At 70.5% G+C, this 56,426-nt stretch carries 53 protein-coding genes (1 of these 53 running past the window's edge); 25 read left to right on the plus strand and 28 right to left on the minus strand.

All coding sequences use genetic code 11. The features are described 5' to 3' along the window. A partial coding sequence (locus KUM03_RS08240) for a DUF485 domain-containing protein (RefSeq protein WP_217246365.1) occupies positions 1 to 221 on the plus strand: 221 nt, incomplete at its 5' end. After that, entirely contained in the window at positions 218 to 1,828 is a 1,611-nt protein-coding gene (locus KUM03_RS08245) for a cation acetate symporter (RefSeq protein WP_217246366.1), read from the plus strand. The genes KUM03_RS08240 and KUM03_RS08245, both read left to right, overlap by 4 nt. Positions 1,829 to 1,850: 22 nt before the next feature. On the opposite strand, the gene KUM03_RS08250 is transcribed toward KUM03_RS08245, so the two are convergent. The 3 genes from KUM03_RS08250 to KUM03_RS08260 form a co-directional block, all read right to left on the minus strand. Then, the gene (locus KUM03_RS08250; protein WP_217246367.1) at positions 1,851 to 2,741 is read right to left on the minus strand and encodes a cellulose-binding protein; all 891 of its coding nucleotides are present in this window, start codon (positions 2,739 to 2,741) and stop codon (positions 1,851 to 1,853) included. A gap of 179 nt (positions 2,742 to 2,920) precedes the next feature. Beyond that, positions 2,921 to 5,572: an SUKH-4 family immunity protein gene (locus KUM03_RS08255; RefSeq protein WP_217246368.1), complete on the minus strand. Its 2,652-nt coding sequence runs from the start codon at positions 5,570 to 5,572 to the stop codon at positions 2,921 to 2,923. Between the two features lie 7 nt (positions 5,573 to 5,579). Further along, positions 5,580 to 6,572 (minus strand): SMI1/KNR4 family protein, encoded by a 993-nt coding sequence (locus KUM03_RS08260; protein WP_217246369.1) that lies wholly within the window; start codon positions 6,570 to 6,572, stop codon positions 5,580 to 5,582. 287 nt (positions 6,573 to 6,859) lie between these two features. Between KUM03_RS08260 and KUM03_RS08265 the strand changes: the two genes are divergently transcribed. Both KUM03_RS08265 and KUM03_RS08270 read left to right on the plus strand, forming a co-directional pair. Continuing rightward, positions 6,860 to 7,402, plus strand: coding sequence for a YwqJ-related putative deaminase (locus KUM03_RS08265; RefSeq protein WP_217246370.1), 543 nt, complete (start codon positions 6,860 to 6,862; stop codon positions 7,400 to 7,402). Between the two features lie 95 nt (positions 7,403 to 7,497). Beyond that, on the plus strand, positions 7,498 to 7,992 hold the full coding sequence (locus KUM03_RS08270; protein ID WP_217246371.1) for an SUKH-3 domain-containing protein: 495 nt from the start codon (positions 7,498 to 7,500) through the stop codon (positions 7,990 to 7,992). 20 nt (positions 7,993 to 8,012) lie between these two features. Here KUM03_RS08270 and KUM03_RS08275 read toward each other — a convergent pair whose 3' ends face one another. Next, a complete protein-coding gene (locus KUM03_RS08275; protein ID WP_217246372.1) occupies positions 8,013 to 9,338 on the minus strand; it encodes a sensor histidine kinase in 1,326 nt (441 codons plus the stop codon). A 392-nt stretch (positions 9,339 to 9,730) separates the two neighbouring features. Between KUM03_RS08275 and glmU the strand changes: the two genes are divergently transcribed. The 5 genes from glmU (at position 9,731) to KUM03_RS08300 (ending at position 14,342) form a co-directional block, all read left to right on the plus strand. Further along, the gene (gene glmU / locus KUM03_RS08280) at positions 9,731 to 11,179 is read left to right on the plus strand and encodes a bifunctional UDP-N-acetylglucosamine diphosphorylase/glucosamine-1-phosphate N-acetyltransferase GlmU (protein WP_217246373.1); all 1,449 of its coding nucleotides are present in this window, start codon (positions 9,731 to 9,733) and stop codon (positions 11,177 to 11,179) included. 131 nt (positions 11,180 to 11,310) lie between these two features. Beyond that, a complete protein-coding gene (locus KUM03_RS08285; protein ID WP_073729275.1) occupies positions 11,311 to 12,285 on the plus strand; it encodes a ribose-phosphate diphosphokinase in 975 nt (324 codons plus the stop codon). Between the two features lie 199 nt (positions 12,286 to 12,484). Beyond that, positions 12,485 to 13,078, plus strand: a complete 594-nt coding sequence (locus KUM03_RS08290) for a 50S ribosomal protein L25/general stress protein Ctc (RefSeq protein WP_217246374.1) — start codon at positions 12,485 to 12,487, stop codon at positions 13,076 to 13,078. Positions 13,079 to 13,174: 96 nt separating this feature from the next. Further along, positions 13,175 to 13,771 (plus strand): aminoacyl-tRNA hydrolase, encoded by a 597-nt coding sequence (pth, locus tag KUM03_RS08295; RefSeq protein WP_217246375.1) that lies wholly within the window; start codon positions 13,175 to 13,177, stop codon positions 13,769 to 13,771. 64 nt (positions 13,772 to 13,835) lie between these two features. Next, positions 13,836 to 14,342, plus strand: a complete 507-nt coding sequence (locus tag KUM03_RS08300) for a hypothetical protein (RefSeq protein WP_217246376.1) — start codon at positions 13,836 to 13,838, stop codon at positions 14,340 to 14,342. Positions 14,343 to 14,451: 109 nt separating this feature from the next. Here the strand turns inward: KUM03_RS08300 and ppc are convergent, their stop codons facing one another. Next, complete coding sequence (gene ppc / locus KUM03_RS08305) at positions 14,452 to 17,187, minus strand: phosphoenolpyruvate carboxylase (protein ID WP_217246377.1); 2,736 nt, start codon at positions 17,185 to 17,187, stop codon at positions 14,452 to 14,454. A gap of 291 nt (positions 17,188 to 17,478) precedes the next feature. On the opposite strand from ppc, the gene KUM03_RS08310 reads away from it, so the two are divergent. Genes KUM03_RS08310 through KUM03_RS08320 form a run of 3 tightly spaced genes read left to right on the plus strand, consistent with a single transcriptional unit; the run spans position 17,479 to position 20,371 of the window. Then, a complete protein-coding gene (locus KUM03_RS08310) occupies positions 17,479 to 18,498 on the plus strand; it encodes a fatty acid desaturase (protein WP_217246378.1) in 1,020 nt (339 codons plus the stop codon). Then, on the plus strand, positions 18,495 to 19,172 hold the full coding sequence (locus KUM03_RS08315) for a TetR/AcrR family transcriptional regulator (protein ID WP_217246379.1): 678 nt from the start codon (positions 18,495 to 18,497) through the stop codon (positions 19,170 to 19,172). The genes KUM03_RS08310 and KUM03_RS08315 overlap by 4 nt, the downstream gene beginning before the upstream one ends. A gap of 23 nt (positions 19,173 to 19,195) precedes the next feature. After that, a complete protein-coding gene (locus KUM03_RS08320; protein WP_217246380.1) occupies positions 19,196 to 20,371 on the plus strand; it encodes a CaiB/BaiF CoA-transferase family protein in 1,176 nt (391 codons plus the stop codon). Positions 20,372 to 20,603: 232 nt separating this feature from the next. On the opposite strand, the gene KUM03_RS08325 is transcribed toward KUM03_RS08320, so the two are convergent. Beyond that, positions 20,604 to 20,981, minus strand: coding sequence for a VOC family protein (locus tag KUM03_RS08325; RefSeq protein ID WP_217246381.1), 378 nt, complete (start codon positions 20,979 to 20,981; stop codon positions 20,604 to 20,606). After that, positions 20,978 to 21,799: a trans-aconitate 2-methyltransferase gene (locus tag KUM03_RS08330; protein WP_217246382.1), complete on the minus strand. Its 822-nt coding sequence runs from the start codon at positions 21,797 to 21,799 to the stop codon at positions 20,978 to 20,980. The genes KUM03_RS08325 and KUM03_RS08330 overlap by 4 nt, the downstream gene beginning before the upstream one ends. Positions 21,800 to 21,918: 119 nt before the next feature. Here KUM03_RS08330 and tamR point away from each other — a divergent pair, with 119 nt between their 5' ends. Further along, entirely contained in the window at positions 21,919 to 22,416 is a 498-nt protein-coding gene (tamR, locus tag KUM03_RS08335; protein ID WP_217246383.1) for a MarR family transcriptional regulator TamR, read from the plus strand. On the opposite strand, the gene KUM03_RS08340 is transcribed toward tamR, so the two are convergent. Continuing rightward, positions 22,375 to 23,142, minus strand: coding sequence for a response regulator transcription factor (locus KUM03_RS08340; RefSeq protein ID WP_217246384.1), 768 nt, complete (start codon positions 23,140 to 23,142; stop codon positions 22,375 to 22,377). The two genes, tamR and KUM03_RS08340, sit on opposite strands and share 42 nt — an antisense overlap. Before the next feature lie 259 nt (positions 23,143 to 23,401). Here KUM03_RS08340 and KUM03_RS08345 point away from each other — a divergent pair, with 259 nt between their 5' ends. Continuing rightward, positions 23,402 to 23,860, plus strand: a complete 459-nt coding sequence (locus tag KUM03_RS08345; protein ID WP_217246385.1) for an N-acetyltransferase — start codon at positions 23,402 to 23,404, stop codon at positions 23,858 to 23,860. Between the two features lie 27 nt (positions 23,861 to 23,887). Here the strand turns inward: KUM03_RS08345 and KUM03_RS08350 are convergent, their stop codons facing one another. From KUM03_RS08350 to KUM03_RS38175, 3 genes are all read right to left on the minus strand, one after another. Next, positions 23,888 to 24,490 carry a Uma2 family endonuclease gene (locus KUM03_RS08350; RefSeq protein ID WP_217246386.1) on the minus strand — a complete coding sequence of 201 codons (603 nt, stop codon included), beginning with the start codon at positions 24,488 to 24,490 and terminating at the stop codon, positions 23,888 to 23,890. A 62-nt stretch (positions 24,491 to 24,552) separates the two neighbouring features. Then, positions 24,553 to 25,290 (minus strand): ATP-binding protein, encoded by a 738-nt coding sequence (locus tag KUM03_RS08355; RefSeq protein ID WP_217246387.1) that lies wholly within the window; start codon positions 25,288 to 25,290, stop codon positions 24,553 to 24,555. Next, complete coding sequence (locus KUM03_RS38175) at positions 25,287 to 25,499, minus strand: hypothetical protein (RefSeq protein ID WP_254399028.1); 213 nt, start codon at positions 25,497 to 25,499, stop codon at positions 25,287 to 25,289. Before KUM03_RS38175 ends, KUM03_RS08355 begins: the two co-directional genes overlap by 4 nt. 371 nt (positions 25,500 to 25,870) lie before the next feature. Here KUM03_RS38175 and KUM03_RS08365 point away from each other — a divergent pair, with 371 nt between their 5' ends. Then, positions 25,871 to 26,713, plus strand: a complete 843-nt coding sequence (locus KUM03_RS08365; protein WP_254399038.1) for a helix-turn-helix transcriptional regulator — start codon at positions 25,871 to 25,873, stop codon at positions 26,711 to 26,713. After that, entirely contained in the window at positions 26,710 to 26,910 is a 201-nt protein-coding gene (locus KUM03_RS08370; protein WP_217246389.1) for a DUF397 domain-containing protein, read from the plus strand. The genes KUM03_RS08365 and KUM03_RS08370 overlap by 4 nt, the downstream gene beginning before the upstream one ends. Positions 26,911 to 27,228: 318 nt before the next feature. On the opposite strand, the gene galK is transcribed toward KUM03_RS08370, so the two are convergent. Genes galK through galT form a run of 3 tightly spaced genes read right to left on the minus strand, consistent with a single transcriptional unit; the run spans position 27,229 to position 30,439 of the window. Continuing rightward, positions 27,229 to 28,392 carry a galactokinase gene (galK, locus tag KUM03_RS08375; RefSeq protein WP_217246390.1) on the minus strand — a complete coding sequence of 388 codons (1,164 nt, stop codon included), beginning with the start codon at positions 28,390 to 28,392 and terminating at the stop codon, positions 27,229 to 27,231. Between the two features lie 23 nt (positions 28,393 to 28,415). Then, positions 28,416 to 29,381 carry a UDP-glucose 4-epimerase GalE gene (galE, locus tag KUM03_RS08380; RefSeq protein WP_217246391.1) on the minus strand — a complete coding sequence of 322 codons (966 nt, stop codon included), beginning with the start codon at positions 29,379 to 29,381 and terminating at the stop codon, positions 28,416 to 28,418. Then, positions 29,378 to 30,439, minus strand: a complete 1,062-nt coding sequence (gene galT, locus KUM03_RS08385; protein WP_217246392.1) for a galactose-1-phosphate uridylyltransferase — start codon at positions 30,437 to 30,439, stop codon at positions 29,378 to 29,380. The genes galE and galT overlap by 4 nt, the downstream gene beginning before the upstream one ends. 178 nt (positions 30,440 to 30,617) lie before the next feature. Between galT and KUM03_RS08390 the strand changes: the two genes are divergently transcribed. Both KUM03_RS08390 and KUM03_RS08395 read left to right on the plus strand, forming a co-directional pair. Then, entirely contained in the window at positions 30,618 to 32,297 is a 1,680-nt protein-coding gene (locus KUM03_RS08390; RefSeq protein ID WP_217246393.1) for a sodium:solute symporter family protein, read from the plus strand. 21 nt (positions 32,298 to 32,318) lie between these two features. After that, a complete protein-coding gene (locus KUM03_RS08395; RefSeq protein WP_217246394.1) occupies positions 32,319 to 32,633 on the plus strand; it encodes a hypothetical protein in 315 nt (104 codons plus the stop codon). 345 nt (positions 32,634 to 32,978) lie between these two features. On the opposite strand, the gene KUM03_RS08400 is transcribed toward KUM03_RS08395, so the two are convergent. The 4 genes from KUM03_RS08400 to KUM03_RS08415 form a co-directional block, all read right to left on the minus strand. After that, complete coding sequence (locus KUM03_RS08400; RefSeq protein ID WP_217246395.1) at positions 32,979 to 33,653, minus strand: response regulator transcription factor; 675 nt, start codon at positions 33,651 to 33,653, stop codon at positions 32,979 to 32,981. Positions 33,654 to 33,835: 182 nt separating this feature from the next. Beyond that, positions 33,836 to 35,698 carry a PQQ-binding-like beta-propeller repeat protein gene (locus tag KUM03_RS08405; protein ID WP_217246396.1) on the minus strand — a complete coding sequence of 621 codons (1,863 nt, stop codon included), beginning with the start codon at positions 35,696 to 35,698 and terminating at the stop codon, positions 33,836 to 33,838. A gap of 55 nt (positions 35,699 to 35,753) precedes the next feature. After that, positions 35,754 to 37,613 carry a PQQ-binding-like beta-propeller repeat protein gene (locus tag KUM03_RS08410; protein ID WP_217246397.1) on the minus strand — a complete coding sequence of 620 codons (1,860 nt, stop codon included), beginning with the start codon at positions 37,611 to 37,613 and terminating at the stop codon, positions 35,754 to 35,756. A gap of 239 nt (positions 37,614 to 37,852) precedes the next feature. Then, on the minus strand, positions 37,853 to 39,667 hold the full coding sequence (locus KUM03_RS08415; RefSeq protein WP_217246398.1) for an ABC-F family ATP-binding cassette domain-containing protein: 1,815 nt from the start codon (positions 39,665 to 39,667) through the stop codon (positions 37,853 to 37,855). Positions 39,668 to 39,822: 155 nt separating this feature from the next. Between KUM03_RS08415 and KUM03_RS08420 the strand changes: the two genes are divergently transcribed. After that, positions 39,823 to 40,416, plus strand: a complete 594-nt coding sequence (locus KUM03_RS08420; protein WP_217246399.1) for a Uma2 family endonuclease — start codon at positions 39,823 to 39,825, stop codon at positions 40,414 to 40,416. 3 nt (positions 40,417 to 40,419) lie between these two features. On the opposite strand, the gene KUM03_RS08425 is transcribed toward KUM03_RS08420, so the two are convergent. The 6 genes from KUM03_RS08425 to rsmI form a co-directional block, all read right to left on the minus strand. After that, the gene (locus KUM03_RS08425) at positions 40,420 to 41,313 is read right to left on the minus strand and encodes a 4-(cytidine 5'-diphospho)-2-C-methyl-D-erythritol kinase (RefSeq protein ID WP_217246400.1); all 894 of its coding nucleotides are present in this window, start codon (positions 41,311 to 41,313) and stop codon (positions 40,420 to 40,422) included. Between the two features lie 7 nt (positions 41,314 to 41,320). Then, the gene (rsmA, locus tag KUM03_RS08430) at positions 41,321 to 42,196 is read right to left on the minus strand and encodes a 16S rRNA (adenine(1518)-N(6)/adenine(1519)-N(6))-dimethyltransferase RsmA (RefSeq protein ID WP_217246401.1); all 876 of its coding nucleotides are present in this window, start codon (positions 42,194 to 42,196) and stop codon (positions 41,321 to 41,323) included. A 57-nt stretch (positions 42,197 to 42,253) separates the two neighbouring features. Continuing rightward, positions 42,254 to 43,540 (minus strand): ubiquitin-like domain-containing protein, encoded by a 1,287-nt coding sequence (locus KUM03_RS08435; RefSeq protein ID WP_308406281.1) that lies wholly within the window; start codon positions 43,538 to 43,540, stop codon positions 42,254 to 42,256. 123 nt (positions 43,541 to 43,663) lie between these two features. After that, positions 43,664 to 44,554: a TatD family hydrolase gene (locus KUM03_RS08440; RefSeq protein ID WP_217246403.1), complete on the minus strand. Its 891-nt coding sequence runs from the start codon at positions 44,552 to 44,554 to the stop codon at positions 43,664 to 43,666. A 41-nt stretch (positions 44,555 to 44,595) separates the two neighbouring features. Beyond that, positions 44,596 to 45,060: a hypothetical protein gene (locus KUM03_RS08445; RefSeq protein ID WP_217246404.1), complete on the minus strand. Its 465-nt coding sequence runs from the start codon at positions 45,058 to 45,060 to the stop codon at positions 44,596 to 44,598. A 167-nt stretch (positions 45,061 to 45,227) separates the two neighbouring features. After that, positions 45,228 to 46,073 (minus strand): 16S rRNA (cytidine(1402)-2'-O)-methyltransferase, encoded by an 846-nt coding sequence (gene rsmI / locus KUM03_RS08450; protein ID WP_217246405.1) that lies wholly within the window; start codon positions 46,071 to 46,073, stop codon positions 45,228 to 45,230. Between the two features lie 82 nt (positions 46,074 to 46,155). Here rsmI and KUM03_RS08455 point away from each other — a divergent pair, with 82 nt between their 5' ends. Next, on the plus strand, positions 46,156 to 47,901 hold the full coding sequence (locus KUM03_RS08455) for a dolichyl-phosphate-mannose--protein mannosyltransferase (RefSeq protein WP_217246406.1): 1,746 nt from the start codon (positions 46,156 to 46,158) through the stop codon (positions 47,899 to 47,901). Positions 47,902 to 48,247: 346 nt separating this feature from the next. Continuing rightward, complete coding sequence (locus KUM03_RS08460; protein ID WP_217246407.1) at positions 48,248 to 50,305, plus strand: restriction endonuclease; 2,058 nt, start codon at positions 48,248 to 48,250, stop codon at positions 50,303 to 50,305. A gap of 44 nt (positions 50,306 to 50,349) precedes the next feature. On the opposite strand, the gene KUM03_RS39185 is transcribed toward KUM03_RS08460, so the two are convergent. From KUM03_RS39185 to KUM03_RS08480, 4 genes are all read right to left on the minus strand, one after another. Beyond that, positions 50,350 to 50,943, minus strand: coding sequence for a DDE-type integrase/transposase/recombinase (locus KUM03_RS39185; protein ID WP_217246433.1), 594 nt, complete (start codon positions 50,941 to 50,943; stop codon positions 50,350 to 50,352). 66 nt (positions 50,944 to 51,009) lie between these two features. Next, a complete protein-coding gene (locus KUM03_RS08470; RefSeq protein WP_217246408.1) occupies positions 51,010 to 51,498 on the minus strand; it encodes a hypothetical protein in 489 nt (162 codons plus the stop codon). 108 nt (positions 51,499 to 51,606) lie between these two features. Next, the gene (locus KUM03_RS08475; RefSeq protein ID WP_217246409.1) at positions 51,607 to 52,356 is read right to left on the minus strand and encodes an ATP-binding protein; all 750 of its coding nucleotides are present in this window, start codon (positions 52,354 to 52,356) and stop codon (positions 51,607 to 51,609) included. Beyond that, entirely contained in the window at positions 52,353 to 52,571 is a 219-nt protein-coding gene (locus tag KUM03_RS08480) for a hypothetical protein (RefSeq protein WP_217246437.1), read from the minus strand. The genes KUM03_RS08475 and KUM03_RS08480 overlap by 4 nt, the downstream gene beginning before the upstream one ends. Before the next feature lie 335 nt (positions 52,572 to 52,906). Between KUM03_RS08480 and KUM03_RS08485 the strand changes: the two genes are divergently transcribed. The 4 genes from KUM03_RS08485 to KUM03_RS08500 form a co-directional block, all read left to right on the plus strand. Beyond that, complete coding sequence (locus KUM03_RS08485) at positions 52,907 to 53,779, plus strand: helix-turn-helix transcriptional regulator (protein WP_254399030.1); 873 nt, start codon at positions 52,907 to 52,909, stop codon at positions 53,777 to 53,779. Further along, positions 53,776 to 54,003, plus strand: coding sequence for a DUF397 domain-containing protein (locus KUM03_RS08490; RefSeq protein WP_217246410.1), 228 nt, complete (start codon positions 53,776 to 53,778; stop codon positions 54,001 to 54,003). Before KUM03_RS08485 ends, KUM03_RS08490 begins: the two co-directional genes overlap by 4 nt. A gap of 182 nt (positions 54,004 to 54,185) precedes the next feature. Further along, positions 54,186 to 55,817 (plus strand): penicillin-binding transpeptidase domain-containing protein, encoded by a 1,632-nt coding sequence (locus KUM03_RS08495; RefSeq protein ID WP_217246411.1) that lies wholly within the window; start codon positions 54,186 to 54,188, stop codon positions 55,815 to 55,817. Between the two features lie 166 nt (positions 55,818 to 55,983). Further along, positions 55,984 to 56,426 carry the 5' portion of a penicillin-binding transpeptidase domain-containing protein gene (locus KUM03_RS08500; RefSeq protein WP_374225283.1) on the plus strand. The gene runs 1,180 nt beyond the window's last position, so the window shows 443 of its 1,623 coding nt (coding positions 1-443); it begins with the start codon at positions 55,984 to 55,986; its stop codon lies beyond the right edge, outside the window.

Here is a 56,426-nt window from a genome sequence, read left to right on the forward strand (position 1 = left end):
CCCTGTTCCTGTTCCTGTCCGCTTACGCACCCGGCTTCATGACCGGGACCTCCCTCGCCGGCGGCCTGCCCACCGGACTGCTGCTCGCCCTGCTCCAACTCCCCGTCACCTGGCTGGCGATCGCGCTGTACGAGCACACCGCCCGCCGGCACGTCGACCCGCTCGCGGACCGCATCCGCAAGGAGGCCGAACTGGACGCCCGGCGGGGGGCGGGGCGATGACGGAGTTCAGCGGCAACGCCCAGACGATGGCCCTGGTCGGCTTCACCACCGTCGCCACCATCACTCTGCTGCTGTGCGTGATGACCGGCCCCGACCGGGACGACCTCGACGAGTTCTACACCGGCTACGGATCCCTGTCCCCCATGCGCAACGGCCTGGCGATCGCCGGCGACTACATCTCCGCGGCGACCGTCCTCGGCACCGGCGGCGTCATCGCGCTGTTCGGCTACGACGGTGTCGTACTGGCGCTCAGCACCGCCCTGTCGCTGATGCTGCTGATGTTCCTGCTGGCCGAACCCCTGCGCAACGCGGGCCGGTTCACCATGGGCGACGCACTCGCCCGCCGGATGCCCGGACGCGGCGTCCGCATCGCGGCCTGCGCGGTGACCATCGCCGCCCTGCTGCCCCTGATGCTGGTGCAGCTCGCGGGCACCGGCCAACTGCTCGCCTTCGTCCTCGGCTTCTCCGGCGAATCACTGGAGACCGGCTGCATCATCGGGCTGGGCGTGCTGATGATCAGCTACGCGGCGATCGGCGGCATGAAGGGCACCGCCCTCATCCAGATCCTCAAGATCCTGATGCTGCTCGGTTCGGGCGCCGTGATCGCCGTACTCATCCTCAACCGCTTCGACTGGGACCCGGGCGCGCTGTTCGACGCGGCGGCCGACAACAGCGGCGCGGGGCCGGCGTTCCTGAACTCGGGGCTCCAGTTCGCGGGCGGGCCCCACCCCGGGGCCGACATGATCACCTCGCAGCTGACCGTCGTCCTCGGCGGCGCCTGCCTCCCCCACGTCACCATGCGCATGTACACCGCGTCCTCCGCCCGCCAGGTGCGCCGCTCGATGTCCTGGGCGGTCTCCAGCGTGGCACTGTTCGTGCTGGTCATCACGGTGGTCGGCTTCGGTGCGACGGCGCTGGTGGGGCGGGCGGTCATCGCCGGGATCGACCCGCAGGGCAACACCGCCTACCTGCTGGGCTCCCAGGCCGCGTTCGGCGCCGAGGTCTCCACGGCGGAGACCTTCCTCTTCACGACCGTCACCACGGCCGTCTTCCTCACCCTGCTCGCCTCCGTCGGCGGCATGATCCTCGCCTGCGCCAACTCCCTGGCCCACGATGTCTTCGCCACCCGCGTGCAGGAACTGTCACCGCGCCGCGAGATGACCCTCGCCCGCCTGTCCGCCCTGGCCGTCGGCGTCCCCGCGATCGTGCTGGCCACCCTCGTCCAGCACCGCAGCCTCCAGCCGCTGGTCACCCTGTCCTTCTGCCTGGGCGCCTCGGCCATCGCCCCCGCCCTGGTCTACGGCCTCTTCTGGCGCCGCTACACCCGCGCCGGCCTGCTCAGCACCCTCATCGGCGGCTCGCTGGCCGTCCTGCTGCTGATGCCGGGCACCAACCTGGTCTCCGGCTCACCCGTCTCGGCGTTCCCCGACGCCGACTTCAACTGGTTCCCGTTCACCACGACCGGCCTGGTCTCCATCCCCCTCGGCTTCGCCTGCGGCTGGCTGGGCACCATGCTCTCCGGCCGGCGCAAGGCGGAGGAACAGCGCCGGCACTACGAGGCCGTGGAGGGCTGGATCCTGGCGGGCGCGGTCCGCAGAGGGGAGTGACGACGACACCGGCGGTGCGGCGTCACTCCACCGCCCGGCCCGTCAGCGAACTGAGGTTGCTGCGCACGGACGCCACGTGGGCCTGGAGTTCGTCCCACCGCTCCCCGTGCTCGTGCAGCACCCGCTCCGTCTCACGGGCGATCCACTCCTGACGGGCCCGGGCCCCGGCGACCGTCTCGGACGCCCGGACCCGGGCCTCCTCCTGCCACCGCACGGCGGCCTCCTCCGCCTCGGCCAGCTCCGCCCTCGCCTCGGACAACTCCCGCTCGGCGCGCGCCAACAGCTCCTCGTGGTGCGCGTCCGCGGCCCGCGACGCCTCCTGCCGCGCACGGTCCTGTGCGGCCGCCCGCTCGGCGTGCTCCCTGCTCTGCTCGGCCAGCATCCCGGTGGTCCGCTTCCGCATCTCACGCAGTGCGGCCAGCGCCTCCCCCCGCCCGGCCTTCACCTCGCGCCGTGCCGCGATCCGCACCTCGTCGGCCTCCGCCCGCGCCGCGAGCAGCCGCTGCCGGTGCCGCTCGTCGGCCTCCGCGCGTACGTCGTCGGCGTGCGCCTGCGCCGCCTCGCGCACCCCGGCCGCGTACGCCCGCGCTTGCTCCAGCAACCCGTCCGCCTCGGCCCGCGCCCCCTCCCGAACGGCCTCCGCCTCTTCCCGTCCGAGCCGGAACAGGGATCGCGCGCGCTCCCCGAGCGCCTCGTAGTCCTGCTGCGGCAGCCGCGCCACCACCTCCCGCAGCCGCTCCAGCTCCGCGCCCATCTCCCGGGCGAGCACGGTGAGCCGGGCGGCCCGCTCCCAGGCCGCGTCCCGCTCCTCGCAGAGGGCCGCGGTCAACTCCTCCACCTGTTCCGGACGGTAGCCGCGCTCGCGCCCGCGTACGGTCACGAAGCCGTGAGGGGACGCCGATGCGCTGGTCATGCTCATCACCCCTGTGGGGAACCTGCCGCGGTAAATGGACTTAACCGACTTTATGGATCGGACGTAAGCCCTCATAATGCGACACACCGGACCGGCCTCCGCGCACAAAAGGGGTGGGGCCCGGTCGCCTCACCGGCCGACCGGGCCCCACCCTCGCGTACGTCAGCTGCGCCGCAGCCTCACAGCAGCCCGTCCCACATCTGCTCCAGCAGCACCGACCACCAGCTCTCCGGCGACCCGAGCGCGGCCGGGTCCAGCGCGGCCAACTGCGCCTGGAAGTCCACCGTCCAGCGGCCCGCCTGCTCCTGGTTCAGACCGAACCTGAGCCGCCACATCCGGCCCAGCAGCGCCATACAGCGCGCGAACTCCGGCAGCCCCGTGTTCACGAACTGCGGCGGCACCGGAGCACCGCCCGGCCCCGCCTCCACCGGCACCGCCACGATGGCCGCCGTGCCGTACTGCACACAGATCGCCCGGCCGAAGTCACTGCCCACGACCAGGTACGAACCCGCGTCCGGGGCCGGCTGCACCCCGCGCTCCGCCGCCAGCTCCGCCAGCGTCGGCACCGGCCTCCCCGGCTGGGCCTGCGCCCAGAAGAACGGACCCATGTCCATCGGCAGACCCGCCGCCACCAGCGTGTGCGCCACCACCGGCGGCACTCCCTGCCGGGACACCGCGGCCTGCTCGAACCGGAACACACCCGGCCCGAAGGCCCCGGCCAGCTCCTGTCCGATCGCCTCCGGCGGAACGGGCGGCACCGGCTGCACCTGCGGCAACGGCGCCCGCACCGGCGCCGGACGGGCCGGCCCGTCGGCCACCTGGTGCAGCTCGCCCTGGTGCTCCAGCAGCTGCTGCATGCCCTGCTGCCGGCTCGCGTGATCCGTGCCGTACGGCGCGATGGAGGTGATCCGCGCCTGCGGCCACTGCTCCCGGATCATCCGCGCGCAGTAGGCGCCCGGCAACTCGCACGACTCCAGCTCCGTGTGCAGCTCCAGCACCTGGTCCGGCGGCACGTTCATGGCCCGCAGCTCGTGGAAGATCTGCCACTCCGGGTGCGGCGTACCCGGCGCCGAACGCCGGATCAGCTGCTGCTCGGAACCGTCCTGCGCGCGGTAGCGCAGCACGGCCTGGTAGCCGGGACCGACGGTCGGCATACCGGCCGGCGGCTGCGGATAGCCGTACGCCGGCGGCGCACCGGGCACCGGCCCGCCGGGCGGCGGCATCGCGCCGGGCGGCATGGGCTGCGCGGCGCCCGGAGCGCCGGGAACACCCGGAGCACCCGGAGGCGGCGGAGGCGTGCCGGGGCCGCCCGCCGGGGGCGCGGCCAGCACGGTCTGCGCATGGTGCACGGCACCGCCCGCGCCACCGGAGGAACCACCGGGCACACCGGGAGCCGCGGGAGGCGGCGGCGTACCAGGACCGCCCTGCGCACCCGGCACGCCGGGAGCGGCCGGAGGCGGCGGCGTACCAGGACCACCAGCCGTACCCGGAGCGCCCGGAGGACCAGGAGGTGCGGGCGGCTGCGGCGCCCCGCCGCCCGTGCGGCCCGGGTCGGCCAGCATCGTGGCGGCGTGATGCACCCCGCCCGGCGGCGTCCCCGGAGTACTGGGCGGGGGCGGCGTACCCGGCGCGCTCGGCGGAGGCGGCGTACCCGGCCCACCGGGCGCCCCCTGACCGGCCGGCGGCTGCGGCGCGTTCGGCGGTGGCGGCGTCCCGGGACCACCGCCCGGTCCCTCGGGACCGAGCGAGGACACCAGCTGCGTCGGCACATAGCCACCCGCCGGAGTGGCCGGCCCGCCCGGACCGGCGGGCGCCGAAGGCGGAGGCGTGGCACCCGGACGCGCGCCCGGCACACCCGGGGCACTCGGCGGAGGCGGCGTGGTCGAACCACCGCCGCGACGCGGCGGAGGGGTCGCCTTGCTGGTCGCGGCATCCGCGATGTCCCCGGCGTTCGGCACCGCCGGGCGGGCCGGCGTGGCGGACGCCCCCGGGCCGGCCGACGGCGTACCCGGCCCCGCGGACGAAGCCGACGCGTTCGGGTCGTCGATCGCCGGTGCCAGCGCCGTCGGCGGAAGCTGACTGCCGCCCGACATCAGCGCCGTCTTGGCGTCCGGCGTCGCCGAGGGCGGCGGGGTCCCCCCGTCGACATCGCTCAGCGGCGGCGCGAACACCGTCTCGGGCAACGGCACGGAACGATCCTCACCGGCATCGGCGTTGGTGTCCGTCCCCGCCCAGGGCGTCGCCCCGGCAGGCGCCCCGGGCGCACCGCCGTCTCCGGAAGCAGCCTCACCCGCACCGGCCGCAGGCCACCCCGCACCGCTCCCCTGCACGCCGGCCGAAGCCGCAGGAGCAACAGGAGCCGCAGGAGCCGCAGGAGCCGCAGGAGCAGAGGAAGCCGACGGCGCCCCACCCTGCGTACCGGCACCGGCGGTGTCGCGATCCCCCCGCCGATCCGGAATCCCCAGCTTGTCCGCCGCCTCCTGCAACCACTCCGGCGGACTCAGCAAGAACGACGTCTGATTCAGATCCACCCGCGCCGCGGGCGCCGGCACCGGCTCCGCCGCCTCCTCGGGACGGCCGTACTCCTCCTCGTACCGGCGGATCACCTCACCCACCGGCAGCGCGGGCCACAGCGTCGCCTCACCACTGTCCCGCGCGATCACCAGCCGCTGCGCACCCCCGTCCGAACGCGGCCCCTCCGCACGGTCCTCGGCCCACACCACGAACCCCAGGTCGAACTCCCGCACCCGCACCTCACGGTGCTGATACGCCGGCAGCTCGCCGTTGACCCACTCCTCCGCACGCTCCTGCGCCTGCGCGAACGTCACCATCGCCAGCTCACTCCCCTACCGACGCCGACGCGGGCACCGCACGCGCGAAACCGCCGTCCACCATCAGGTTCGCCACCGTCTCCAACTCCGGCGGAGAACCCGCCAGCCGCGACAGGAACGCGTCGAAATCCTCACCGCACGGCAACAGCAACCGCTCCACGCGCTCCGCCGGCGCCATCGACGGATCCACGTCCCGCACGTCGTCGTACGCGCAGAACCACACCGAACCGATCCGCTCGCCCTTCACCTTCACCGCGAGCAGACCACCCTGCACGAACGCGACGCCCAGATAGTCCTTCGTCAGGTGGTCCCGCAGACACTTGTTCACATAGACCAGGTCATTGACCGCCGCCTCCTCACGCACCGTGAAGAACGGCTGGTCCACCAGCAGCCCCAGTTCGGCGTCCAGCGCCGTACCCACCGGCGCACAGCCGCCCGCCGCCTTCAGGAACGACCGGTACGCACCCGGCAGCCGGTACCCGAGGTCCTCCTCGACCCCCTGCACCTGCTGCTCCGTCACCGCCACACCCGACTTCGGCAGCCCGAAATGCGCCGGACGCGTCTCCTGCAACGGCCGCGTACCACGCTTGCCCTGGTCCACCGCCGCCGTCGCGATCCCGCCGTGATGCCGCAGCAGCGCCTTCACCTCGACCGGCACCAGCTCCATCCGCCGCGACCCCGCCACGTGGTGCCACGTCCAGCCGTGCGGCGTCGCCACCGCCGGCACCGTGTCCCACAACTCGTGCCCCGACGCCGACAACGCCGCGTTCGCCGACACGTAGTCCGTCAACCGCAGCTCGTCGACCCCGAAACCCTCCGGCGGATCAGCGATCTCCGCCACCGCACGGGCATACGGCGAGAAGACGGGATAGCCACCCTCGTCCACCCGTACCCCTCTCGGGTGACGGGCCGCCCGCACCGGATCCGGGAAATGCACGACCTGCCCGGCATAGGCCGCGTTCGGCGGCGCGGCCGCTTGCCCGAGCCGACCTGTCGTCATGGCGGTTGCCCCCTGCGGCGTCTGTCTGATCTGCCTGATCTGTCTGTCTGCACTGTCTGGTCACCGCACGCGAAGGCGGTGCCGACAGCCTATGCGGTACGACGAGAGGGGTCACCGGCACCGGACCCCGTACCCGACACACACCCCTCCGCTTCCGTGACCAGACGTCACCCTCCCGTGACGGAACGCCCATAACCGGGCGTGTCACCACGCCCCAGCTTCCGCAGCAGCCACGCGATTTGGCACTCTGTGACCTTCGGGGGGATGCTCAGGAGGGGAAAATGATCATGAGTGCGACACGGACGGGCCCACAGACGGGACCCGACACCGGGCGATCCGACGACCCCCGAAGCGGCGACCCCCGCATCGGCTGGAGCAGCGCGGACACCCACCACGCACCCACCCTCCTGCACCGCCGCGACGGCATACTCCCCACCGTCGCCGCCGCCCTCTCCGTGCGCGGCACCACCCTCACCGGCACCGCCACCCGCGCCGACACACCCCCCGCCCTGCACCACCTCGTACAGGACTTCCTCGACACCCTCACCAGCGGCCAACGCGACCGCTACACCGGCCGCTGCGCCGAAACCATCCTCATCTCACGCCACCTCGCCACCGCCGACGCCGCCCGCAGCAAACGCGCCTCCCGCAAACCCATGACCAACGGCGAAGCCCGCAAAGCACTCAAACACGCCAAACTCACCACCCGCCGCATCCGCGAGGACGGCGACCCCCTCCACGGCGGCTTCGCCACCCCCTGCCGCGCCTGCACCGCCCTCAGCGCCCACTTCGGCGTCCGCATCGTCGACCCCACCACCGACGACGACTGACCCCGACGCCCGACGCCCGGCACCCACCCCGGCGACCGGGCGACCGGGCGACCGCACCCGCGCCGCACCACACACCCGAAACGAACCAAGGGCAGATGCAAGCCGACCGCACCTCCACCACCCGCTTCCCCGTCCCCGTCGACGCCGCCCTCCGCGACGCCGGCTGGCAACCCGGACGCTGGGACATCAAACAGGCCGAGATCTGGGCCGACACCCTGCGCGAACACACCTCACCCGCAGGACACCGCCACACCGTCTTCCCCGCCGCCGTAGAGGCCTGGGCCGAATTCGGCGGCCTCCACATCACCCCCACCGGACCCGGCCGCCACATCGCCCCCGCGGCCCTCCACCTCGACCCCCTCCACGGCCTCCACATGGCCCGCACCCTCGGCGACCTCGGCCGCGCCCTCGCCACCCAGGCCTGCCCCCTCGGCACCGAAACCGGCAGCCAGACCCTCCTCGCCATCGACACCGAAGGCCGCGTCTACGCCCTCGACCACACCGGCGACTGGTACCTCGGCCCCGACATCGACCAGGCCCTCGCCACCCTCGTCGCCGGCACCCAGCCCACCCGCCTCACCACGGGCTGACCGCCCCGCACACCCCGCCGCTACGAGGCCGCCGGAATCACCGCCGACACCCGAAAACCCCCCGCATCCGTCGGCCCCGACACGAACACACCCCCCAGAGCGGCCACCCGCTCCTTCATCCCCACCAGCCCGTTACCGCCCGACGGCAACCGCGCCCCCGGCTCCTCCGACGACCCCACCGGCGGCGGCTCGTTCTCCACCTGCATCGCGATCTCCGACACCCGATGCGCCAACCGCACATACGTCTTCGCACCCGCCGCATGCTTGTGCACGTTCGTCAACGCCTCCTGCACCACCCGGAACGCCGTCGACTCCACCACCGACGGATACGAACGCTCCTCCCCCTCCACCGACAGATCCACGACCATCCCGGCCGCCTCCGACTGCCCGATCAACTCGTCCAGCTCCGACAGACACGGCCCCTCACCCGACCGCTCACCGTCGTCCGCCGCCCGCGAAGCCGCCGCGGCCGCGGCCACCCCCACCGCCGCCAACGGCACCGCCGCCCGCTCCGCCCGCGCACCCTCCCCGCCACTGCGCAGCACCCCGAGCATCTCCCGCAGCTCCGTCAGCGCCTGCCGCCCCATGTCCCCCACCAGCGCGGCGTTCTTCACCGCCTTCTCCGGATCCTTCCGCGCCACCGCCTGCAACGCCGCCGCGTGCACCACCATCAGACTCACCCGGTGCGCGACCACGTCATGCATCTCCCGCGCGATCCGCGTCCGCTCCTCATTGCGCGCCCACTCAGCGCGCTCCTCCGCCCGCTCGGCCAGCAACTGAAGCTCCCGCTCCAGACTGTCCGCCCGCTCCCGCAGGCTCTCCATCAGCCGCCGCCGCTGCCCCACGTACAGGCCCAGCAGCAACGGCGGCGCGGTCATCCCCAAAGACGTCGCGATCGACGCGAACGGAAGGAACCAATCCCCCAGGTCCAGGCCGTCCGCCCGCATGTCCTGCCCCAGCCGCACGAACGTCACGATCAGCGTCCCCAGGAAGGTCATCCCGGCCAGCGCCCCGATGACCCGCCTCGGCAACTCCGACGCCGCCAGCGTGTAGAGGCCCACCACGCCCATCAGGAAACCCATCTCGGCCGGCGTGATGGCGATCGCCACCAGCACCACCGCGATCGGATACCTCCGCCGCACCACCAGCACCGAACCGGCCAACACCCCGAAGACGACCCCCGCCGCCAACGGAATCCCGGCATCCCGCGCGAACGGAACCCCCTCCGCCGCACACTCCAACGCGGACACGACACCGAGGCTCACATCGAGCACCGCACCGCGCCGCCTGCCCCACCACCAAGGCCCACCCCGGGCCGGTGCGTGGTCTTCCCCCGTCGTGGTCATGCCTCCAGCCTACGGGCGCGAGGCGCCCCATTTCCGGTGACTTTCGACAAACGATACGACGCGATATCCCTCGAACCGCGCGGGCGCCCCGCGATCAAAGTCCCAGAGAGCGCCGACCTGTACCGTCGCATCGAAGGCTCTTGGTACGGCATAGTGTTGGGTGCCGACTCGGCGACCTAACCGAATGTCCGGTTCAGCCGAGTTTGATCCCCCATGGTGTAATCAGGCAGCACTGAGGGTTTTGGTCCCTTAAGTTCAGGTTCAAATCCTGATGGGGGAGCTCTTGTTCGGGCCCTGACGCCACCGTCAGGGCCCGCACTCATACCCCCCACAAACCACCCCGGTATCCTGCGGATGTCCACCCCCACCCCCTCAAAGCCGAAGGGCATCCCGTGAGCGCCATTCGCCCGGCAGCCGTCGTCGTTCTCGCAGCGGGTGAGGGCACCCGTATGAAGTCGGCCACACCCAAGGTCCTCCACGAGCTGTGCGGCCGTTCCCTCGTCGGGCACGTGCTCGCCGCCGCCGGTGAGCTGGACCCCGAGAACCTGGTCGCCGTCGTCGGGCACGCCCGCGAGAAGGTCACCGCGCACCTCGCCGAGGTCGCCCCCGACGTCCGTACCGCCGTCCAGGAGCAGCAGAACGGCACCGGTCACGCGGTGCGGATGGGGCTGGAGGCACTGGGCGGTGCCGTGGACGGCACGGTCGTGGTCGTCTGCGGGGACACCCCCCTCCTGACCGGCGAGACGCTGCGGGCCCTCGCCGCCACCCACACCGCCGACGGGAACGCCGTGACCGTGCTGACGGCGGAGGTGCCGGACGCGACGGGGTACGGCCGGATCGTGCGGGACGGGGCTTCGGGTGCCGTGACGGCGATCGTGGAGCACAAGGACGCGTCCGAGTCGCAGCGGGCGATCCGGGAGATCAACTCGGGCGTCTTCGCGTTCGACGGGCAGCTGCTCGCGGACGCGCTCGGGAAGGTGCGGACGGACAACAGCCAGGGCGAGGAGTACCTCACCGACGTGCTCGGGATTCTGCGCGAGGCCGGTCACCGCGTCGGTGCGTCGGTCGCCGGTGACCACCGGGAGATCGCCGGGATCAACAACCGGGTGCAGCTGGCCGAGGCCCGCCGCATCCTCAACGACCGGTTGCTGACCCGGGCGATGCTGGCCGGCGTGACGGTGGTGGACCCGGCGACGACGTGGGTGGACGTGACGGTGACGTTCGAGCAGGACGTCGTCGTGCACCCGGGTACGCAGCTGCACGGTGCCACGCACCTCGCCGAGGGCTGTGAGGTCGGGCCGAACTCCCGGCTCACCGACACCCGCGTGGGTGCGGGCGCCCGCGTCGACAACACCGTTTCCCTCGGTGCCGATGTCGGTCCGGAGGCGACCGTCGGTCCGTTCGCGTATCTGCGTCCCGGGACCCGCCTCGGTCTCAAGTCGAAGGTCGGGACGTACGTCGAGACGAAGAACTCCTCGATCGGTGAGGGGACGAAGGTCCCGCACCTCTCCTACGTGGGTGACGCGACGATCGGTGAGTACACCAACATCGGTGCGGCGAGCGTGTTCGTGAACTACGACGGGCAGGACAAGCACCACACGACCATCGGGTCCCACTGCCGTACGGGTTCGGACAACATGTTTGTGGCTCCTGTCACGGTCGGGGACGGTGCTTACACCGCCGCCGGCTCGGTGATCACGAAGGATGTGCCGCCCGGTTCGCTGGCCGTGGCCCGTGGCCAGCAGCGGAATATCGAGGGTTGGGTGGCTCGTAAGCGTCCGGGGAGCGCGGCGGCGAAGGCGGCCGGGGCGGCGGCTCCGGAGGCCGGCGGCGAAGGCTGACCGGAAACCGGTGCGTCGAACTGGGCGTACCGTGATAAGTGCACATCCGCACCCCACCAGCTGAGACGCCCCCGCGGCCAGCGGGAGAGCGCCCATGACGCTCAGCTGCGAACCTCTGAGGAGAAAGTGCTGTGACCGGGATCAAGACGACCGGCGAGAAGAAGCTGATGTTCTTCTCCGGCCGCGCCCACCCCGAGCTTGCCGAGGAGGTCGCCCATCAGCTGGGTGTCGGGGTTGTCCCGACGAAGGCCTTCGACTTCGCCAACGGCGAGATCTATGTGCGTTATCAGGAGTCGGCGCGTGGTGCGGACTGTTTCCTGATCCAGAGCCACACGGCTCCGATCAACAAGTGGGTCATGGAGCAGCTGATCATGATCGACGCGTTGAAGCGTGCGTCGGCTCGCTCCATCACGGTCATCGTGCCGTTCTACGGTTACGCGCGGCAGGACAAGAAGCACCGGGGACGTGAACCGATCTCGGCGCGTCTGATCGCGGATCTGATGAAGACGGCGGGTGCGGACCGGATTCTGGCGGTGGATCTGCACACGGACCAGATCCAGGGCTTCTTCGACGGTCCGGTGGACCACCTGTTCGCGCTGCCGCTGCTGGCGGACTACGTGGGTGCGAAGGTGGACCGTTCGAAGCTGACGGTGGTGTCGCCGGACGCGGGCCGGGTGCGGGTGGCGGACCGTTGGTGCGACCGTCTGGGCGCGCCGCTGGCGATCGTGCACAAGCGGCGTGACAAGGACGTGGCGAACCAGGTCACGGTGCACGAGGTCGTGGGTGACGTGAAGGGGCGTATCTGCGTCCTGGTCGACGACATGATCGACACGGGTGGCACGATCTGCGCCGCGGCGGACGCGCTGTTCGCGCACGGTGCGGAGGACGTGATCGTGACGGCGACGCACGGTGTGCTGTCGGGTCCGGCGGCGGACCGGCTGAAGAATTCGAAGGTGAGTGAGTTCGTGTTCACGGACACGCTGCCGACGCCGTCGGAGCTGGAGCTGGACAAGATCACGGTGCTGTCGATCGCGCCGACGATCGCGCGTGCGGTGCGTGAGGTGTTCGAGGACGGTTCGGTGACGAGCCTGTTCGACGAGCAGTGAGCGTTCTGCAGTAACCGTTCTGCACAGCGCTGAGATCGTTTTGGGTGCGGCCTCCCTCTCCGAGTAGACTGCTGAAGTTGCTCGGCGAGGGAGGCCGTGCCCGTTTTCGGGTGTGGCTGTCCGTTATCGACGCGCTCTTCGTAGCAGGCCGTTCGTGGCCGGGTGACCACGTCCGTTTCTACCTCTACGAGGAGTGATCATGTCCGAGGTGAAGATCGCCGCCGCGACGCGCACCGAGTTCGGCAAGGGCGCTGCCCGCCGTATCCGTCGTGACGACAAGGTTCCCGGTGTCCTGTACGGCCACGGTTCCGACCCGCTGCACCTGACGCTGCCGGGTCACGAACTGCTGATGGCGCTGCGTACGCCGAACGTCCTGATCGCGCTGGACATCGACGGTGGCAAGACGAACGAGCTGGCGATCCCGAAGTCGGTCCAGCGTGACCCGATCAAGGGCTTCCTGGAGCACGTCGACCTGCAGCTGGTGACGCGCGGCGAGACCGTGACCGTCGAGATCCCGGTGCAGGCCGAGGGTGAGCTGGCCCCGGGCGGCTTCCTGCTGGAGTACGTCCTGGACGCGCTGCCGGTCGAGGCCGAGGCCACGCACATCCCGGAGCAGGTCGCCGTGTCGGTGGCGGGTCTGGAGGCCGGTGCCTCGATCCTGGCCAAGGACGTCAAGCTGCCGTCCGGTGTGAAGCTGGCCGTCGAGGACGACACCGTGGTGCTGCAGGTTCTGTCCGCGCAGGCGGAGGAGCCCGCGGCCGAGGGTGAGGGCGACGAGGCCGCCGAGGCCTGATCCTCTCCCTTACGGTCATTGTGTGGTCGGCCGCTGCTCCCGTGCGGGGGCGGCGGCCGACGCGTATGTGTGGACGGATGCGAAGGAGACAGGGACGTGACGACGGACGCGGGTGCGCCCTGGCTGGTGGCCGGTCTCGGCAATCCGGGCCCCGAGTACGCCGCGAACCGGCACAACGTCGGTTTCATGGTGGCGGATCTGCTGGCGGAGCGGATGGGGGCGCGGTTCAAGCGGCACGGCAAGGCGCAGGCTCAGGTGGTGGAGGGGCGGATCGGTCCTCCGGGGCCGGCGAACCGGCGGGTGATTCTGGCGAAGCCGATGTCGTTCATGAACGTGTCGGGCGGTCCGGTGACGGTGTTGCGGGACTTCTACAAGGTCCCGGTGGGCAACATCGTGGCGGTGCACGACGAGCTGGACATCGACTACGGGGTGCTGCGGCTGAAGCTGGGCGGCGGGGACAACGGGCACAACGGGCTGAAGTCGATCACGAAGTCGCTGGGGTCGGACTATCACCGGGTGCGGTTCGGGATCGGGCGGCCGCCGGGGCGGATGCCGGTGGCGGATTTCGTGCTGAAAGATTTCTCGTCGGCGGAGCGCAAGGAGCTGGACTACTTCGTGGACCGGGCGGCGGACGCGGTGGAGGCTCTGGTGATCGAGGGGCTGGAGCGGGCGCAGAGCACGTACAACTCGTGACTTGTCCGTGGATGGCACGCGGGTGAGTTGACCGGCCGTAGGGGCATGGCCAATTATCCCGGCCATGCCTGCCTCAGCCGTCGCCGCTGCACGTCCTCGTCCTCGTCGGGTCACTCACGTCGTCCTGAGGTTCGGGCGGGTCGCGGTGATGGGGACGGTGGCGGTGCTGCTGCTGATCGCCGGGGTGTGGGCGTCGTGGGGCAGTGCGCAGCACGTGATGCTGACCAAGGGGCGTGAGCAGGGGACCGTCGAGGTGACGCGGTGCGGCGACGGTGTGTGCAGCGGCTCGTACGCGCCGGTGTCGGCGGGGTCGCAGGCGCGGGACCGGGTGGTGCTGGAGGATTCGGTGGCCGTGGCGGAGGGGCGGACGTACTCCGTGGTGGTGAAGCCGGGCGGTGACGGCGTGGTGCGGTCGGGGCCGGCGGGGGTGCTGTACGCGTGGGTGCCGTTGGGCGGGGCGTTGCTGCTGGCGTCCGTGGTGGTGGCCGGTGGGTTGCGGCGGACTCGGGTGGCGTGGGGGATGGCGGGGGCCGGTGTGGTGTTGCTGACGGCGGCGTTCTTCGCGGTGTGAGTGTCACCGGCGTTCTTCGCGGTGTGAGTGCCGCCGTGTGTACGACGTGACGGTGCCCCGGGCTCTGGTGAGAGCCCGGGGCACCGTCGTTTTTCGGCCGTGGGGTTCGTCAGCCGGTGTTGCGGAGGCCCGCTGCCACGCCGTTGACGGTGAGCAGGAGGGCTCGGGCGAGGAGCGGGTCCGCGTCCTCGCCCGCGGCGGCGGCCTCGCGCTGGCGGCCGAGGAGCGCGACCTGGAGGTAGGAGATCGGGTCGAGGTAGGCGTCGCGGATGGTGAAGGTCTGCTTGAGGACGGGGTCGGCGTCGAGCAGTTCGTTCTCGCCGGTGACCCGCAGCACCTCGGCGACGGTGAGCTCGTGCTCGGTCTTGATCCGGTCGAAGACGTGCTTGAGCTCGTCGGGGACGAGGGTGTCGACGTAGTGCTGGGCGATGCGCAGGTCGGTCTTGGCGAGGGTCATCTCGACGTTGGAGATGAAGTTGCGGAAGAAGTGCCACTGCTGGTGCATCTCGTCGAGGACGGTGTCCAGGCCGGCCTCGCGCAGGGCCTTGAGGCCGGAGCCGACGCCGTACCAGCCGGGGACGATCTGCCGGGACTGGGTCCAGCCGAACACCCAGGGGATGGCGCGCAGTCCGTCGAGGGAGACGCCCGAGCCGGGGCGGCGGGAGGGCCGCGAGCCCAGGTGCAGGTCGGCGAGCTGGTCGACCGGCGTGGAGGCCAGGAAGTACGTAGGCAGGTCGGGGTCCTCGACCAGCTTGCGGTAGGCCGTGTGGGCGGCGTCGGAGACGACGTCCATGGCGGCGTCCCAGCGGGCGAGGGCCTCGTCGGACTGGCGGGGGGCGGTGTGCAGGGCGGAGGCCTGGAGGGTGGCCGCGACGGTCAGTTCCAGGTTCTCCCTGGCGAGCGCGGGGATGAGGTACTTGTCGGAGATGACCTCGCCCTGCTCGGTGACCTTGATCTCGCCTTCGAGGGTGCCCCAGGGCTGGGCGAGGATCGCGTCGTGGGTGGGGCCGCCGCCGCGGCCGACGGTGCCGCCGCGGCCGTGGAAGAGGCGCAGGCGTACGCCGTAGCGGTGGGCGACGTCGCGCAGGCGGCGCTGGGCGCGGTGGATCTCCCACTGGCTGGTGGTGATGCCGCCGAACTTGGAGGAGTCGGAGTAGCCGAGCATGACCTCCTGGACGTCGCCGCGCAGGGCGACCAGGCGCCGGTAGGAGGGGTCGGCGAGGAGGTCCTCGAGGATGGTGTCGGCGGCCTTGAGCTCGTCGGTGGTCTCCAGGAGCGGCACGATGCCGATCTTGGCCCAGCCGGCGTGCAGGTCGATGAGGCCCGCCTCCCGCGCCAGCACCGCCGCCGCGAAGACGTCGTCGGCGCCCTGGCACATGGAGATGATGTAGGACTCGATGACCTCGGGGCCGAAGACCGACAGGGCCCGCTTGACGGTCTGGAAGACGCCGAGGGTCTTCTCCCCGGCGGCGTCGACGGGTGCCGGGCTGGGCGCCAGCGGACGCCGGGACCGCAGCTCCTTGGCGAGGAGCTTGGCGCGGTACTCGCGGGGCATGTCGGCGTAGCGCCAGGATTCCTCGCCGAGCCGGTCGAAGAGCTGGCCGAGGGCGTGGTGGTGGGCGTCGGCGTGTTCGCGGACGTCCATGGTGGCGAGCTGGAGGCCGAAGGCGGCCAGCGTGCGGATGGTGCGGGCGAGGCGGCCGTCGGCGAAGAGTCCGCCGCGGTGCTCGCGCAGGGAGGTCTGGACGATGCGCAGGTCGTCGAGGAGCTGTGCGGTGCCGAGGTAGTCGTGGCCGTCCTCGTGGGGGGTGCCCTTGGCGAGGCGCTGCTTGGTGTTCTCGAGCTTCTGCCGGATGCAGGTGGCCTTGAGCCGGTAGGGCTCCTCGGCGTTGAGGCGCTTGTAGCGGGGGCTGATCTCGGGCAGCCGCTCCAGGTCGGCCTGGAGGGAGGTGAGGAGTTCCTCCGTGGCACCCGCGTAGCGGATGGAGTTGGAGAGGAAGCCGCGCAGTTCGTCGATCATCTCCAGGGCGTCGTTGATGCCGTGTTCGTGCTGGAGGATGAGGACGTCCCAGGTGACCTGGGGGGTGACGTTGGGGTTGCCGTCGCGGTCGCCGCCGATCCAGGTGCCGAAGGTGAGCGGGCGGGTGTCGTCGGGGAGCTTGACGCCGGCGCGTTCCAGTTCGGCGGTCAGGTCCTCCAGGACGTCGCCGACGGCGCCCGCGTGCAGCTCGTCGAGGTAGTAGATGGCGTTGCGGGCCTCGTCGGCGGGCTCGGGGCGGACGACGCGCAGCTCGTCGGTCTGCCACACCAGGTCGATGTTCTCGGCGAGGCGGGTGTCGAGGCGGCGGCGGTCGGACTCGTTGACCGGGGTGTCGAGGAGGGCGGCGATGCGGCGCAGCTTGTTGAGGACGGAGCGGCGGGCGGCCTCGGTGGGGTGCGCGGTGAAGACGGGGCGCACGTTGAGGTTGCGGACCGTCTCCTGGAGGTGCTCGGGGTCGGCGTCCTTCAGCCGGTCGGCCGTACGGGCGAGGAGTCCGCCCTCGGCGGCTCGCTTGGCGCCGAGTTCGCGGCCGCGGTGGACCTGCTCGGTGACGTTGGCGAGGTGGAAGTAGGTGGAGAAGGCGCGTACCAGCTTGGCGGCGGTCTCCAGTTCGGTGCCGCGCAGCAGCTCGGCGGCGGCCTCGCCGTCCTCTCGGGTGAGTCGGCGGACCTTCTCGACGAGGTCCAGCAGCTCGGGGCCTTCCTGCCGTACGAGGGTCTCTCCGAGGAGGTCACCCAGCCGGCGGATGTCGGCGCGCAGTTCGCTGCTGGTCGTCGTGGTGGTCTGGTCGTCGGCACTGCTCACAGGTGCGGCTCCTTGCAGTGTTGAAGCTCGTCTGGGAGGGAACCCGGACGGCGTCTCGCGCGGCGGGCGCCGCTTACGGAGCCGGACGTCCGGGAAGTATTCCGAGCGGACCGCGCTGTCCGACCGACTCCCAGGATAGGTGTCGGCCAGGACGCGCAGGTTCTCGGGCTCTTGCCGCGGGGCGACGCACTGCCATACTTACGTCGCCGTAGGTTACGGAACCGTAGGAAAGTGTGCATGGTTCTGGCAGCCCGGCACCGGACACCACCCTCGACCCCACAGGGGACGCGCATGACCTCGAGTTCCGATGTGATCGCAGACGCTCCGAAGCCCCCTGAGCCGCCCGATGGCGGCTTGGCCCCTTCCGCGACGCTGGGGGGTGAGCAGAAGCGGTCCATCGAGCAGATCACGCTGTTGTTGTTCATCACCGTTCCGTTCCTGGCGCTGGTGGCGGCGGTGCCGCTGGCGTGGGGGTGGGGGGTGAGCTGGCTGGACCTGGGGCTGCTGGTCTTCTTCTACTTCCTGGGCTGCCACGGCATCACCATCGGCTTCCACCGTCACTTCACGCACGGCTCCTTCAAGGCGAAGCGGCCGCTGAAGATCGCGTTGGCGATCGCGGGGTCGATGGCGGTGGAGGGGCCGCTGGTGCGCTGGGTGGCGGACCACCGCAAGCACCACAAGTTCTCCGACGACGAGGGCGATCCGCATTCGCCGTGGCGGTACGGCGAGACGGTGCCGGCGCTGATCAAGGGCCTGTGGTGGGCGCACATCGCGTGGATGTTCGACGAGGAGCAGACGCCGCAGGAGAAGTACGCCCCGGATCTGATCAAGGACCCGGCGCTGCGCGCGATCTCCCGCCAGTTCATCCTGTGGACGGTCGTGTCGCTGGCCCTCCCGGCGCTGATCGGCGGTCTGGTCACGATGTCGTGGTGGGGGGCGTTCACCGGCTTCTTCTGGGGTTCACTCGTCCGGGTGGCCCTGTTGCACCACGTGACGTGGTCGATCAACTCGATCTGCCACGCGGTCGGCAAGCGTCCGTTCAAGTCGCGGGACCGTTCGGGCAACGTGTGGTGGCTGGCGGTCCTGTCCTGCGGTGAGTCCTGGCACAACCTGCACCACGCCGACCCGACGTCGGCGCGGCACGGTGTGATGCGCGGCCAGCTGGACTCGTCGGCGCGGCTGATCCGCTGGTTCGAGCAGTTGGGCTGGGCGTACGACGTGCGGTGGCCGTCACGCTCGCGTATCGATTCCCGCCGCAACACGGACCAAGATTCGTCCCGGCGCCGGAAGGAAACCGTCGAGGCGGCATGATGGTCGCTGTGGCGACCGACTCCAGCAGCACCCCGAACAACGAGAAGCCGCGGCGCGCGCGTCGCACCCGGATGACCGGTGCCGAGCGCCGCCAGCAGCTGCTGGAGATCGGTCGCACCCTCTTCGCGGCGAAGGGCTTCGAGGGCACGTCGGTGGAGGAGATCGCGGCGAAGGCCGGGGTCTCCAAGCCGGTGGTGTACGAGCACTTCGGCGGCAAGGAGGGGCTGTACGCGGTGGTGGTGGACCGCGAGATGCGGCGTCTGCTGGACATGGTGACCAGCTCCCTGACCGCGGGCCATCCGCGGGAGCTGTGCGAGCAGGCGGCCTTCGCCCTCCTGGACTACATCGAGGAGTACACGGACGGCTTCCGCATCCTGGTCCGCGACTCCCCCATCCCGCAGTCGACGGGCTCGTTCGCCTCCCTCATCTCGGACATCGCCACCCAGGTGGAGGACATCCTGGGCCGTGAGTTCAAGAGCCGCGGTTTCGACGCGAAGCTGGCCCCGCTGTACGCGCAGGCGCTGGTCGGCATGGTGGCGCTGACCGGGCAGTGGTGGCTGGACGTGCGCAAGCCGAAGAAGGCGGAGGTGGCGGCGCACCTGGTGAACCTGGCGTGGCACGGGCTGGACGGTCTGGAGCCGAAGCCGCGCCTGATAGGGCACCGGAAGAACTAGGACCGTACGGGGAGCCGGAGCCCATGCAGCCGCTGCGCGGAATCACCGTCGTCTCGCTCGAACAGGCGGTCGCCGCCCCCTACGCCAGCCGTCAGCTCGCCGATCTCGGCGCGCGGGTGATCAAGGTGGAGCGGCCGGGGACGGGTGACTTCGCCCGCGCCTACGACACCCGGGTGAAGGGCTTGAGCTCGCACTTCGTGTGGGTGAACCGCAACAAGGAGTCCGTGACCCTCGACATCAAGGACTCGCGGGGCATGGCGGTGCTGCGCCGCCTGATCGCGGGCGCGGACGTGTTCCTGCAGAACCTGGCGCCGGGTGCGGCGGCCCGCGCGGGGCTCGTTGCGGAGGAACTGCGGGAGCGGCACCCGTCGCTGATCGTGTGCGACGTCTCCGGCTACGGCTCCCCGGGCCCGTACGAGGGCCGCAAGGCGTACGACCTGATGGTGCAGGCCGAGTCGGGGCTGCTGTCGGTGACGGGCACACCGGACGAGATGGCGAAGGTGGGCGTCTCGGTGTCGGACATCGCCGCCGGGATGTACGCGTACAGCTCGATCCTCGCGGCGCTGCTGGAGCGCGGGCGCACGGGCCGGGGCACGCATCTGGACGTGTCGATGCTGGAGGCCACCGTGGAGTGGATGGGCTTCCCGCTGTACTACGCCTTCGACGGCGCCGAGCCGCCGCCGCGGGCCGGTGCCGCGCACGCGACGATCCACCCGTACGGCCCCTTCACGGCGGGTGACGGGAAGACCGTCATGATGGCGATCCAGAACGAGCGCGAGTGGCAGGGCTTCTGTACGCGGTTCCTGGGCCGCCCGGAGCTGGCCGAGCACCCGCGGTTCGCCACCAACGCGGACCGCAACGCGCACCGCGAGGAGCTGGGCGAGCTGATCGCGGCCCGGTTCGCGGAACTGACGGCTGCGGAGGCGATCGAGCTGCTCGGCGTGGTGCCGGTGGCGAACGCGCGGGTGAACACGCTCGCCGAGGTGTGGGACCACCCGCAGCTGGCCGCGCGGGCACGCCGGCACGAGGTGCCCACGCCGGCCGGTCCGGTGCCGGCGTTCGCGCCGCCGGGCCCGACGGGGGCGGCGCCCCGCATGGAGGCGGTCCCGGCGCTGGGCGAGCACACCCGCGCCGTCCTCGGCGAGCTGGGCCTGTCCGGGGAGGAGATCGACGCGCTGGTCGCGGCGGGGGTGGCGTGAGCGCCGACGGCCGGGGCCGGTGCGGGCGCGCCGACGGCCGGGGCCGGTGCGGGCGCGCCGACGGCCGGGGCCGGTGCGGGCGCGCCGACGGCCGGGACTGGTGCGTGAGCGCCGCCGCCCGGGACTGGTGCGTGAGCGCCGCCGCCCGGGACTGGTGCGTGAGCGCCGCCGCCCGGGACTGGTGCGGGCGCGCCGACGGTCGGGACTGGTGCGGGCGCGCCGACGGTCGGCGTCACGGCTCCCTCGGTGGGTCCGGCTCCAGGAACTCCAGGCGGTTGCCCACGGGGTCCGCGCAGTAGAAGCGCCGGTGGCCGGGCAGGTCGTCGTCCCAGGTCACGGGTGTGCCGTGGGCCTCCAGCCGGGCGGCGTACGCGTCGATCCCGGTGACGCGGAGCCCGGGGTGGGCCTTGCGGGCGGGCCGGAAGCCGGTCGTCTCGATGCCCAGGTGGAGCTGGACCGTTCCCGTCCGGAACCAGCAGCCGCCGCGGGCGGCGAGCGCGGGCGGCTTGGGGATCTCGGTCAGGCCGAGGTCACCGGCGTAGAAGGCGCGCAGTGCCTCCTCGGTGCCGGGCGGGGCGGCGAGCTGGACGTGGTCGAGGGCGGTGATCACCGGTCGGCCGGCTTCCGGGCGACGGCGAAGATCCGGCGGAAGGGGAACGGGGTCCCGTGCGGGCCCGGCGGGTAGGCGGCGCGCAGGACGGTGCGGTACTCCTCGACGAAGGCGTCGCGGGCCTCGGGGTCGTCGTCGAGGGCGGTGAGTACGGGCCGCAGTCCCGTCCCCTTCACCCAGTCCAGTACGGGGTCCTCGCCGGGCAGCAGGTGGACGTACGTCGTCTCCCACACGTCGGCGGTGCAGCCGGCGGCACTCAGGTGGGCGAGGTAGGCCTCGGGGGTGAGGACGGCGTCGTCGTGGCGGAGGGTGCCGGCGAGGCGGTGGCGCCAGCGCGGGGAGTGGGCGAGTTCGCGCATCAGGCGGTGGCTGGGGGCGGCGAAGTTGCCGGGGACCTGGAAGGCGAGGACGCCGCCGGGGGCGAGGCCCGCGATCCAGTCGGGGAACCGCTGCGCGTGGCCGGGGACCCACTGGAGGGTGGCGTTGCTGATGACGAGGTCGTGGGGTTCGGCGGGGGTCCAGGTGCGGGCGTCGGCGGAGGCGAAGTCGACGTGGCCGCCGTCGGAGGTGTCCCCGGCGTGTTGTCGGGCCCGTTCCAGCATCTCGGCGGAGTTGTCGTAGCCGGTGATGCGGGCGGTGGGCCAGCGGTCGGCGAGCAGGGCGGTGACGTTGCCGGGGCCGCAGCCGAGGTCGGCGATGCGGGGCGCGGGCGCGGGGAGGTCGGGGACGCGGGCGAGGAGGTCGGTGAAGGGGCGGGCGCGAGGGCCGGCGTGGCGCAGGTACTGGGCAGGGTCCCAGGTGGGAGCGGTGGCGGGCATGGAGCCTCCAGGGGCTGGCTGTCCGGGCCGGGTACCCAGCGTCACCCCACCATTATCTCGACGTCAAGACAGTTGACATCAAGAGACTTCACGTCGACACAACCACTACACTGATCGTCATGGAGGACGAGGTCGATCGGCTGGTCGCAGCGTGGCGCCGGGAGCGCCCGGACCTCGACGTGGAACCGCTCGAGGTACTGAGCCGGGTCAGCAGGCTCGCCCGGCACCTGGACCGCGCCCGCCGCCTCGCCTTCTCCGAGCACAATCTCGAGCCGTGGGAGTTCGACGTCCTGACGGCGCTGCGCCGCGCGGGCACCCCGTACCAGCTCTCCCCGGGCCAGCTCCTCACCCAGACCCTGGTCACCTCCGGCACGATGACCAACCGCATCGACCGCCTCGCCAAGAAGGGCCTGGTGGAACGCCTGCCCGACCCCAGCGACCGGCGCGGTGTGCTGGTCCGGCTCACGGACGAGGGCCGGGACCGCGCCGACCAGTCCCTGGCAGGCCTGCTGGCGCAGGAGCGCGCGATCCTGGCCGAGCTCTCCCGCACCCAGCGCGGCGAACTGGCGGGCCTGCTACGCCAGCTGACCGCCCCGTTCGACAACATCCCCGGTTAGGTCCGCCGGTCCCACCCCGGCCCGCCGCGCCAGCGCGACGGCGGCGAGGGTGGAGTGCACGCCCAGCTTCCCCAGTACGTTCTGCATGTGCGTCCGCACGGTGTGCGGGGACAGGTACAGCCGCTCGGCGACCGCCTTGCGCCCGAGCCCGGCGACCATGCAGCGCAGCACCTCGCGCTCCCGCGGGGTCAGCGACTCCACCAGCCGCTCGCTCTCGGTGCGGTGCTTGCGGGCGGCGGTCAGCTCGCGCAGGACGCCGGTGAGCAGCGCGGGCGGCAGATGCGTCTCGTCCCGCAGCACACCCCGGATCACACTGAGCAGCCGCGACAGCGAGCAGTCCTTCGCCACCCAACCCGATGCCCCGGCCCCCAGCGCGAGGGCCGCCCGCCGGGGATCGTCCTTCTCGGCGAGGACGACGATCCGCACGCCAGGCTGCCCCGACCGCACCCCGGTGACCAGGGAGATCCCGTCGACCAGCCCCTCCTCGTTGCCCTCCCGTACCGGCACGGCGGGCCGCGCGCCGGGCACATGTCCGCCCAGGTCGGCGTCGACGAGCAGTACGTCGTACCTCCGCCCCTCGGACGCGGCCCGCTCCAGGCAGCGCAGCGCGGCCGGGCCGCTGCCGGCCGCGGAGACCTCCACGTCGGGCTCGGCCGCCAGCGCGGCGGCGAGCGACTCGGCGAAGATGCGATGGTCGTCGACGACCAGGACACGGATACGAACCACGAAACCCCCTCCCCCAGGCTCCTGACGGAGCAGGGGAACCCATCGTCTGTCCAGCCACGGAACGCGGAGGACGACACCGGGACGGGTCGTCGCAGCCACACGGCCGCCGCCGTGCAGTGACCGCCACCCCCGCCCCGGGCGCCGTACCCGGTTGTCTCGCCCCCTGAACGGCACCGGCCCCCACCGGTGCTGTTCATCAGAGTACGGACGGGCGCCGGGAGCGGAAGGCTATTTGCAGAACTGACAGCCCGACGCGTTTATGGTGAGCCGCATGTTTCGTCTCGTGACAGAAGTGGACAGGACACGGCGCGATCTGCTGCGCACCCGCCTCCGGGAGACGAACACGACGGCCTCCTCCGTCCTGCGCTCCTTGCGCGGAACGCCTCACGAACGCGAACACCCCCTGCACGTCTGGGCCCTCGACCAGTCGTCCGGCACCCTGGCCGGCGGCCTCGTCGGCCACACCTGGGCGACCTGGCTGCACGTGACGTACCTGTGGGTCGACGACCCCCACCGCGGCACGGGTCTGGGCTCCGCCCTCCTCACCGAGGCGGAACGGACGGCCCACCACGAACGGGGCTGCGCGGCGGCCCGCGTGGAGACGTGGGACTTCCAGGCGCCGGACTTCTACCGGAAGCAGGGGTACGAGGTGGTGTGCGTGATCCCGGACTATCCGCCGGGGGTCACGGAGTACACGCTGGTGAAGCGGTTGGGGTGAGCGGGGCGGAACTTGCGGGGCTGGGTGTCACTCGGACTCCGGCTCCCCCATGTCCTTCGCGCTGTAGCGGGGCAGTCCGGCCGTCTCGACGGTCCAGGTACCGAGCTCCGTGACGAGGGTGACCGCCTTGCCGTACAGGAGGTGCAGCCGGTTCTCGTAGGCGGGCCGCCCCTCGCTCCGGCCGACGCCCCACTGGTAGGTCCAGGTGCCGTCGCGCGGGTCGAGGATCAGGTAGTGGGGGATGCCCATGGCTGGGTAGTCGCGGCTCTTGTCGTGGTAGTCGTTGTCGGGGTTGGAAGGGGAGACGATCTCGATCGCCAGGACGATCTCGTGGGGGTCGAGGGGGTCGTCGGTCTGCATGGCGTCGCCGGAACAGACGAGGATGTCCGGAATCCGCAGCGTGCCGAGGGACGCGTCGTCGATGTCGGTCGCCTCGAACGCGAACAATCCCTCGGGAACCTGAGCATCGAGCTGCCGGGACACCAGCTTCGCGGTGAGCTGGTGGCGGGGCCGCGGGCTCATCATCATCACAAGCTGCCCGTTACTGATCTCGGGCCAGGCGAAGCCCGGCGGCGGAGTCATACGATCACGGCGGTGGCGCAGTCGCCGGTACAGGGTCTCCTGAGTCATGGGTCCTCCCGGCCTCCAGTATGAAGGCGCCGGTCTTGCACTGCGGGCGCGCGTCGCCCCACTCACCCCGCACCGACCGAGACGTCCGCCGCGGGCCCGACGGCGACCTCGGCCCAGACCGTAAGGCCGCCTCCACCCGTCCGCCGCGTTCCCCACCATCCCGCCAGCGCATCGGTGATCAACAGACCTCGCCCGCGTTCACACTCCGCCTCGGCCGCAGTGGCCGACGGCGTACCCCCGCTCCCGCCGCTGTCGGTCACCCCGACCGTGACCACATCGGCGGTGAGAGCGCAGGCGATCGTGACGGTACGGCTGTCGCTGTGCTCCAGTGCGTTGGCGACCAGTTCGCCGGCGATGATCACCAGGTCGTCGGTCACGTCGGCCGACAGTCCCCACGACCGGCACGTGTCACGGACGTAGTGCCGCGCGACCCGGGCGGAGGCGAGGTCCCTGCCGGGCAGGGCCAGCCGACCGCACGCAGACGGCGTCGACGACGACCTGTCCACCGGCCTCCCGTCTCCACAGGGGCACCCGCCCCGGGCCCCGGCGATGAACAGCGCGTCCGCAAGCGCGTCCGCCAACTGCCCCGCCAGGGAGCGAAGCTCCCTGCTCCCTGGCCGCGGCCCCTCCAACAGTTCCCGCGCCCGCCCGAGCAGCCGCTCCCCCAGCCCGAGTTGCACCGCCTCCACGTGGTCGGTGATTCGGGAGACCGGCCCGTCGCCGTCCGTGATGAGCAACGCGGGCCGACCGTGACCGCCGGCCCCGGGCAGGAGGCGTACGCGGCTCGTCCCGTCGCTCATGACGCCACCGCCGGGCGGGCGTGGATGTCACGGGTGTCGAGGTCGACGCCGTAGGTGGCACACCAGAGGATGTCGCGGCGCAGGCGCTGGATACGGGCCTTCTCGTCGCGCTCGTACGCGGTGAGGTAGGGGCGGACGAGGGGGGTGGAGCTGCCGTCGATGGGGGCGTGCCAGTGGCGGACAGTGGGTGCGAGGACCGGACGCGCCACGGTTCTGTGCGCCTGCGACCTTCGCGGGACGCGGTGCCGGCCTGGACGCGGCCGGGCACCTTCTGCCCTGTGACGCCCGGACGGCGCAAGGAGCAGTCGCGACCAATTGACGAGCCTCCTGCACAGACAACCCATCATGACTCCCTTGGACGAGTGGGTACCTCCGACAGGTAAGCTGTCATTGAATTTCAATCCTTTCGACTCAGACAGTTGAACTTCCCCTCGAAATGGTGAACTTCTCGGTCGAAGCCGGGATGCGCTGGACGCCACGTAGGCTTCTGACGCCGCTTCGGACGAGAGGCCGGTGACGACGACAGGCAGTAGGAGACGGAACGGTGACCGTACGAGGATCAGCCGGGCCTGCGGGGCGTATGCAGATCGCCCGTGGACTCAAGGCACTTCGCAGCCGGGCCGACCTCACCCAGTCCGAGGTGGCCAGACGAGCGGGAGTGTCCGTGGGAACGGTCAACCGCTACGAGACCTGGCAGGATCGCGCCAAGCTCAGGCTCCCCACGGTCAGAGCGATCGCCGATGCGTGCGGCGCCTCCCCCGATGAACTGGACACGTTGGTCCGACTCGTCCGCAACCAGGAGAACGGCTGGTGGATGGAGCACCCGGCAGTGCCGGAGGTCATGGACCCGCTGATGTCCTTCGAGGACGTGGCCGAGTACGAGCACGTTTTCGCGAACACGCTCGTGCCAGGCCTGCTACAGACCAGGCGTTACGCCCTCGCACTGCACGAGGCGCAGGACGTTCGCACCGAAGTCGACGTGATCGCGGCCAAAGTGGACGCTCGCGTCAAGCGCCAGGCGATTCTGAATCGCTCGCCCGCCCTGCATCTGTGGGTGGTCCTCGATGACGCGGTTCTCAGGCGACGAGTTGGCGGCGCCGACGTCATGGCCGAGCAGATCGATCATCTGACCGTCATGGCGCAGCGCCCCAATGTGGACATCCAGATTCTTCCGTTCGCATCGGGTGCCCACGCGGCAGGCTCCGGGGGGCACTTCCTTGTCCTCGGCCGCGACGACGAAGAGAACCCGCTCAGCAGTATGAATGTGGTCTACCTGGAACTGCACAGGCGTGGTCTCTATCTCGACGCTCCTGTCGATGTGCAGAACTACAAACTCATGTTTGACTACCTGCGATCGCAGGCGGCCGACACCTCGGCCAGCCTCGAACTGCTGACCGCAGCAAGACAGGAGCCGACTTCATGAACAAGACACCAACCGCAGGTCGGCTCGGTGCCGGAGACTGGCTCAAGAGTAGCTACAGCGCGGCGAACAACGAGTGCGTCGAGGTGAGACTCAGCGGCCCGGCCGTCGCCGTCCGCGACTCGAAGGCACCCTCCCACGGCGTCTTGTCCGTGCCACGCCCTGCCTTCATGGCTTTCGTCGAAGAACTGAAGCAGTAACCCCGAACGAGGGCGTCACCCACCGTACGGACCGGCTCCGCCCCAGTGCACTCGAGCATCTGCACGAGGCGGCCGAGCGCTCGGCCATTGTCAGGAGCCCAACGATGGCTCGCCCTTGAACGGGCGCCCACAGTCGCCAGTACGTCGCCGAGGGCAGCGACGACGTAAGCGTGTCCCCTGAGCCACTTGCCCGCGTTCACGGCTGGCTCCCGGTGGGACGAGGGTTCTCACGAGTGAGGCAACGCTATCGACCGGGCCTGGCGAGGGGGTAGTTGGGTTTGCGTCAGCGCCGCCCTGCCGTGAACCGCCCCGAGGCCGTCACCCCACCCGCCGCGCCCCCGCCGAAGGCACCGCCTCGAAGACCCGGGGTGCGGTGAAGGAAGCCGCCGCGAAGGCCTCCTCCACCGCCTTCGTGATGGCGTCCACGTCGGCGGCCTCCGCCAGCACGATCGCCGAGCCGCCGAAGCCGCCGCCGGTCATGCGGGCGCCGAGGGCGCCGGAGGCGAGGGATGTGTCGACGGCGAGGTCGAGTTCGGGGCAGGAGATGCGGAAGTCGTCGCGCAAGGAGGCGTGGCCCTCGACCAGGACGCGGCCGATGGCGCGGGTGTCGCCGGACTCGAGGAGCGCCACCACCCGCTCGACGCGCTCGTCCTCCGTGACGACGTGCCGGACCAGGCGGCGGACCTCCTCGTCGTCGGCCAGGCGTTCCAGCGCCGCGTCGAGTTCGGCGTACGGGACGTCCCGCAGGGCGTCCACGCCCAGCAGCGCCGCGCCCTTCTCGCAGCCGGCGCGGCGCTTGCCGTACTCGCCCTCGCTGTGGGAGTGCTTGACCTGCGTGTCCACGACGAGCAGGCGCATGCCCTCGGCCGCGAGGTCGAAGGGGATCTGGCGCTGGGAGAGGTCCCGGGTGTCGAGGAAGAGGGCGTGGCCCGCTTCGCAGCAGGCGGAGGCGGTCTGGTCCATGATGCCGACGGGGGCGCCGACGTAGACGTTCTCCGCGCGCTGGCACAGGCGGGCCAGCTGCCAGCCGCGCAGGCCGAGGGAGTAGAGGTCGTTCAGGGCGAGGGCGACCACGACCTCCAGGGCCGCCGAGGAGGAGAGGCCCGCGCCGGACGGGACCGTGGAGGCCAGGTGGATGTCGGCGCCGGTCAGCTCGTGGCCGGCCTCGCGCAGTGCCCAGACCACGCCCGAGGGGTACGCGGTCCAGGACTTGTCCGACTCGGGGGTCAGGTCGGCGACGCGTAGTTCGACGACACCGGCGTCGATGTCCGCCGAGTGCAGGCGCAGGATGCCGTCGTCCCGGCGGGAGACGGCCACGACCGCGGTGTGCGGCAGGGCGAAGGGCATGACGAAGCCGTCGTTGTAGTCGGTGTGTTCGCCGATGAGGTTGACGCGGCCGGGGGCCGCCCAGATTCCTTCGGGCTCCGTCCCGTACAGCTCCCGGAACCGCTCGCCGACGGCCTTCGCCACAGCCTCGTCCATGCCCTGCCCCTCGCTCTTCCCGATTACTGGCCCGCGCACCGCTGCGCGAACTCCCACGCGTCCGCCACGATGCCCGCGAGATCCGCGCGGGACGGGTTCCAGCCCAGCTTCTCCTTGGCGGTGTCCGCCGACGCCACCAGGACCGCCGGGTCGCCGCCCCGGCGCGGGGCCACGATCTCGGGGATCGGGTGGCCCGTCACCCGGCGGACGGTCTCGACGACCTCGCGGACGGAGAAGCCGTTGCCGTTGCCCAGGTTGCAGATGAGGTGCTCGCCCGGGACGGCGGCCGTCACGGCCAGCAGGTGCGCCTCGGCCAGGTCGGCGACGTGGATGTAGTCGCGTACGCAGGTGCCGTCCGGCGTCGGGTAGTCGTCGCCGAAGACGGAGATCGCGTCGCGCCTGCCCTGGGCGACCTGGAGGACCAGGGGGATCAGGTGGGACTCGGGGTCGTGGCGCTCGCCGTACTCGCCGTACGCGCCCGCGACGTTGAAGTAGCGCAGCGACACCGCGCCCAGGCCGTGGGCCGCCGCCTCGCCGCTGATCATGTGGTCGACGGCGAGCTTGGAGGCGCCGTACGGGTTCGTGGGCTTCGTCGGCGCGGTCTCGACGATCGGGACCTGCTCCGGCTCGCCGTACGTGGCGGCCGTGGAGGAGAAGACGAGGCGGCGGACGCCCGCCGTGCGCATGGCCTCCAGCAGGGCCATGGTGCCGCCGACGTTGTTGTCCCAGTACTTCTCGGGCTTCACGACGGACTCGCCGACCTGGGAGAAGGCGGCGAAGTGCAGCACGCCGTCGTACGACGCGTCCAGCCACTTCGCGGCGTCGCGGATGTCCCCCTCGACGAAGGTGGCACCCGACGGCACGCCCTCCCGGAAGCCCGTCGACAGGTTGTCGAGGACGACGACCTCGTGGCCCGCCTCCAGCAGATGCTGGGCGACCACGCTGCCGACATAGCCGGCCCCGCCCGTCACCAGGTACTTCCCGCTCATGAACTCGCTACCTCTCGCAGTCGCTCGGCCGCGCGCTCCGGGGGCACGTCGTTGATGAACACGTCCATGCCGGACTCGGAGCCCGCGAGGAACTTCAGCTTGCCGGACGTACGGCGGATAGTGAAAAGTTCCAGGTGGAGCGCGAAGTCGTCCCGCGCCACGCCCTCGAAGTCCTCCAGCTGTCCGAACGGGGCCTGGTGCCAGGCCGCGATGTACGGCGTCGGAGGCTCACCCTCCCCGAAGATCCGGTCGAAGCGCCTCAAGAGTTCCAGATAGACCTGTGGGAACTCCGCGCGGGCCGCCTCGTCGAGCCCGAGCAGGTCGGGCACCCGCCGCTTGGGGTAGAGGTGCACCTCGTACGGCCAGTGCGCGGAGTACGGCACGAAGGCCGCCCAGTGTTCGCCCTCCAGGACGACCCGCTCACCGGCCAGTTCCTCCTCCAGTACGGCGTCGAAAAGGTTCTCGCCGCCGGTCGCGTCCTTGTGCGCGGCGAGCGAACGGAGCATCTGCGCGGTGCGGGGCGTGGTGAAGGGGTAGGCGTAGATCTGGCCGTGCGGGTGACCCAGCGTCACCCCGATCTCGGCGCCCCGGTTCTCGAAGCAGAAGACCTGTTCCACGGAGGGCAGATGCGACAGCTCCGAGGTGCGGTCGGTCCAGGCGTCGAGGACGAGCCGGGCCTGCTCCTCGCTCAGGTCGGCGAAGGAGGCGTCGTGGTCGGAGGTGAAGCAGACGACCTCGCAGCGGCCGGAGTCACCGGCCAGCGAGGGGAAGCGGTTCTCGAAGACCACCACGTCGTACGACGAGTCCGGGATCTCGCTCAGCCGCTCCCCGTGGGACGGGCACAGCGGGCACTGGTCGGCGGGCGGGTGGTAGGTGCGGCCCTGGCGGTGCGAGGCGATGGCGACCGAGTCACCGAGCAGCGGGTCGCGGCGGACCTCGGAGGTGGTGACGGTCCGCTCCAGCGGGCGCCGGTCCACGGCGTCGCGCACCGCGTCGTCGTGCAGGTCGTAGTAGACGAGCTCGCGACCGTCGGCCAGCCGGGTCGAGGTCTTCTTCACAGCCGCACTCCTCCGTACCCACACCCAATCATCCAACACAATCAAACATAACACTTCACAACCTACCAGCACCCCGATCATCACAATCGAACAAAGAACACCACCAAAACTGTTCAATTTCTGAACGCGGAGGCGTAGGTTCCGCTGCGGATCAGTTCGCGCAACGAAGCGAGTTCGTATGCATACCCCCACATACCTAGCCGCGGAGCTTCGACTCCCCACCAACTGGCTCGACTACACGATCCTCGGGATCTACTTCGTCGTCGTGCTCGGCATCGGCTTCGCCGCCCGCCGGTCGGTCAAGACCAGCCTGGACTTCTTCCTGTCCGGCCGCTCGCTGCCCGCCTGGGTCACCGGCCTCGCCTTCGTCGCGGCCAACCTGGGCGCCACCGAGATCCTCGGCATGGCCGCCAACAGCGCCCAGTACGGCGTCTACACGACCCACTGGTACTGGATCGGCGCCATCCCGGCGATGGTCTTCCTGGGCCTGGTGATGATGCCGTTCTACTACGGCTCCAAGGTGCGCTCGGTCCCGGAGTTCCTGCTCCTGCGCTTCGACAGGTCCTCACACCTGCTGAGTTCGATCCTGTTCGCCGTCGCGGCCATCCTGATCGCCGGCGTGAACCTCTACGCCCTCGCGATCGTCGTCGAGGCGCTGCTGGGCTGGCCGCAGTGGGTGGCCATCGTGGTCGCCGGCTTCTTCGTCCTCGCCTACATCACCCTCGGCGGCCTCTCCTCGGCCATCTACAACGAGGTCCTTCAGTTCTTCGTGATCCTGGCCGGCCTCATCCCGATCACGATCCTGGGCCTGAAGAAGGTCGGCGGCTGGGACGGCCTGTCCGACTCCCTCACCCAGTCCCGCGGCGGCGACTTCATGACCGCCTGGGGCGGCACGGGCATCGGCAGCGACAACCCGCTGGGCGCCAACTGGCTCACCATCGTCCTCGGCCTCGGCTTCGTCCTCTCCTTCGGCTACTGGACGACGAACTTCGCCGAGGTGCAGCGCGCCCTGTCCGCGAAGAACCTCTCGGCGGCCCAGCGCACCCCGCTCATCGCCGCCTTCCCGAAGATCTTCATCGTCTTCGTCGTCATGATCCCGGGCCTCGTCGCCGCGGTCCTCGTCCCCAAGATCGGCACGCCCGGCTCGGACCTCCAGTACAACGACGCGATCCCGTACCTGATGCAGCAACTGCTGCCCAACGGCGTCCTCGGCATCGCGGTGACCGGCCTCCTGGCCGCCTTCATGGCCGGCATGGCGGCGAACGTGTCGTCCTTCAACACGGTCTTCACCACCGACATCTGGGCGCGGTACGTCGTGAAGGACCGGGAGGACGACTACTACGTCCGCTTCGGCCGCCTGATCACGGTGATCGGCGTCCTCGCCTCCATCGGCACGGCGTTCCTGGCCTCGTCGTTCTCCAACATCATGAGCTACCTCCAGACGCTCTTCTCCTTCTTCAACGTGCCGATGTTCGTGGTCTTCATCATCGGCATGTTCTGGAAGCGGGCGTCCATGAAGTCCGGCTTCTGGGGCCTGATCGCGGGCACCACGGCCGCGATGGTGAACTACTTCGTCATCTACAAGCAGGGCATCATCGACATCCCCTCCGACCAGGGCGCCAACTTCGTCTCCGCGATCGCGGGCTTCGTGGCCGGCGCGGTGGTCATGGTCGCCGTGTCCCTGTTCACCGCGCCGAAGCCGGCCGCCGAGCTCCAGGGTCTGGTGTACGGCACGACGTCCCCCGGCATGGCCGAGGCGCCCGCCAAGGGCGACGACGCGTGGTATCGCAAGCCGGCGCTGCTGGGCTGGGGTGCGGTCGTGCTGGCCGCCGCCTGCTACATCCCGTTCTCGTTCTGATCGCGGGAGGATTGAGAGAGCATGTCCGATTCCAACTCCTACTCCGACAAGAACCTCCGGGACGAGGTCTCCGAGCTGGAGACCAAGTCCACGACTGCCGCGCGGCTGTTCGACATCCGTCGGATCATCGGCGGGCTGTTCGTGGTCTACGGCGTCATCGTGACGATCGCGGGCTTCGTGGCGTCCGACGACGAGATCGACAAGGCGCAGGGGGTGAACATCAACCTGTGGACCGGGCTGGGGATGCTGGTGCTGGGGCTGTTCTTCCTGGCGTGGCTGAAACTGCGGCCCACGGCTCCGCCGACTCCGCCGCTGGAGGAGACCGCAGAGAAATGACGCCGGTCCCGTGAACGCCGGTTCCCTTGACCGGCGTTCACGGGCACCCGGCGTGGGTGTGGGCGTCGGGGGTGGGTCGCGCAGCCCGGCGTAGCGGGGTGCCGCTGCGCCCACCCGTGCCGCCCCAGCGGCACGACTGCCCGCAGCTACGGCGGGACAGCCGCGTACGGCGGAAGGGGACGTGTCGGGGGGTGTCCGCCCGCAGCGGTTGGCGCGTCCGCGCCGTTCAGCCCCGTAGCCGACCGATTCCGCGCCGTTCCGAGGACGGACACCCCCCCGACGCGGCCCCGACCCACAGACCACACACCGCGCGCTACCCGCACCCCCACCGACCAGCCACCCCGCTCAACCGCCGGAGGCAACCGCCCGGTCCAGCAACCCCGTCCGCGCCGCCAGCGCCGCCGCCTCCAGTCTCGACCCCACGCCCAGCTTCATCAGCACCCGCTGCACATGCGTCCGCGCCGTGGACGGCGCGATCCCCATCCCCGCCGCGATCAGCCGGGTGTCCTCCCCCTCCGCGACCCGCACCAGCACCTCCACCTCCCTCGGCGTGAGCATCTGCAGCAGCCGCTGCCCCTCGTCGTCGGGCTGGGCCGCCGGGTTCAGCAGTTCGCCGAACGCACCCTGCAACAACGACGGCGCCACCGCCGCCTCCCCGGCACGCGCCTTCATGATGGCCCGCTCGACGCCCTCTATCCGCTCGTCGTGCCGCACGTACCCCGACGCCCCCGCCGCGAACGCCGCCGCGATCCCGCGAGGGTTCGGCACGGGCCCCAGTACCAGCACGGCCACCTGCGGACGCTCCCGCTTGATCCGCACCACCGGGTCGAAGATCCCCGGCTCGGCCGGTGTCGCCGTCCCCAGCAGGCACACCTCCGGCGCCCGGCTGATCACCAGCTCCGCCGCCCCCGCCGCCGGCGCCGCCGCGGCCAGCACTCGGTGCCCCCGCAGCTTCAACGCAGAGGCCAGCGCCTCGGCGAGCAATCGGTGATCGTCGACCACCATGAGCCGTACACCCATCGAGCAACCCCCCAGTCACCCTCCCCAGTCCCCCGGAAGCTACACGCTAGTGCCCCCGCGCGCTGCCCCTACCGGCAAGAACCGCCCCGGATCACCGAAAATCCATGCAACACACACCACGCAGCACGGCCCCGCCCCCCGGCAAGGGGACGGGGCCGTCCCGGGCCGCGGCGCCGCGCGTCTCAGCCGCTCGTGCCGAACGCGATCGCCAGGTACTCCTTGTCGTCCGCGCTGCTCGGCTCGCTCGCGTACACCTGCGACATGTACAGCCGGCCCTGCGAGTACCGGATCTCGGAGTAGTCCGGCGACATCCGGGCCTCCACGTTCCGCACCGCCTCGGTCGCCGGGTTCTCCATCAGCGTGGTCTGCTTGAACGTCCCGCCGTCGATGCTCACGATCTGGCCGCCCTTGTCGTACGGAGGGCGCTTGTACGCGATCACGTTGCCGCCGTCCATGCGCAGCGGGGTGATGGTGTAGCCGTCACCGGCGTCGGCGCGCTCGCCGGTCTGCTTGCCGGTGGTCAGGTCGAAGGCGACGACCTCGTTGGTGCGGCCGTAGGACTCGCCGCCGCTCTCGTGCTCCTCGGTCGCGATGTAGAGCCGGTTGTTGCCGACCGCCAGACCGCGGCAGTCCTCGACCTCGGTGATCGACTCGCAGCTGGCGCCGAACTCGTCACCCGGTGCGGAGATGCGGTTCAGGAGCTTGCCGGTCTTGTTGTCGATGGAGAAGAAGTCCGAGATACCGCTTCCGTCCCCGGCGGAGTCGCCGACGTCGGCGGCCACGACGAGGGGCTCGGTGGAGACGACGGCCGCGTACTCGATGCCCTTGGCCATCTTGTACTCGGAGATCACCTTCCCGCTCTTCGGGTCGATGGTCTGGATGTTCAGCTGCCGGGCGTCGTACGAACCGCACTTGCGCACCGCGACCAGCTTCTCGCCGCCGCCGTAGCCGGCGTCGTAGCAGGTGTCGGTGGCCTTCGGGGACCACAGCTCGTCACCGGTGGCGATGTCCCAGGCGATGCCGCCGTCGGTGCTGCCCGCGGCGACGGTTCCGCCGCTCAGGGTCACGTTGTCCAGGGACATCGGCCGTCCGCCCTTCTCGACGGACTTGGTCCACGCGGTCTTGCCCGCCGTCAGGTCGAGCACGGCGATCTCCGTGCAGGACTGCGGTTCGGTCTTGGTCGGCATGGCGGGCTTGTAGATGATCGCCGTCTTGTTGTCCTCGGTGATCCGGTGGCTGGCCTCGCACACCGGGCCGGGCAGGTCGATCGTCCAGACCTTGCTGCCCTTGTCCCGGTCGTAGCCGACGATCTCCGCGATGCCGGACTTGGCGTACACCTTGTCGGTGAGCCAGGAACCGGTGGTGGGGATGCTCGAGGTGTCCTTGGGGACGGCGGGCGCGGGGACCTGGAAGAGCACCTTGGAGGCCGGGTCCGAGGGCACCTTCTCCTCGCCGCCGGAGGACTCGCCGCCGGAGCCGCCCTTCTCGTCGGTGCCGCCGCCCTTGCCGCCGGAGCTCGCGGTGTCGTCCTTGCCGCCGTCGTCGCCGGAGGACTTGGCGTACCAGACGCCGCCGCCGACGATCAGCGCGATCGCGACGACGGCCGACACGATGATCGCCATCTGCGCGTTGATCTTCCGCTCCCCGCCGCCGCCCGGCCCGCCGGCCTGGGGCTGCATCGGCATGGTCGGCTGCCCCGGGTAGCCGTACCCCGGCTGACCGGGCTGACCCGGCTGCCCGTACGCGGGCGTCGGCTGACCGTACGGCCCCGGCTGCCCCGGGTAGCCGTACCCGGCAGGCGGCTGCGGCTGCGGCGGCGTCTGCGGATATCCGTACCCCGGCTGCGGCGCGGGCCCGGAGGGCGGGGCGGACGGAGCGGACGGGGGCGTCTGCGGATACCCGTACCCCGGCTCCGGCGTCTTGCCGAGGTTGGGCCCGCCGCCCGCGGGCGGGGTGGGCGGCTGCTGTGGCGGCTGGTTCTGCGGCGGGCCGAAACCGCCCCCCTGCGGGGGCTGGTTGGGCGGCGGGGGCGGCGGCTGGGTCATGACGTGGTTACCTCGTGGAGCGGGGACGGAGGACGGAACGCGCGGAGGAAGAAGGTCACTTGCCGAAGGCGAGCATCAACTTCTCCTTCGCTTCGTCGTTCCCGGTCAGGCGGGTGCTGGAGATGTAGAACCGCCCGTCGACCCAGTCGATGTCCTTGGAGTAGAAGCTGTTCTCGATGTCCGCCACGGCCTGCGGGTTCTGCAGCAGCTTGGCCGGCTTGTGGTCGCTGCCGCCGGTCGGGATCGACACGACCTGGCCGCCCGCGTCGTACGAGGGCTGGACGTACGCGATGAGCTGGTCGCCCTCGACCTTCATCGGCATCATCGACTCGTCCGCGGGGGACTTGGTCCGCCACTTCTCCTTGCCGGTGGTGAGGTTGATGGCGACGATCTCGTTGGCGCCGCTGGTGGCCTCGGTCGGCAGGTAGAGGGTGCCGCCTGCGACGGCGACGCCCGCGCAGCCCTGGAGGTCGCGTTCGAGGATCGCCCAGCCGCACTCGGGGGCGAAGTCCTCGTCGACGCCGACCTGTTCCTGGACCTTGCCGCCGGAGGTGAAGGTGGAGATGTTCCAGACCTTCTTGTCCTCGTTGGTGGCGTAGACGACCAGCGGGTCGACGGAGTAGGCGCGGGCGACCCGCCAGCCCTTCTCGTACTTGTAGGTCCACAGGACCTTGCCGGTCTTCGGGTCGAGACCCTGGAGCTCGTCGTGCGCGTTGTTGCCGCCGGCGCCGCAGGAGGCGACCTGGACCAGCTTGTTCGCGCTGCCCGCGAAACCGGCGGGGAAGCAGGCGTCGCCGTACTTCCTCTTGTCGTACAGCTTCTTGCCGCTGGTGACGTCGTACGCGGTGCCGGACTGGGATCGGGCGACCATCAGGGTGTTGCCGCTGAGGGTGAGCTCGACGGAGAGCGTGGTGTCGAACAGCTCGCCGTCCTCGACCTCCTCCGACCAGCCCTTCTTGCCGGTGGCGAGGTCGATCTCCTGGAGCTTGTTGCACTTGGCGCGGTCGCTGGAGCCGCTCATGTAGGCAACGACGATCTTGTCGTCGGCCGTCTTCTCCCGGGTGACCGCGCAGATCTTCTCCGGGAAGGTGATCGGGTCCCAGCTGGGCTTGCCGTCGCCGACGTTCCAGGCGAAGACCTGCTTGTACGCCGCCTTCACCGCGGCCTTGTCGGTGATCCACATGCCCTCGGCGTCGGCGCCGGAACCGGGGGCGTCGGGCGCCTCCTTGTACCAGAGCACCTTGGACTCACCGGCCTGGCGGCCCTCGTTGAGGTTCTCGGGGTCCTCGCCGCCGTCCCCGCTGCCGTCACCGGGGTTGACCGGGGCGCCGCCCTTGGAGCCGGAGGGCTTGGGGTCGTCGCTCTTGCCGGCGACGGGCTTCTTGTCCTTGTCGTCACCGCCGGCCGCGGTGACCGCCCACACGCCGCCGCCGATGACGAGCAGGGCGGCGACCGCGGCGCCGACCGCCAGGGCCGGCTTGCCCTTGAACGGGTTGCGGGAGCCGGAGCCGCCGGGCGGCGGGGTGCCGGGCGCGCCCGGGAACTGCGCCTGCGGGTAGCCGTACCCCGGCTGACCGGGTTGACCGGGTTGACCGGGTTGACCGGGCTGCCCGTACGGGCCGGGCTGCTGCGGCTGGCCGTACGGGCCGGAGTTGTACGGTCCGGGCTGGCCGTAGGGGCCCGGCTGGCCGGGCTGCCCCGGCTGCCCGTACGGTCCCGGCTGGCCGGGCTGCTGCTGCGGGTAGCCGTACCCCGGCTGCTGCGGCGGCGGACCGGACGGTGCGCCCTGCGGGGGCGGCGGCGTCTGGGGCTGCCCCTGCGGGGGCGGCGGGGTCGGTGCCCCGAAGCCTCCCGGCGGTGGGTCCTGCGGCGCTCCGAAGCCACCCTGCGGCGGCTGGTTGGGCGGCTGGCTCATCAGCGCGTTCCCCCTTATGACTCACTGATTTTTAGCCACGTTTCCGAGGTACGCGCTGGCCTCGGAGTCGTTTCACGGCAATCGTTCCGACAGTTCTCGGACGGCCTTTCTATCACCCGGTACGAAGCGCACACCGGGCCGCGTCCGCCCCTGTTCCCAAGGGAGGACCGGCCCGTGATGCCTCTGTTACTCGCCTTCACGTCCTCTTCACGCCGTGCGCGCCCCCCGCGCGCAGCGCGTCAGGCGTCCTCGGCCAGTTCCAGCCAGCGCATCTCCAGGTCCTCGCGCTGACCTGCCAGTTCCCGCAGCTCGGCGTCGAGTTCGGCCACCTTCGCGAAGTCGGTGGCGTTCTCGGCGATCCGTGCGTGCAGCTTGGTCTCCTTCTCGGAGACCTTGTCCAGCTGCCGCTCGATCTTCTGGAGTTCCTTCTTGGCGGCGCGCACGTCGGCGGCGCTCTTCTCGGGCACGGCGGTGGCCGGCTTCGCCGCCGCGGCCGGGGCGCTCGCCGCGGCGGCCTCCTCCATCCGCTTCCGCCGCTCCAGGTACTCGTCGATGCCGCGCGGCAGCATCCGCAGGGCGCCGTCACCGAGGAGGGCGAAGACCCGGTCGGTGGTCCGCTCGATGAAGAAGCGGTCGTGGGAGATGACGATCATCGACCCGGGCCAGCCGTCGAGGACGTCCTCGAGCTGGGTCAGGGTCTCGATGTCGAGGTCGTTGGTGGGCTCGTCGAGGAAGAGGACGTTGGGCTCGTCCATCAGCAGCCGCAGCAGCTGCAGCCGCCGCCGCTCACCGCCGGAGAGGTCCCCGACCGGCGTCCACTGCTTCTCCTTGCCGAAGCCGAAGGTCTCGCACAGCTGCCCGGCGGTCATCTCCCGGCCCTTGCCGAGGTCGACGCGCTCGCGCACGCGCTGCACGGCCTCCAGCACCCGCCAGTCGGGGTCGAGCTCGGCGACCTCCTGCGACAGGTAGGCCAGCTTGACGGTCCTGCCGACCCGCACCTGCCCGCCCGCCGGCTGCTCCTCGCCCTCGCTGCGGGCGGCCTGCGCCATCGCCCGCAGCAGGGAGGTCTTGCCGGCGCCGTTGACACCGACCAGGCCGATGCGGTCGCCGGGGCCGAGCTGCCAGGTGACGTGCTTGAGCAGCACCTTGGGGCCGGCCTGGACGGTCACGTCCTCCAGGTCGAACACGGTCTTGCCGAGCCGCGACGAGGCGAACTTCATCAGCTCGCTGCTGTCGCGGGGCGGGGGCACGTCGGCGATCAGCTCGTTGGCGGCCTCGACGCGGAAGCGCGGCTTGGAGGTGCGGGCGGGGGCGCCGCGCCGCAGCCAGGCCAGTTCCTTGCGGACGAGGTTCTGCCGCTTGGTCTCCTCGGTGGCGGCGATGCGCTCGCGTTCGGCGCGGGCGAAGACGTAGTCGGAGTAGCCGCCCTCGTACTCGTAGACGTCGCCGCGCTGCACGTCCCACATGCGGGTGCAGACCTGGTCGAGGAACCACCGGTCGTGGGTGACGCAGACGAGCGCCGAGCGCCGCTCGCGCAGGTGCTGGGCGAGCCAGGCGATGCCCTCGACGTCGAGGTGGTTGGTGGGCTCGTCGAGGACGATCAGGTCCTGTTCCTCGATGAGCAGCTTGGCCAGCGCGATCCGGCGCCGCTCGCCGCCGGAGAGCGGCCCGATGACGGTGTCCAGCCCCTGCGGGAAGCCCGGCATGTCCAGCCCGCCGAACAGTCCGGTCAGTACGTCGCGGACCTTGGCGTTGCCCGCCCACTCGTGGTCGGCCATGTCGCCGATGACCTCGTGGCGGACGGTCGCCTCGGGGTCGAGGGAGTCGTGCTGGGTGAGGACGCCGAGACGCAGCCCGCCGGAGTGGGTGACGCGTCCGGTGTCGGGCTCCTCCAGCCTGGCCAGCATCCGGATCATGGTCGTCTTGCCGTCGCCGTTGCGGCCGACGACACCGATGCGGTCCCCTTCGGAGACGCCGAGGGACACGCCGTCGAGGAGTGCACGGGTGCCGTACACCTTGCTGACGTTCTCGACATTGACCAGGTTGACGGCCATTTCTCTCCTGCCTGGGGGACGATCAGCCTTCAAGCGTAGGCCCTCCCGGGGGTGGGGTGGGGCGTGCGGGGGTGGTCACTCTTTGTGGTGACGTGTGTCGCTGCGCCCGGCTACCGTGGGGAGCAGGCAGCAGGATCCCGTCCATGGGAGGAACCATGACCGCCGAGTCCGTAGAGCACCACGTCTCGTGGCCGGTGCCGCCGCCGGCCGGATACACCGTGGACGACCTGTTCACGCTGCCGAATCTCCCGCCGCACACCGAGCTGATCGACGGGAGTCTGGTTTTCGTGAGTCCGCAGCGCCGTTTCCACGCGAATGTGATCGACCTGCTGGTCTGGGGGCTGCGCGCAGGATTGCCCGCCGAGTTCAAGGTCAGCCGGGAGATGACCACCATCCTCGACCGGCGCAACGGTCCGGAGCCCGACGTGAGCATCGTCCGTGCCGAGGCGGTCACCGGGCCGGCCCAGACGAGCTACCTGGCTGAAGACGTTCTCCTTGCCGTCGAGGTCGTCTCCCCGGACTCCGAGTCCCGCGACCGCACGACCAAACCCCAGAAGTACGCTGCCGCCGGCATCCCGAACTTCTGGCGCGTCGAGCAGGGCGGTACGGACGGCAGGCCGGTCATCCATGTCTACGAACTCGACCCGATGACCAAGGCTTATGTGCACATGGGCATGCACCGTGATCAGATCAAGGTCGAAAAGCCCTACGTGATCGACATCGACCTGACTGCCATCGACAACCTCTGACTCTCAGACCACCGTCGCCCCCGCCGCCGCCCCCACCGCGGTCCGCACGTCCCGGCACGTCCCCGACGCCCGCAGGACGCCCGCGATGTCGGAGGCCGACCCCGCGTCCGTGGCCAGGAAGGCCGTCGTCGGCCCCGAGCCCGAGACGATGGCCGCCAGCGCCCCCGCCGCCCGCCCCGCCGCGAGGGTGTCGCCCAGTTCCGGGAAGAGGGAGAGCGCGGCCGGTTGGAGGTCGTTGGAGACGGCCACGGCGAGCGCGGCCGGGTCGCCCTTGGCGAGGGCGTCGAGGACCGCCTGGTCGGCGACCGGCTCCGGAATGTCCAGGCCCTCCCCCAGCCGGTCGAACTCGCGGAAGACGGCCGGGGTCGACAGCCCCCGCGCCGCCAGTGCGAACACCCAGTGGAAGTCGCCACCGACCTCCAGCTCCGCCAGCTTCTCGCCCCGCCCGGTGCCCAGCGCCGCCCCGCCGACCAGGCTGAACGGCACGTCGCTGCCCAGCTCGGCGCAGATCTCCAGCAGCTCGTCGCGCGAGGCGCCGGTGCCCCAGAGGGCGTCGCAGGCGACCAGCGCGCCGGCGCAGTCCGCGCTGCCGCCCGCCATGCCGCCGGCGACGGGGATGTCCTTGGCGATGTGCAGGTGGACGTCGGGGGCGCGGCCGTACCGCTCGGCGAGGGCGAGTGCCGCGCGCGCCGCCAGGTTGGTGCGGTCCAGGGGGACCTGGTCGGCGTCCGGGCCCTCGCAGGTGACGCGGAGTTCAGCGGCGGGGGTGGCGGTGACCTCGTCGTACAGGGAGACCGCGAGGAAGACGTTGGCCAGGTCGTGGAAGCCGTCGGCGCGGGCGGCGCCGACCGCGAGCTGGACGTTGACCTTGGCGGGGACGCGGACCGTCACACTCACTTGCTCGTCACTCCTCGTGTTCGGCGTTACGACGCTCGGCGATACGCGCGAACTCTTCCACGGTCAGCGCCTCTCCGCGCGCCTGCGGCGACACGCCCGCGCCGACGAGGGCGGCCTCGGCTGCGGCGGCGGACCCCGCCCACCCGGAGAGCGCGGCCCGCAGCGTCTTGCGGCGCTGGGCGAACGCGGCGTCGACGACGGCGAACACCTCGCGCCGGGACGCGGTGGTCTTCAGCGGCTCGGTCCGCCGGACGAGTGACACCAGGCCGCTGTCGACGTTCGGCGCGGGCCAGAAGACGTTGCGGCCGATGGAGCCGGCCCGCTTGACCTCGGCGTACCAGTTGGCCTTCACGGAGGGGACGCCGTACACCTTGGAGCCGGGTCCGGCGGCGAGACGGTCGGCGACCTCCGCCTGGACCATGACGAGGGTCCGCTCGATGCTCGGGAAGGTCTCCAGCATGTGGAGGAGGACGGGCACGGCCACGTTGTACGGCAGGTTCGCGACCAGCGCGGTCGGGGCCGGGCCCGGCAGCTCCGTCACCTGCATGGCGTCGGAGTGGACGAGCGCGAACCGGTCGGCGCGCTCGGGCATCCGGGCGGCGACGGTGGCGGGCAGGGCGGCGGCGAGGACGTCGTCGATCTCGACGGCGGTGACCCGGTCGGCCGCCTCCAGCAGGGCCAGGGTGAGCGAGCCGAGACCCGGTCCCACCTCGACCACCACGTCGTCGGGGCGTACCTCGGCGGTGCGGACGATACGGCGGACCGTGTTGGCGTCGATGACGAAGTTCTGGCCGCGCTGCTTGGTGGGGCGTACGCCGAGGGCCGCCGCGAGTTCGCGGACGTCGGCGGGACCCAGGAGGGCGTCGGGGGTGGGGCTGCTCACCCCGCAAGGGTAGCCGGGGGCGGAGGCCGGGCCGGCCGGGTCGCCGCCGGTCGGCCGTCAGCCCCGCAGCCGGGCCCCGCAGTGCGGCCACGGACTGCTGCCGCTGCGCACGTACAGCTTCTTCGCCCGGTACGTCTGCTCGGCGGGCGTCGCGTCCTCGGGGCGTCCCTCGCCGCCGAGGCTGTGCCAGGTGTCGGCGTCGAACTGGTAGAGGCCCCCGTACGTCCCGGAGGGGTCGACGGCGTGCGGGCGGCCGCCCGACTCGCAGGCGGCGAGGGCCTGCCAGTTCAGGTGGTCGGCGCCCTGCACGGACGTGGGGCGGGCACGGGTGCCGACCCGGACGATCTGCGGGCGGGGTGCGCGCACCAGCTCGGTGCGCAGCTCGCGCGGTTTCTGCCGGACGCCGTTGACGGTGCGCAGAGCGTAGGTGGTCCGCCGCAGACCGGTCCGCCCGGCCTGCTGGACGACCTCGGTGCCCCGGTAGAGGGTCGGGTCCTCGGTCCGTCGTTCGGCGAAGGGGACCGGGTCCTCGCGGACCTCCCGGGAGCCGGTGATCCGCAGCACGGTGACGGTCTGCCCGTCGCGGGGGAAGCCGGTCCCCGGGACGGAGGTGGTGTCCTCGCCGCGCAGCGTGACCCCGGCCTGCTCGACGGCCTCGCGCACGGTCGCGGCGTTGGTGCGGATGGTGCGGGCCCGGCCGTCCGCCATGACGGTCACCACGCGCTCGGTGCGCACGTCCAGGGCGAGTCCCTCGCGTCCGATGCGCCGGGAGGCGGGGGCGGACAGGTACGCGCCCTGGGTGCGCACGCCGAGTTCCCGCAGCGCCCCCTCCACCGTCTCCGCCGTCGTCCACACCTGGCGGCGGCGGCCGTCGAGGGTGAGCAGGACGGGGCGTCCGTGGCGGACGGTGACCTCCTCCCCGCTGGTCAGGCCGGTGCCGGGGGCGGGTGTGATCACGTCGTGGGCGCCCACCTGGACGCCTTCCTCGGCGAGCAGTTCGGTGACGTCGTCGGCGAAGGTGTGCAGTGTGCGCGGGGTGCCGTCGACGGTCAGCTCGACCGCCTTGTCCTTGGCGACGAAGGCGGTGGTGCCGCCCGCGAGGAACGCCACGACCAGGGCGCGCGGCATCAGGCGGCGCAGGGAGCCGTCCGTGGGCGCGGGCCGGCGTTCCCGGCGCCGGCGTGCGGCCCGGCCGCCGTCGGGGGCGGGGGCCGGCACCGTCTCCGGGTGAGCGCCCTGCCGGGGCAGCGGAGGGCGGTAGGTGTCGCCGTACGGCAGGGTCGGCGCGCTGTGGACGTCGTACGGCGTCCGGGTCTCGTAGGTCTCGAACTGCGTTCCGCTCACGCCGACACGCTCCAGGGGTCCGGGGGTCCGGATCGGGCCCCCAGAACCTAGCGGAGCGTTGGTCACTCTCCAAAGCCGGGCGAGTACTCAGCGTGGCGAGTGGGCGGCCGTGGGCGTCCCGCCTCAGTAGCCGAAGGCGCGTGCGGTGTTCGCGGCCAGCGCGGTCGCCAGCGTGTCCTCGTCGACGCCCCGTACGGCGGCCATGGCACGCACCGTGACCGGGATCAGGTAGGGGGCGTTCGGCCGGCCCCGGTGGGGCACCGGCGTCAGGAACGGTGCGTCGGTCTCCACGAGGACCAGGTCCAGCGGGGCGACGGCTAGGGCGTCGCGGAGGTTCTGGGCGTTCTTGAAGGTGACGTTCCCGGCGAAGGACATGTAGTAGCCGGCGCTCGCGCAGATCTCGGCCATCTCGGCGCCGCCGGAGTAGCAGTGGAAGACGGTGCGCTCGGGGGCGCCCTCCTCCTTGAGGACGCGCAGGACGTCCGCGTGGGCGTCGCGGTCGTGGATGACCAGGGTCTTGCCGTGCCGCTTGGCGATCTCGATGTGGGCGCGGAAGGACCGCTCCTGCGCTTCCTTGCCCTCGGGGCCGGTGCGGAAGTAGTCCAGTCCCGTCTCGCCGACGCCCTTGACCTGCGGAAGCGCCGCGAGCCGGTCGATCTCGGCCAGCGCCTCATCGAGCGCCGCGTCCCCGCCGGGCTCGCGCGCTCCCTGCCGCGACCAGCCGTCGGGGTCGCCGTGGACGATGCGCGGCGCCTCGTTGGGGTGCAGGGCGACGGTGGCGTGCACGGCGTCGTGGGCCGCCGCCGTGTCGGCCGCCCAGCGGGAGCCGGCGAGGTCGCAGCCGACCTGGACGACGGTCGTGACGCCGACCGACGCGGCCTTGGCGAGGCCCTCCGCCACCGTGCCCGACTGCATGTCGAGGTGGGTGTGGGAGTCGGCGACCGGTACCCGCAGGGGCTCGGGCAGCGGCGGCGCGTCGTTCTGGTCGGAGCGGCCGGAGGCGTTCGAAGGCATGCCTCCGATCCTACGAAAGCCCCGGCCGGGTCCCGGCGGGGTCAGCTCGCCCTGCGGTGGAGGTGCAAGGAGTGCAGGAGGTCGCTCAGATGCCAGTGCCCGCGTCCGGCGGTCAGGCCCGGCGCGCCCGGCCCCGGCGCCTCGGGCACCACGTGGCCGGTCGGCACCTGCGGCACCTGGGGCACCTCCAGGGGCCCGGCGGGCGGCACCCGGTGGAGGCCGTGGGAGGCGCCGCGCACCGAGGCGACCCGCCCCGGCCGCATGATCCGCACGACGTGGTTGTCGCAGTTGGCGCAGGTCGGCCGGGTCAGCGGGGAGGGCACGACGCGGCCGTCGGCGACGTAGAGAACGAACTCGTGGCCGTCGGCGTCCCTGTGGTGCTCGATCTCGAACGACTGCTCCCAGCCGTGCCCGCAGCGCATGCAGGCGAACGAGTAGGACTCGTGGACGACGTCCGTAGCGCTCGCGCGCAGCCCCGTCCGCGCCGTGCTCTCACTGATGCCCATTCCGGCTCCTCCGCTCGCTCGGCGTTCTCGCTGCCGTCTCTTCCAGTGGACTCCCCCACCAGCGGAAAAGCACCGGATCTGCCGAGTGTTTGAGCCGATTTGGGACGCCCTTGGCGCAAGGCACCGAAAGGTCAGGAACGAGTCAAGCGTGGCCGAAATGGATCCCGTCACCCCGCGTTCTTCGCCGCCACCACCGCGTCGAACACCTCGCGCTTGGGCAGGCCCGCCTGCGCGGCGACCGCCGCGATGGCCTCCTTGCGCCGCTCCCCCGCCTCCTCGCGCACCCGCACCCGGCGCACCAGCTCCTCCGCGCCGACCTCCTCGGGGCCGTGGTCCGGGGCGCCCTCGACGACGACGGTGATCTCACCGCGCACGCCCTCCGCCGCCCACGCGGCCAGCTCGCCCAGCCCGCCGCGCCTGACCTCCTCGTACGTCTTGGTCAGCTCCCGGCAGACGGCGGCCCGCCGCTCGGCGCCGAACGCCTCGGCCATGTCGGCGAGCGTGTCGTCGAGGCGGTGCGGGGCCTCGAAATACACGAGGGTGCGGCGCTCCGCGGCCGCCTCGCGCAGCCGCGCCCGCCGCTCGCCGGCCTTGCGGGGCAGGAACCCCTCGAAGCAGAACCGGTCGACGGGCAGCCCGGACAGGGCGAGCGCGGTGAGCACGGCGGACGGACCGGGTACGGCGGTGACCCGGACGTCCCGCTCGACGGCGGCGGCGACCAGCCGGTAGCCGGGGTCGGAGACGGACGGCATCCCGGCGTCGGTCACCAGCAGCACGCGCGCGCCGCCCGCCAGCTCCTCGACCAGCTCCGGGGTGCGGGCGGACTCGTTGCCCTCGAAGTACGACACGACACGCCCGCGCGGGGCGACGCCGAGCGCCTGGGTGAGCCGGCGCAGCCGCCGGGTGTCCTCGGCGGCGACGACGTCGGCTCCGGCGAGTTCCTCGGCGAGCCGGGGCGGCGCGTCGCGCACGTCGCCGATGGGGGTGCCCGCCAGTACAAGGGTTCCAGTCACGTCCCCATCCTCCCAGCAACGCGTCGGGGCCGGTCCGGGGCATGCGCGGGACGTGCACAGCGCGGTTCCCTACGATGGCGCGGTGACCAGTACCGCGTCCTCCACGGACACCCGGCAGGACCAGGCGCCGCACGAGCAGCGGCCGGCCTGGCAGCAGCGGCTGCGCCGCTTCGGCTACCCGGCTCCGCCCGCGGCCGACGACGTCCGCGACCGGCTGGTGCCTCCGTACACGCGTCCGGGGCCGCGGCTGTGGGTCTTCCTCGGCCTGTCGAAGACGCGCGCCGAGCGGCTCGTGCGCTGGTCGGCGTGGGGCGGGCCGCTGCTGGTGGCGCTGTTCGCGGGGGTGCTGCGGTTCTGGAACCTGGGCAGCCCGAAGGCGGTGATATTCGACGAGACGTACTACGCCAAGGACGCGTGGGCGCTGATCCACCGCGGTTTCGAGGTCAACTGGGACAAGAACGCCAACGACCTGATCCTGAACTCCGGCGGCGACGTCCCGATCCCCACGGACGCGTCGTACGTCGTCCATCCGCCGGTCGGCAAGTACGTCATCGGTCTCGGCGAGCTGCTGTTCGGCTTCGACCCGTTCGGCTGGCGGTTCATGACGGCGCTGCTCGGCACCCTCTCGGTGCTGCTGCTGTGCCGGATCGGCCGGCGCCTGTTCCGCTCGACCTTCCTCGGGTGCCTGGCGGGCGCGCTGATGGCGGTGGACGGGCTGCACTTCGTGATGAGCCGCACCGCGCTGCTGGACAGCGTGCTGATGTTCTTCGTGCTGGCGGCCTTCGGCTGCCTGGTCGCCGACCGGGACTGGGCCCGGGGGAGACTCGCCGCCGCGCTGCCCGTGGACGCCGACGGCCGGGTCCGCCCGGACGCGGGCCTCGCGGAGACGTTCCGCTTCGGGTGGCGGCCGTGGCGGCTGGCGGCGGGGCTGATGCTGGGCCTGGCGGCGGCCACCAAGTGGAACGGCCTCTACATCATGGCGGCGTTCTGCGTGATGGCCGTGCTGTGGGACGTCGGCACCCGCCGGGTCGCGGGCGCCCACCGGCCGCACCTGTCGGTCCTCAAGTACGACCTGGGCTGGGCGTTCCTGTCGACGGTGCCGGTGGCGCTCGGCACCTACCTGCTGTCCTGGCTGGGCTGGATCCTCTCCCCCTCCGACGGCACCGGCGGCTACTACCGCGACTGGGCGGCGACCGACGGCAGGAACAGCTCCTGGTCGTGGCTCTTCCCGGACTGGTGGCGCAGCCTGTGGCACTACGAGACGCAGGTGCTGGAGTTCCACACCCACCTGACGTCGCCGCACACGTACCAGTCCAATCCGTGGAGCTGGATCGTGATGGGCCGCCCCGTCTCCTACTTCTACGAGTCGCCCTCACCGGGCTCGGACGGCTGCCCGGCCGACGCGGGCGAGAAGTGCGCCCGTGAGGTGCTGGCGCTGGGCACACCGCTGCTGTGGTGGGTGGGCTGCTTCGCGCTGCTGTACGTGCTGTGGCGCTGGGTCTTCCGCCGGGACTGGCGGGCGGGCGCCATCGCCTGCGGCATCGCGGCCGGCTACCTGCCGTGGTTCCTCTACCAGGAGCGCACGATCTTCGTCTTCTACGCGGTCGTCTTCGTGCCGTTCCTGTGCCTGGCGGTGGCGATGCTGCTGGGGGCGATCATCGGCCGACCGGGCTGCGGCGACACCCGGCGGGTCGCGGGGGCGACGGGCGCGGGCGTGCTGGTGCTGCTGATCGCCTGGAACTTCATCTACTTCTGGCCCATCTACACGGGCACGGCGATCCCGATGGAGGACTGGCGGGCGCGGATGTGGCTGGACACGTGGGTGTAGCCGGGGAGGCACGTCATGAAGGCGCGGCATCCTGCCGCGCCCTCATGGTCGTTGTTGGTCGTTGGCGGCCGTCGCTGGTCCCCCTCGGACGGCCCGGAGACGGCCCGTCGGTGGCCCCACAAATTCACAGCGGGCTCCCCTCAACCACTGCCCCCCATGATTGGCGCGTACCTGGACATACCAGCCGCATCCTCGACGCCGTCCGCCCTGCATGGTGGTCAGTTGGCGCTATCTGATACGGAATCATCGGATTGGGCTCCAACTGTCAGTCCAGCGCTCTAGCCTTCCAAGCGACACGAGTCGATCCCTGAAGGAGCTGCACGTGGCCCCGCATGCTGGAAGCCCTTTGAAGCCCTGGCGTGACCGCGCCAATACGCTTGGCTACATCTCTGGAGGCATCGAATCGCAGGCTTCCATGCTTCGGCAAATCCTTGGCCAGTTGCCGTGCAATGGCAAAACCTCTCTGATTTGGAAAAACCTGAAGGGGAAAGAAGTCTCAGCCCGTTGCGAGGAACTGTGCCGCAGTCAACTTTCCACTGCCGGTCTGGTCGTCCGCCGCGAGAAGGAAGGCCAATGGGCAGCGAGCGACTATTCAGCGCAGTGGCTCGAAAATCCCGAGCCAGAATCCTTGGTGATCCATTTCCACAACAATGTGAAGTTTATTGGTGAACTCCTTGAGGGCATCGGGGCGAACACTTCACAAACAGATCTTCTCAACCTTGCGCGGGACACTTACGGTTTGCCGTGGTCTAGCCTCGATCAAATCCGCCGACGCACAGGTTGGCTGCGGAGCCTAGGCATGCTGGAACTCTGGGGAACGCAGGTAGTGCGTACTCCATCAGGAGAAGCTCTGCTTAACCAGCTAGATTTGTGTCTACCTGAAGAGGCTAAAGGAGATGTGGCATATTCCGAGGAGGTCGCATCCGTAGATCCGGAGGTCATGCAGTACCTCTCTGACTCCTCAGGAATGGACCAGGATTCACTCCGGGGGCGGCGTCCACTGATTGGATATATCCCAAGAGGCACAAAATCGACAAGCCGGGATAGCGATGAGTCTTCGCTGTCTGCCTCTGAAGCCGTTCGAAACCTGATCTCACTTCTTGGTAACGGAATCACCATTGAGCACTTCCGTAACGCATGCGCCGAGCAACTGGGGATCACCCATTCATCTTTCCAGTCAACTTTGCATGCCTTGCGGCACATGGGCCTGATTGAACAGGTGGCGTTCAATGTGTTTGCGCCGACCGCGGACGCTCATTGGTTGACCGATGTCGGGAATGAGCAAGTCCTCGTTGCATACCTGCATTCGCGCTACTCGTTCTTCGGTGAGATTCTGAAGGTGATCGACGAGCCATCGACAACGACTAGCCTCACTACGCAAGCAAAGGAGCGTTTCGGGTACGCGCAAGCTTCCAATGGGGAGATTCGCCTGAGGTTGGGTTTTCTGCAAGATGCTGGCCTCGCAGAGCGCGTGGACTGGCAGAGGTTCCGCGTAACCGCCGCCGGAAAGGCTTTTTCTGATCTCCTGAGCTTGCAAATCGAATCAGCCACGACAGAGGGGCCCGTTGATAATCTGGCCCCTAAACAGGGCGAACCTCAGAGTTCTTCGATCCGCGAAATCGTCCATGACTTGCAAGAGTACGGAAAGGACGGAAACGAGAGCAAGGCGTTCGAAGAGGCGATCGCCCGAGCTTTTCAGTTTCTTGGGTTCCAGGCTGAACACCTCGGTGGACCGGGAAGAACAGACGTCCTCGCTGTGGCTCAACTGGCTCCTGGCGATGACTACCGCGTTATCATCGACGCCAAAAGCTCCGGCAGCGGAGTAGTGACTGAATCGAGTGTCAAATTCGATGCACTGCGTGACCATAAGCGGAAACATAAGGCAGATCACGCGGTAGTTATCGGGCCTGATTTCGCGACCCGCTTGAAGGACTGGGCGGTGGAAAACGGTGTCATCATGCTTCAAGTGGACGATCTCGTATCCGCCTTGAAGCGTCATGCGTGCAATCCGATTTCTCTGCGTGACATGCGGAGTGTATTGAGTCGAGCTGACGCCCATAGGGACGAGATGGCCGATCAATACGACGCTTCTGAGCGTCGATCTATGCTAATCGGAAAAATCTTGGCGCTTGCCTTCCAGGAAGCAGTCGATAACGACCCAATGGCATCTGGGTTCATCAGCGTAGAGAACTTCATTTATGCACTCCGAAAGGAGGTTACCCCCCGCCCAACAGCAGAGTCTGTGCAAGAGTGCTTGGACTTCCTTTCCAGTCCACTTGTTTCCGCCCTGGAGGAAAATAAAGGTCGCTATAAACTAGCTGACTCGCCTCACAATGCAGCCACCAGGTTGCGCGGAATCGGCGCTTCTCTAGTCTCAGAGTCAAGGGATATTATGGCCGAGTAGCCAGCGTTTTACTGCCGTGCAAGGTCGGCGGAACGAAGAGGTGGCTAAACCGTCAAGTTGAACTGCTCCGGGATCGGTGGAGGCTCTATGCGTTGACTCCAGCCGCCGGTCGGGGCCGGTGTTGAGCGTAGTGGTTGGTTTCGTGCTCGTGAGGTGGGATGTCTCCGATCGCGGTGTGGAGGCGCTGGTTGTTGAACCAGTCGACCCACCCCGCGGTGCCGAGTTCGATGTCTGCGAGGCCGTGCCAGGGCTGGCGAGGTTTGATCAACTCCGTTTGTAGAGGACAATATGGGACTCCGTGAGCGCGTTGTCCAGGGCGTCGACGACCGTGCCGATCGAGGCGTCGATGCGGCCTGTAGGAGGTGGGCCGTGAACGCGAACGATGTGTACCGACTGCCCGCGTCCGAATGAGGAACCAATCCCAGGCCAGCGGGGGTTCCGGCCGGATCTCGGCGCCAAAAGGCCATGTCGAGGGCGTCGAGGACAACCTTGGCCCGCTTGCTAGTAGCGGCGGACCAGCCGACGACCGCCCGGGAGAGAACGTCCACGACGAAGGCGACGTAGACGATCCTGGACCAAGTGGCGACGTGAAGAAGATCCGCACCACATCTACTTGTGGCACCTCTACACGGGTACAGCGATTCCGATGGAGGCCTGGCGGGCGCGGATGTGGTTGGACACGTGGGCGTAGCCGGGCAGGCACGTCATGAGGGGGGCGGGTTCATGACCGCGCGGGCTGCGTCCAGGAACGCCAGCCGGTTCTCCTCCAGGTAGTCCCGCACGCTGGCATCGTCCGGCAAGCCTTCCCACACCGTCTTGTTGAGGTCGAGGAAGTACGCGCGTGCCGCGTCGTGCACGGGCAGGGGGAACTGAATCCGGATGAGCCGTTCCGCGACCCACAGCCTGTTCATGACGTCCTGGGTCGTGAGGAACCAGTCGTCGGTGCGTTCCCACTCGGGAGGCCGGCTGAAGGCGGAGCGTTCGGCCTCGGCACCCACCTCGATGAACCGCTCCAGCAACGCCAGCCGTTCCGCCCGTCGGGCCTCCGACAAGGAGGTCTGCTGCCGTTGCTGTTCGGCACGTTCCGCCGAGAGCTGAGTCCGGTGCTGGACGAGGTAGGACAACGCCCCGCCGAGGACTACACCGCCCAGCGATATGAGTGACACCCAAACCTGACCTGACATGGTCGTCATCGTTCCACGCCGTGGATCTTTGAACGACCCCGCGAATCGGTGCCGGTGTTCAGCCCAGCCCACCGGGCGATCGTGGGACAACGACTCGCAGTTCGGCAAGAAGCTTCCTCACCCGGAACCGGTCGAGGGGCCAGTGGTGACTCCGACAGCGATCTCGGCCCAGACCGTCAGCCCTCCGCCCGTTCGCCTCGTCCCCCAGCGACTGGCCAGCGCATTGGTGATCAGCAACCCTCGCCCGCCTTCACACTCGTCCTCGGACACACCTGCTGACGCGGAGATCACCGGTGTGCCGCCGCTCCGGCCGTCGTCGGTCACACCGACCGCCGCCACATCAGCGGCGAGGGCGCAGGTGATCGCGACGGTACGGCTCTCCGTGTGCTCCAAAGCGTTGGCGACCAGTTCGCCGGTGACGGCCACGAGGTCGTCCGTCGTACCGACCGGAAGGCTCCACGTCCGGCACGTGTCACGGACGTAGTGCCTTGCGGTTCGGGCAGAAGCGAGGTCCCCGCCCGGGAGTGTGAGCAGGCCGTACGCACGTAGTGCCAGTGAGGTCCCGTCGGCGTGGCCCGGTCCCGGACCACCGAGACGCGCGCCCCGGGATTCCGCGACGCGCAGAGCGTCCGCGAGCGCGTCGGTCAGTTGGCCTGTCAGGGCGCGCAACTCCCCTGTTCTCGGCGGCTGCTTCTCCAGTACTTGCCGCGCCCAGCCGAGCAGTCGTTCCGCCAGACCGAGTTGTACCGCTTCCATGTGGTCGGCGAGCCGGGAGACAGGCCCGTCTCCGTCCGTGAGGAGCAGAGCAGTGTGCCCATGGACGCCGGGGCAGGGCAGGATTCGCACGCAGTCCGTCCCGTCGCTCATGACGCCGCCGCCGAACAGGCGTGGATGTCACGGGTGTCGAGGTCGACGCCGTACGTCGCACACCAGAGGATGTCGCGCCGCAGCCGCTGGATACGTGCCTTCTCGTCCCGCTCGTACGCAGTGAGGTAGGGGCGGACGAGCGGGGTGGACGTGCCGTCGATGGGCTCTTGCCAACGGGGAGTGGCGGCGGGGGCACTGCAGCGCGGCGATGGCACGGCACGCTCACTCGCCGAATGGTCGACAGGGCGCCCCGCCGGCGGCCGACCTGCTCGATGCCGCCCAGAAGGTAGGGCCACCATCCGCAGCCAGCGGATCAGGAACCGCGTGAATCCAGCCATGCCCTCAATGCCTCCTCGCCTCTGAGGAACGGTGCAAGGGAAAACTGCCATGGGAATCCCATGGAAGGCTGACCCATGGAGGGAGTTCACTGATGTGGGTGACGAGGCTCGAATCCTCGTCCGATGTCCCAGAAGGGCCCATACAGTCGCGGACGTTGACCGGGGCACTATGCAGTCGGAGCTGCACATTTCACAGGCGGAGGGGATGCGACATGAGCGCTACACAGACAGGTCCGGCCGGTCGCATGCAGATCGCACGAGGCCTGACCTCACTGCGCGAGCGCTGCGGGCTCACTCAGACACAGGTGGCGGCCCGTGCAGGCGTCAGCACCACAACGGTCAGCCGGTACGAGGCATGGCAGGATCGCGCCCGTATCCGCTGGGCAACGGTGAAGGCCTTGGCCGACGCGTGCGACGCCACGCCTCAGGAACGTGAAGCGCTCGTAGCTGTGGCCAAGTCGCAGGCCGACGGATGGTGGGTCGGCAACAACGCGGTGCCTGAGTGGTTGGATCCGCTCGTCTCGTTCGAGCATCAAGCGGCATACGAGCACGTCTTCGCGAACACGGTCATCCCGGGCCTGCTGCAGACGCGGGAGTACGCCCTCGCCATTCACCAGGCCAGGGAGGTCCGCAGTCCGAACGACGGTATTGAGCGGATGGTCGAGGCCCGAATGCAACGCCAGACCATCCTGATGCGCGACCCGGCATTGCACCTCTGGGTGGTGCTGGACGAGGCGGTGCTTCGCAGGACAGTGGGAAACACCGACATCATGAACCAGCAGCTCAAGCACCTTCACGAGATGGCCGAGAGTCCCAACGTCGACATCCAGATCCTGCCGTTCAGCGCGGGAGCACACGCCGCCGGGGCCGGGCACTTCGTGATCCTCGGTCGCGACGACGAGCGGGAGCCCCTCAACTCCATGGCGGTCGTGTACATCGAGATGCGCCGGCGCGGGGTGTATCTGGACGACGCCGAGGACGTCAGTGCCTATAAGTTGACGTTCGACTACCTTCGTTCGCAGGCCGCCGACGTCACCCTCTCGTCGCGGCTGGTCGCCAGAGCACGACAGGAGCTGTCCTCATGACCGGCATAGCGCCTTCCCTGACCGAGCACAGGAGCGTGCGATGGTTCAAGAGCAGCTACAGCGGCGGCGAGGGCAACGAGTGCGTCGAGATCGCCGACCGCGGCCCGCGGGTGGGGGTACGGGACTCGAAGGCGCCTCGTAAGACCCTCAGCTTCTCCGCCCACGTCTTCGCCGCCTTCGTCAGCGGTCTGTCGGAGGCTCAGCGAGCCGAGTCCCGGTCGTAGACGCCGGCAACCAACAACGCCCACCCGCCGCCGGGTCTCCTTTGGGCCACCAAACGGAAACATCCGTACCGCTGGTCACGCCCTGCGCATAGAGTGCCACCCACAACTGCTTCTGAACGCGTTCAAGAAGGCGTGCGGAAGGTCTGACGGGGATTCAGGGGATTCTGGGGAGGGACTTGCCGATGGGCAGGGGGGTGAAGGTCGCCGTCATAGGCGGCGTGTTCGCCGTGATGGTGGGCGGGGCCGGGTACGGCGCCTACAACATCGTGTCGGCGCTGGACGGCGGAGGCGGCTCGGGGAGCGCCGGTACGGCGAAGAAGAGCGGGCCGCCCGACGGTGACGAGGTCGGGGAGACGACCGAGAAGTTCTTCACGGCCTGGGAGAAGGGCGACGCGGCCACGGCGGCGTCGTACACGAACAACGCCACGGTCGCCGGAACGCTGCTCACGGCGTACGGCGAGGCGGCGCACATCACCGACGTGGAGATCACGCCCGGCACGGCGACCGGCACCAGCGTGCCGTTCACGGTGAAGGCGAAGGTGTCGTACGAGGGCGCGACCAAGCCGCTGTCGTACGAGAGCGAGCTGACCGTGGTGCGCGGGGAGACCACCGGGCGGGCGCTGGTGGACTGGAAGCCGTCCGTCGTCCATCCGCGGCTGAAGGACGGCGACACCCTGGTCACCGCGGAGTCGGAGACCCCTCAGATCCAGGCGGTCGGCCGCAACGGGACCGTGCTGACGAAGGAGAAGTATCCGTCGCTCGGTCCGGTGCTGGCCACCCTGCGGGAGAAGTACGGCGCCAAGGCGGGCGGCACCCCCGGCGTCGAGCTGGTGGTACGGCACACGGCCGCCGACGCCCCCGACACTCCGCTGCTGACCCTCGCCGAGGGTGAGCCCGGCAAGCTGGAGACGACGCTCAGCGCGAGCGTCCAGGCGGCGGCCGAGAAGGCCGTGAAGCGGTTCGGTGAGTCGTCCGTGGTCGCGGTCAAGCCGAGCACCGGCGAGGTGCTGGCCGTGGCGAACAACCGGGCGGACGGCTTCAACGCGGCGTTCAAGGGGGCGGTCGCCCCCGGCTCCACCATGAAGATCATCACCGCGGCGATGCTCATCGACAACGGCGTGACCTCGATGAACGGCCCGGCGCCCTGCACGGACTCGGCAATGTGGCAGGGCCAGACCTTCAAGAATCTCACCGGCATGGAGCCCAACGAGGGCGCCACGCTCGCCAACACCTTCATGCGCTCCTGCAACACGGGCTTCATCAAGCTCATCGACGAGAAGCCGCTCACGGTCGCCTCGCTGACGACGGAGGCCGAGGAGCGCTTCGGGCTGGGCCGGGACGACTGGCAGACCGGCATCGTCTCCTTCGACGGCAGCGTCCCCGCCGTGAGCGGCCCGGACCGTGCCGCCAACGCCATCGGCCAGGGCAAGGTCCAGATGAACCCCCTGAACATGGCGTCGGTGACGGCGACCGCCATCACCGGCGAGTTCCGCCAGCCCTACCTGGTCTCCCCCGAGCTGGACGGGCGGCAGCTGGCCACCGCCAAGGGCCTGCCGCAGAGCACCGCCTCCCAGCTCAAGCAGATGATGCGGCTCACCGCCACGCAGGGCACCGGCGCCGCGGCCATGTCCGGGCTCGGCGGCGACATCGGCGCCAAGACGGGGTCGGCGGAGGTCGACGGGCAGGGCACGTCCGACAGCTGGTTCACCGGCTTCCGGAACGACGTCGCGGCGGCGGCCATGGTCGAGCAGGGCGGCCACGGCGGTGACGCGGCCGGCCCGATCGTCGCGGACGTGCTGCGCGCCGGTGGCTGAACCGGACGGGTAGGACCCGCCCGGACGCCCTAGGGTGGTCGCCGTCGGGGTGGGCGCGCGGCAGTGCGACACCGACGGCGGGGACCACCGACAGGGCAGCGCGAGGGAACGGGACGCAGTGGGCAGCAGAAGGGCCGCCGCCGGGCGGCGCAGTACGAGACCCGCCGTGATCGGCAGCGTCGCCGCCGTGGTCGTGGCCGGCGCCGGATTCGGCGCCTACGCGATGTACGACGGCACCGGCGGAGAGGACGGCGGACGGACCACTGCCGCGGCGGCCGGGGAGAAGGTGAGGTCCGGGCCGCTGACGGCGGCCGAGGTCACCTCCACGGCCCAGCGGTTCCTGACCGCCTGGCAGAGCGGCGACGTCGCCGGGGCGGCCGCCGCCACCGACGACGCCGAGGCCGCGAAGGCCCTGCTCACCGGCTACACCAAGGACGCCCGCGTCAAGGACGTCACCCTCACCCCGGGCGCCCCGGCCGGGGACAAGGTCCCGTTCTCCGTGAAGGCGACCGTCGCCCACGGGGAGACGAGCAAGCCGCTGACGTACGACAGCGCGCTGACCGTCGTGCGCGGGCCCGGCGACGGCGAGCCCCTGGTCGACTGGCACGC

Source organism: Streptomyces sp. AC602_WCS936 (assembly GCF_019049125.1).
In the GTDB taxonomy this organism is placed as follows: Bacteria; Actinomycetota; Actinomycetes; order Streptomycetales; family Streptomycetaceae; genus Streptomyces.

Excerpts from the sequence above, each read along its gene's own strand:
- KUM03_RS08245 (WP_217246366.1), top strand. The coding sequence starts at position 218 with ATGACGGAGTTCAGCGGCAACGCCCAGACGATGGCCCTGGTCGGCTTC.
- KUM03_RS08250 (WP_217246367.1), bottom strand. The coding sequence starts at position 2,741 with ATGACCAGCGCATCGGCGTCCCCTCACGGCTTCGTGACCGTACGCGGG.
- KUM03_RS08255 (WP_217246368.1), bottom strand. The coding sequence starts at position 5,572 with ATGGTGACGTTCGCGCAGGCGCAGGAGCGTGCGGAGGAGTGGGTCAAC.
- KUM03_RS08260 (WP_217246369.1), bottom strand. The coding sequence starts at position 6,572 with ATGACGACAGGTCGGCTCGGGCAAGCGGCCGCGCCGCCGAACGCGGCC.
- KUM03_RS08265 (WP_217246370.1), top strand. The coding sequence starts at position 6,860 with ATGAGTGCGACACGGACGGGCCCACAGACGGGACCCGACACCGGGCGA.
- KUM03_RS08270 (WP_217246371.1), top strand. The coding sequence starts at position 7,498 with ATGCAAGCCGACCGCACCTCCACCACCCGCTTCCCCGTCCCCGTCGAC.
- KUM03_RS08275 (WP_217246372.1), bottom strand. The coding sequence starts at position 9,338 with ATGACCACGACGGGGGAAGACCACGCACCGGCCCGGGGTGGGCCTTGG.
- KUM03_RS08290 (WP_217246374.1), top strand. The coding sequence starts at position 12,485 with ATGTCCGAGGTGAAGATCGCCGCCGCGACGCGCACCGAGTTCGGCAAG.
- KUM03_RS08300 (WP_217246376.1), top strand. The coding sequence starts at position 13,836 with ATGCCTGCCTCAGCCGTCGCCGCTGCACGTCCTCGTCCTCGTCGGGTC.
- KUM03_RS08310 (WP_217246378.1), top strand. The coding sequence starts at position 17,479 with ATGACCTCGAGTTCCGATGTGATCGCAGACGCTCCGAAGCCCCCTGAG.
- KUM03_RS08315 (WP_217246379.1), top strand. The coding sequence starts at position 18,495 with ATGATGGTCGCTGTGGCGACCGACTCCAGCAGCACCCCGAACAACGAG.
- KUM03_RS08320 (WP_217246380.1), top strand. The coding sequence starts at position 19,196 with ATGCAGCCGCTGCGCGGAATCACCGTCGTCTCGCTCGAACAGGCGGTC.
- KUM03_RS08330 (WP_217246382.1), bottom strand. The coding sequence starts at position 21,799 with ATGCCCGCCACCGCTCCCACCTGGGACCCTGCCCAGTACCTGCGCCAC.
- tamR (WP_217246383.1), top strand. The coding sequence starts at position 21,919 with ATGGAGGACGAGGTCGATCGGCTGGTCGCAGCGTGGCGCCGGGAGCGC.
- KUM03_RS08345 (WP_217246385.1), top strand. The coding sequence starts at position 23,402 with ATGGTGAGCCGCATGTTTCGTCTCGTGACAGAAGTGGACAGGACACGG.
- KUM03_RS08350 (WP_217246386.1), bottom strand. The coding sequence starts at position 24,490 with ATGACTCAGGAGACCCTGTACCGGCGACTGCGCCACCGCCGTGATCGT.
- KUM03_RS08355 (WP_217246387.1), bottom strand. The coding sequence starts at position 25,290 with ATGAGCGACGGGACGAGCCGCGTACGCCTCCTGCCCGGGGCCGGCGGT.
- KUM03_RS08365 (WP_254399038.1), top strand. The coding sequence starts at position 25,871 with ATGCAGATCGCCCGTGGACTCAAGGCACTTCGCAGCCGGGCCGACCTC.
- KUM03_RS08370 (WP_217246389.1), top strand. The coding sequence starts at position 26,710 with ATGAACAAGACACCAACCGCAGGTCGGCTCGGTGCCGGAGACTGGCTC.
- galK (WP_217246390.1), bottom strand. The coding sequence starts at position 28,392 with ATGGACGAGGCTGTGGCGAAGGCCGTCGGCGAGCGGTTCCGGGAGCTG.
- galE (WP_217246391.1), bottom strand. The coding sequence starts at position 29,381 with ATGAGCGGGAAGTACCTGGTGACGGGCGGGGCCGGCTATGTCGGCAGC.
- KUM03_RS08390 (WP_217246393.1), top strand. The coding sequence starts at position 30,618 with ATGCATACCCCCACATACCTAGCCGCGGAGCTTCGACTCCCCACCAAC.
- KUM03_RS08395 (WP_217246394.1), top strand. The coding sequence starts at position 32,319 with ATGTCCGATTCCAACTCCTACTCCGACAAGAACCTCCGGGACGAGGTC.
- KUM03_RS08400 (WP_217246395.1), bottom strand. The coding sequence starts at position 33,653 with ATGGGTGTACGGCTCATGGTGGTCGACGATCACCGATTGCTCGCCGAG.
- KUM03_RS08405 (WP_217246396.1), bottom strand. The coding sequence starts at position 35,698 with ATGACCCAGCCGCCGCCCCCGCCGCCCAACCAGCCCCCGCAGGGGGGC.
- KUM03_RS08410 (WP_217246397.1), bottom strand. The coding sequence starts at position 37,613 with ATGAGCCAGCCGCCCAACCAGCCGCCGCAGGGTGGCTTCGGAGCGCCG.
- KUM03_RS08415 (WP_217246398.1), bottom strand. The coding sequence starts at position 39,667 with ATGGCCGTCAACCTGGTCAATGTCGAGAACGTCAGCAAGGTGTACGGC.
- KUM03_RS08420 (WP_217246399.1), top strand. The coding sequence starts at position 39,823 with ATGACCGCCGAGTCCGTAGAGCACCACGTCTCGTGGCCGGTGCCGCCG.
- KUM03_RS08440 (WP_217246403.1), bottom strand. The coding sequence starts at position 44,554 with ATGCCTTCGAACGCCTCCGGCCGCTCCGACCAGAACGACGCGCCGCCG.
- KUM03_RS08445 (WP_217246404.1), bottom strand. The coding sequence starts at position 45,060 with ATGGGCATCAGTGAGAGCACGGCGCGGACGGGGCTGCGCGCGAGCGCT.
- KUM03_RS08470 (WP_217246408.1), bottom strand. The coding sequence starts at position 51,498 with ATGACGACCATGTCAGGTCAGGTTTGGGTGTCACTCATATCGCTGGGC.
- KUM03_RS08475 (WP_217246409.1), bottom strand. The coding sequence starts at position 52,356 with ATGAGCGACGGGACGGACTGCGTGCGAATCCTGCCCTGCCCCGGCGTC.
- KUM03_RS08485 (WP_254399030.1), top strand. The coding sequence starts at position 52,907 with ATGAGCGCTACACAGACAGGTCCGGCCGGTCGCATGCAGATCGCACGA.
- KUM03_RS08490 (WP_217246410.1), top strand. The coding sequence starts at position 53,776 with ATGACCGGCATAGCGCCTTCCCTGACCGAGCACAGGAGCGTGCGATGG.
- KUM03_RS08495 (WP_217246411.1), top strand. The coding sequence starts at position 54,186 with ATGGGCAGGGGGGTGAAGGTCGCCGTCATAGGCGGCGTGTTCGCCGTG.